The following is a 57,671-nucleotide window of genomic DNA, read 5'->3' as shown; positions in this document are numbered from 1 at the left end:
ACCGGGTTCTGGCGTTCCGGTTCGCCGACGACGCCACACCGGAGAGCAGGGACGGCCTGGACTACTGGCCGAAGGCGAAAGGGCTGTGCCTGCAGGACTTCCCCTCCCTCGCCCGCCTGCGGGTCACCTTCGACGGAACGGTGCTGACCGTCTGCGAGGACGGGGCCGTGCTGGTCTCCGCCGGCCTTGACCGGGAAGGACGCCGTGAGCTGTGCGACGCGGTCACCGACCGTGTCCTCTCCGGCCCTGACGCCCGCCGGCTGCGTCGGCCGGGGCGGCTTCCCCTGGAACTCGTCGGCGACGGAGTCCATGCCAGGTTCCAGGACCGTCCGCGGGGCTTCGTCTCACTGCACGGCGAGGCGTCGGTGCGGGACCTGGGCGGCACCGCGGACCGGGTCAGCCCCGGGGTTGACGTCGATGACCGTCGTTTCCGGTCGAATATCGTGGTCGACGGTCTGGACCCGTGGCAGGAACTGGAGTGGGCGGAGTCCGGGACCACGGTCAGGGTAGGGGAGGTCCTGCTGACGGCGCAGAAGCCGATCGTGCGGTGCGCGGCAGTCACGGCGAACCCTGACTCCGGGGTCCGGGACGTCAACCTGTTGAAGGTGCTGACCCGGGACCTGGGCCAGCGGGAGCCGACTCTGGGGGTCCTCATGCTGCCGTACGGGTCGCAGGGACCCGGTGAGGTCGGTTCCGTCTGCGGTACCGGGGGAACCGTGCGCCCCGGGGACCGGGTCAGCGAAGTCCACGACCCCCGAACAGGGAGTAGAGGAGGGGGAGAGCCGAAGATGCCATCATGACGATCCCCACCACGTTCGCCCCGGTGCTCCAGTCGTCGGCGCCGAACGGGCCTCCCGTGTCCGCGGAGCTGCGCAGAACAGCCCCCGAGATCACCAGTCCCACGAAGATGAGGGCGGCGACGACCCGCACGGCGGCCCGTTCCAGCCTTTTGAGCTGGTGTTCGACCTGGGGGGTCTTCACCGACAGGTCACCGCTCTCGACCACGCCGATGACATGGTCGAGGCGTCCGGGGAGAGCGACGACGGTCTTCGCCGTGCCGGCCGCTGTGTGGACCGCCCGTTCGGCGACGTCGCGGGCGGAGTCCCCGGCCTGCTCACGGATGAGACGGGCGGCGAAGGGGGTCACGGACTCCCAGATGTTGAAACTGTTGTCCAGGGTGGAGCACAGTCCCGACATCATCGAGACCGCGCGCATGATGAGCAGGAAGTTCTCCGGCAACTGGAAGGGCATCGACCGGATGATGTCCCGGAATCTGTGGGCGAACTCCTCGAGTTCCGCGCGGTCGACGTGCTGGAGATCGGTGACCGCCATACCGCCGAACCTGTCGAAGAGTTCGGTCATCGCCTCCGCGAGGGAATCCGAGTCCGCGGTGGGGAGCAGGATGCCCAGGGACTCCATGGCCGCGACCATGCCCTCACCGTCACGCAGCCCCACGGCGATGACGAGTCGGCGGAGGCCCTCACGGAGGGTGTCGTCGACTGTGCCGGTCATCCCGAAGTCGATGAAAGTCAGGGAGAACTCCCCGCGTGACAGCCCGGGGGTGACGAAGATGTTGCCGGGGTGGGGGTCCGCGTGGAAATGGCCCGTGGTGAACAGCTGGGTGAACATTGATTCGGCGAGAGCTGCGGCGACATCCGACGGCTCGGTTCCCAGGGCCCTGAGCATCGCGGTGTCACTGATCTTCACGGCCGTGACGTCCTGGAGGGTGAGGACGCGCCGGGTGCTGCGCTCCCACACGACCTCCGGGGCCCGGGAAGGGTGGGTCCTGCCGGGCGCGGCGTCGGCGAACTCCTTCCGGAACCGGTCGGCCTCCCCGGCCTCGTGCAGGTAGTCGATCTCTTCGTAGCTGGTGCGCGCAAACTCCTCGACCAGTGCAGGAACGTCTGCGCGCTGGGCGATGAACGGTACCCGGGACAGCCATCCGGCGATTCTCCTCAGGGCGGAGAGATCGACGTCGACGACATCGGCGATCCCCGGGCGCTGGACTTTGACGACGACGTCGGCGAAACCTGTTTCGGCCGCGAGGGCAGGGGCCAGTCGTGCGCGGTACGCCTGTCCCAGCGACGCCGCCGCGATCGGTTCCGTTCCGAAGGACGCGAACGCCCGAGACAGAGGCATGCCGAGTTCCTCTTCCGCACATACCCGGACCTCGGCGAAGTCGGCGGCGGGCACGGAATCCTGCAGTGTCGCCAGCTCATCGGTGACCTGCGGCGGGAGCATGTCGATACGGGTCGACAGGAACTGGCCGACCTTGATCATCAGGCCGCCCAGATCGGTGGCGAGGCGACGGAACCGTACAGCCGACCGGGTCAGGCGCCGCGTCTGGCCCCGTCTGCTCCATTCGCGGAGACCTGTCCGTGGCAGGACGATGTCGAACCACTACACCTGCAGGATGACCGACATGCCGAAATAGGTGATCCGTCGGTACCGGGACCGCAGGCGGCGGTGACCGGGTGCACTCACTCCGCGGTCGGGGCCGCCGGGTCACCGGAGGTGCCGTCGTCCGTCGACGGCGTCCCCGGGGTCTGTCCGGAATCCTCGCCCGAATCTTCAGCGGGACCGTCCGCCGGCTTGTCCGGCGACGCCGCGGGCTCCTCCGCGAGAATCCCGTAGATCTTCCGTCGGGTCTCGTCGAGCAGTGCGGTGACCCTGTCGATGTGGTCGCGGTCGCCGCTGACGAGGACCTGGCGGACCGCCTGGCCCAGTTTCAGTCCCGCTTTCGGGAGGTCGCTGAAGTTCCGGGTGAAGGTCCCCCCGAACGGGGAGGCGTCCGCGAGCCGGGTGAGCGGTGCGAAGAGCTCCGACCAGTCCGTGTCGGAACTGTCGTCGGCGTCGGAGTCCAGTCCGGCGGCCTCCTCACGGCCGTCCTCGGTCAGGGTGAAGGTACGGCGCCCGTTGTCCTCGCTGACCGTCGCCAAGCCTTCGTCGACGAGCAGCTGGAGGGTGGGGTAGACCTCGGCGGCCAGGGGCACCCATCCGTCGGTGGACCGTTCCGTCACCGTGCGGATCACAGCTGCACCGGTGGCCGGCTTCTCTGTCAGTACCCGCAGGACAGCTTCACGGACGTCGTGGTCGGCGGTGTCTTCGCCGGAGATCTCCAGCCGGGGCCGGTGGGCGGCGAAATCGTCCCGGAGTCCCCGGAGTGTCTCCCACAGTCTGCTGTAGTCCCGGGGATCGGTGGAGTCTCTGCCGTTGTCGGTGTATGCCATGGTCGGAGCCTTTCCTGTTGTGTGTGGTCTGGTGGTCAATTCCGGCTGATGTACCGGTGCGCGGCACCGGTGTGAGGGTCAGCAGGGTGGTGAGTCCACGGTGGTCGTCACACCTGCCACGGTACGCGTCGGACCGGACAGCTACCCTGTGAACCATGACTCACGGCAACGGGCGCTTCGCACCGAGCCCCAGCGGTGATCTCCACCTGGGAAATCTCCGTACCGCGGTGATCGCGGAACTGTGGGCACGGGTCACAGGCCGGGGATTTGTCCTGAGGGTGGACGACATCGACCGGGGAAGGTCTTCGGAGGAGGCGGCGCAACGTCAGATCGGGGACCTGGAGGCCGTCGGAGTGCACTTCGACGGGGAGATCGTCCACGAATCCGACTGTATCGACGACTACGCTGCAGCCCTGGCGGAGTTGTCGGGACGGGGCCTCGTCTACGAGTGCTACTGCTCGCGTCGTGACATCCGGGAGGCGTCCCGGGCCCCCCACACCGCCCCGGACCGTTATCCGGGCACCTGCCGTGACCTCACCGATGCCGAGAGAGAACGCCGGCGGCGTGACCTCGCCGCCGCGGGGCGGGTGCCCGCCCTGCGGCTACCGCTGCCCCTTATTCACATCTTGATGTGGATAAGGAGCAGCGTGCAGGGAGGCGTCACCGCACGTTGCGCCGGGTGAAGACAGCCGTGGTGTGCCGGGCCGCCGCCCTGCGCGCGACAGCGGTGTTGGACGCCACCAGCAGCCTGAACTGCCGCAACCGTTCACATGCGAACGTCGCCCGGGGCCCACGGTTCCAGGTCTCGTCGACGAGCCGCTTCCCGTAGGCCACGGCGTCCGGGGACCGTGTCGCGATCCTGCCTGCCAGCGTGACTGCGGCGTCGACCGGGGCGTCGACCGGGGCGTCGACCGGGGCGTCCGACCCGTCCACGACCTCGCTCGCCAGGCCGTACTCCACCGCCGTCGCACCGTCGAGAATTTCCCCGGTCATCGTCAGTCTCTTGAGTACGTCGGCCCGCAGCTGCTGCGACAGTGACTGCATCCCGGTCATGTCAGGGACCAGTCCCCACTTCGATTCCAGGATGCTCCACCGGGCCTCGGCGGTGGTGATCCGCCAGTCCGCGGCCATGGCCAACTGCAGGCCGCCACCGAGGCAGTGGCCGTGGACGGCGGCGATGACCGGTACGGGCAGCCGCCGGAAAGCCCAGCACGCCTCCTGGAAGACGTTGGTCCCCTTCCACGGGCGGGGCAGGAAATTCGCCGCCAGTGCCCGAGGATCGCCGAGAGCCGAGGCGAAGTCGAGCCCGGAGCAGAAGGAGCGGCCCTCACCTGAGAGCACCACGGCGCGGACCGTGCGGTCGGCCCGGATCCTGCCCGCCACGGAGACAAGCTCACCGAGGACGCCGAGGGTCAGCGAGTTCAGTTTCTCCGGCCGGTTCAGCCTCACGTGCGCCAGGCGGGCGCCGGTGTCCGGGTCGTCGGTGAAGGTCAGGGTGGGAAGCCCCTCAGGGCCGGTGGTGGTCATGGGCCAACGCTAACCGAGGCGGGGGAGTCAGGGGGGGAGAGTCGGTGGACACCGCGGTTCCCGGTGGGTACCCCTGGGGACATGGAGACCATCAAGTCGCTCATCCGCTCCGCCACGGTGCGGCGTCCCGTCATATCCCCGCAGCTGACCGTCAGAGCGGTGGAGGACCTGTCCCCCGGCTACGTCCGGGTCACCCTGGCAGAGGAGGGACCGTCCGACGGGGAACTGGCGGCCTACACCGAACAGCTGCCCGCCGACGCGATGAAGCTGCTGCTCCCGGACATGACGGTGCTCCGGGCCGTCACGGTACGGCGGTACCGTCCCGGCCCCGGGGAGATCGACGTGGACATCGCCCGGCACGACCACGGCGTCCTCGCGGAGTGGTTGTCCGGACTGCGGCCGGGGGAGCGGGTCGGTGCGACCGGGATGCGGTGCGAGTGGGCACTGCCCGCGGGTGCCGGGGAGGTGGACCGGGTGGTGCTCCTGGCCGATCCCGCCGGAATCCCCGCAGCCGCGGCAGTCGTCGAATCACTGCCCGCGGGCATGCCCGCCGACGTGGTCGTCTCCGTGAACCACCCGGAGGACGCCACCCTGCTGCCCCGGCGGGACGGTGTGGACCTGCTGGTCGTGGATGATCTCGCGGAGGTCACCGCAGGGACACTGCCGCACCTTTCGGGTCACCTTCCGGGTTCTGGCGCCGGCAGGGTGCAGGGGTGGATCGCCGCGGAGACGACGACGGTGCGTCATCTGCGCGGTGTCCTCCGTGACGGGTGGTCGGTGGCGCGTGACGACCTGCTCGCCCGGGCGTACTGGACCAGGGACGTCGACAGCACCCGCAAGGACGAGGAGGAGATGGTGAAGTTCCGGGAGGCGATGGCGGCCGGGGAGGACGTCTCCGACCCGGGACTGGCCGAACGGATCTCGCTGGGGGACCGGGACTGACAGGGGACTAACGCAGGTCTTCGAGCACGTCCGTCCAGTCGCCGGGGAGTTCGGGCAGGTCACCTGCCGCGATCCTGGTGTCGATGCCGGCCGTCAGCGCCTGCCTCAGCCACCTTCCGGCACCGTGGTAGCGGGGGTGGGACGCCAGTGTCAGCGCCGCGAGGAAACTCCGGGACGCCACGAAGTACGCCGTGTTCGCGTCGAGGACGGGACAGCGTCGCATGGTTTCGTCGACGATCGTCCGGTAGATCCGGACCGTCTCAGGCCCCAGGGGACCGTAGAACAGGTACTCGGTGAGCCCGGGGTGCGCTGCGGCGAGAGTGACGGCCTGCTCGCTGACATTGTCGATGTAGTCCGACCAGCTGCCGGAATCCACCGCAGGGTCGGTCTCCAACGTCACCCCCGCGAACAGTCGGTCGCAGGCGAGACGGTAGAGCTCGTCGCGGCCGGACACGTAGTTGTACACCGTCGCCTCGGCGATGCCGGTGCGCTTCGCCACGGCGCTGAGTGTGAAACGGTCGAGACCGAGCTCCACGGCGGCATCCAGCAGTGCGGACAGTGAGGTCCGTGCCGGACGCCCCACCGACTTACGTCTGACAGGCATGTCACCGATTCTATCCGGACCACCCGGTCCTGCCGGAGACTCCTGCCGCACTGTCACCTGCGGATCACCTGTCGGTCCCCATCCTCTTTCCCCGGACCCAGTAGGCCTGGGTGTGCGCGGCCGCTTTCGGCAGGCCGGCCTCCTTCCTCAGGAATGCCCTGACCCGCTTGGTGACCTGCTGTTCGGCGGCGGCCCAGATGTACCACCCGTTCCAGTCCCGGTCCCTGATCTCCCGGTACAGTGACTCGCCTTCGCCGACCGGGTCCACCCACCGTGCGGTGATGCCGGGGCCGGCGGGCAGCGGTGACTGTTCGTCGGCGGGGGAGTGGCGTTCCAGGATCACCTCGACCGGGGCGTCCGGGCGGGCCTCCCGGGCCGCGAGCGCCATCTGGTTGACCGCCGGATACGAGGCCAGGTCGCCGAGGAAGAGGAAGCCCTCAGGCAGTCCGACGCCGTCGATCTCCGCTTCCGGGTGGAAGGGGTCTTCGCCGAGGCGGTGCGCCCCCAGTGTCTCGCCCGGGCGTGCGTTCCTCGCCCAGGTGCTCGCCGGTCCGGCGGGTTCGTGGATGACGAAGTCCACCGCGAAGTTGCCTGCCGCGGCGTCCACGTCGACGTAGGTGTACCCGCGCTGGTGTTCTTTCCCGTTGCCCGAAGGGTCGGGGAACCAGGCGCGCATCCAGTTGCCGGGTTCCTCCCCGGACGGGTTGAGCAGTGTGTCCGAATGGAAGTGCACGCGGATGAGGTTGTCGGTGACCTGCTGTCTGTCTGTGACGGTGATCTGGTGTTCCTTCGCGCCGAATGCGCGGAGGACCACTCCACCCAGTCCCTTACCCATGTCAGGTGTCCTCTTTCTGTGTCCGGTCTGTCCGGTCTGTCCGGTCTGTGTGTTCAGTTCCCGGCACCGGCCGGGGTGGACGGGGTGGACGCCGCCTGTTCGACGGCGGCGAAGACGGGGTCGAGTTTGTCCAGTGACCAGCTGATCGACAGGATCGTCGGCGTGCCCAGGGACTGCGCCGAGGTGTTGTCCGCGAGGAATGCGGAACCGTTCTTCACGGACCTGAGGTCATCCCACCCCCGGACCTTGGTCGGGACGTCGGCCTCTGTGATTCCGACGGGCCACATCAGCAGCAGGTCGGTGTCGAGCAGGTCGGTGTTCTCTTCGGAGATGAAGGCGCGGGAGCCGTCGGACGAGGCGCTGCGGATGTTGTCGGGGATGACGATGCCCAGCCGGGAGAGGAACTCGTTGGCGGGGTCGGTGTCACCGGTGACCACGGCGAGGCCCTGCCCACTGATCTGGCCGAATGCCCCGGTGGCTCCGTCGAGTGCCGGATATTTGGAGGTCGTGGCGTCGAATGCCGCGTCCGCGTCCCCGATGAGCTTCTCCGCCTCGGCTGTCTTTCCCAGGACCTGTCCGGCGACGGTCGTGGCGTCCCTCCAGCTGTCCGTCTGGGTCGAGCCACCGACGGCGGCGATGGTCGGTGCGATCTTGTTCAGTCTGTCGTAGGTGGCCTGGTCGGGCAGGTAGCCGGCGAAGATGACGTCGGGGTCGGCTGCGGCGACGTCCTCGACGTCGGGAACCTGTCCCAGCGGGTAGGTGCGGGACTCCGGGACGTCCGTCGGTTCCCATGGCGCGGCGTCCGCGTAGAAGTCGGAGCGGTACTCCACGTCCACCGGTCGGCCCAGCGCGGAGAAGGCGTCGGTGAAGGCGGAGGAGAAGCTGACGATCCTGCCCGGGTCGGCGGGGATGGTGGTGGTCCCCATGGCGTGGGTGACGGTGACCGGGGACGTGGAGGCGGACGAGGACGCCGTGGTTGTGCCGGGGGAGGAGCTCTGCTCCGGGGAACAGGCCACGAGGGTCCCGCACAGGGCTCCGGATACCAGGAGGACGAGGACGGTGGCGGGCGGGCGGTGCGGTGCCGCCGTGGTGGGTGATGGCATGCGCCGCATATTAGTGAGGAATGGCCGTAAAAGGCAATGGTGAACCTCACCTAAGTGACCGGAGTAGGTGTCCGGATTGTCCGCTACTGTTGGACGATGTGACCGCACACGCTGCCGGGGCCCGTACCGTCCCAGGTCCGGACGGGTCCGTCGATGCCCGCTACCTGCCCATGTATCCGGCAGGCGCCCTCAGGTTCCCTGTCCGGGTCTTCGGCAACGAGGAAGACCACGAACGCGACACCTGGTGGGGTGAGCATTCCCACCCGACCCACGAACTGATCTGGAACGAGTTCGGGGCGGGGCACGCCGTGACGGGCCGGAGGGTGTGGACCGTGACACGCACAGTCGGTCTCTGGATCCCCGCGGGGACGCCGCACTCGGGCAGCACCCCCGCCGGATCGCGGCAGATGGCCGTCCACTTCGCCGCCGACACCCCGCCGCTGGCCGCTGGACCGGTCGCGGTCGACCTGACGGACCTGCTGCGCCTGCTCCTCGAGAGACTGGTGACCGAGGACCTGGACCTCACGGAGCACCGGACGACGGAGCAGATGATCTTCGACGTGCTGCGCCCGTCGGACAACGGCCTGGTTCTGCGGGTGCCCTCCGCGCCTCTGCTGGCCCCGGTCGTGGAGGCGGTGCGCGCCAACCCCGGTGACGGGAGGACCCTGCGGGAGTGGGCGCGGCAGCTGGGGGTGAGCACCCGCACCGTCACCCGGGCGTTCGAATCGGAGACGGGTCTGAGTTTCTCGCGGTGGATCACCGCAGCCAGGGTGCAGTACGCGGTGACCCTGCTCGGTGGTGACAAAGGCATCGCCGAGGTGGCCCGGATCGTGGGATACAGCTCGGCGAGCTCCTTCACCACGGCGTTCCGGAGGGTGACCGGCACAACTCCGGGCCAGTTCCACACCGGCGGTCGGTGACATTCGCTCGCTCTGATCAGCGATTTGTCCGAACTGCGAAAAAGTATGTCATTCTTACGTGATTGCCCCACAGGCAAGGCTGCACTACCTTGAGGAAAGTTTCGAGAGTCATCCACCTCTGAAAGGTTTCCTGTGTCCACCCTGATCAGCCCGAAGTCCGGGTTCCGGCGGGTCCTCCGCCCCCTCGTCCTGATGATCGCGGCCGTCCTCGGCCTGTCCCTCGCCGCCTGCTCCTCCGACGAGAGCTCCGACAGCGGTGACACGATCACCATCGAGCACGCGTTCGGTACCACCGAAGTTCCCGCCGACCCCGGACGCGTCGCCACCGTCAACTTCGAGAACCAGGAGGTGCCCCTCGCCCTCGGCGTCGTCCCCGTCGGCATGGCGAAGGCCAACTTCGGCGGCTCCGACGTCCTGCCCTGGGTGCAGGAGAAGCTCGACGAACTCGGTGCCGGCGCCGGCGGCGACGTCGAGGCCCCCGTCCTCTTCGACGAAACCGACGGCATCGACTACGAGGCTGTCTCCGACACCCACCCCGACGTGATCCTCGCCGGCTACTCCGGACTGGACCAGGAGCAGTACGACCGGCTCTCCGAGATCGCCCCCACCGTCGCCTTCCCGAAGGACCAGGTCGCCTGGGGAACCCCGTGGCGCGAGAACATCGAGATCGAGTCCAAGGCCATCGGCAAGGAGGAGGAGGGCCGCGCCCTCATCGCCGACCTTGAGAAGAAGATCACCGAGGCCGCGGACGCCCACCCCGCCATCAAGGGCAAGAAGACCATGTTCCTCACCCACGTCGACCCGAGTGACCTCAGCCAGGTCACCTTCTACACCAACCACGACACCCGCCCCCAGTTCTTCAACGACCTCGGCATGGTCACCCCGGACGCCATCCAGAAGTTCGGGGACGCCAACAACGAATTCTCCGGCACCATCAGCGCGGAACAGGCGGACACCCTCTCCGACGTCGACATCATCGTCACCTACGGTGACCAGGCCATGATCGACACCATCCGCAGGGACCCCGTGCTCGGCCAGATCCCCGCGATCAGGAACGACGCCGTCGTCCTCCTCGGAGACGATGAGCTGGGCACCGCCGCCAACCCCACCCCCCTCGGCCTTCCCTACATTCTCGATCAGTACGTCGACGTCCTCGACGCCGCCGCACAGAAGGCCTCCGCACAGGACGCATCGCAGGACGCCACCGAGCAGAACGCAGCCTAGGATTCCGACCGGGACACCGACACCACGATGACGCGCGCCACCCCAGCAGCAGACACCGCCCCGGCAGGAGGCACCGCCTCGGCGGGCACCGCCGCAGGCCTGCGTCACCGGGCGTTGAAGAGGACCGCCTGGCTCCTCGTCGGGGTCGGCGTCCTCCTCGTCATCGTGGTGCTCTCCACGGCCGTGGGGTCCCGGCACGTCGGACTCGGTGACATCATCGCCGCCTACGGGGGGTCCACCGAAGGCATCGACCGCGGCGCAGTCGCCAAACGTATCCCGCGCACCGTCCTCGCCGTGATCACCGGCGCCGCCCTCGGCGTGACCGGGGCCGTCATGCAGGGAGTGACACGGAACCCCCTGGCAGACCCGGGGATCCTCGGGATCAACACCGGGGCGTCCCTCGCCGTGGTCCTGGGAATCACCTACCTGAGCATGACCAGGGCCTCCGACTACATCTGGCTGGCGCTCGCCGGTGCCGCGGTCACCGCGGTGTTCGTCTACGTCATCGGATCCCTCGGACACGGCGGAGCCACCCCCCTGAAGCTGGCTCTCGCCGGATCTGCCACCGCAGCGGCGCTCACCTCGTTCATCAGCGCCGTCACCCTTACCCGTGCAGACATCGTCGATCTCGCAAGAGACTGGGAGATCGGCGGAGTCGGAGGAGGCACCTGGGACTCCATCCGGCTCGTCGCACCGTTCCTCGTCATCGGATTCGTCGTGTGCCTGTTGTCCGCCCGAGGACTGAACTCCCTCGCCCTCGGCGACGAACTCGCCACCGGACTCGGCGAGAAAGTGTGGCTCACCCGCCTGTCCGCCGCCGTCGGAGCGGTGGTACTCTGCGGGGCCTCCACGGCGGTGACCGGACCCGTGGGGTTCGTCGGCCTGGTGGTCCCCCACGCCTGCCGCCTCCTCGTCGGGGTGGACCACCGCTGGCTCATACCGTTTTCCGCGGTCGCCGGGGCAGCGCTTCTCACCGGCGCCGACATCCTCGGGAGAATCGTCGCCAGGCCCGCCGAACTCGAGGTCGGTATCCTCACCGCCCTGGTCGGTGCGCCTGTGTTCATTGCGATAGTCCGACGCAGGAAGGTGCGCGCCCTGTGACAACGCCAGAAACTGCTTCCGGACCGGGAACAGCCGGTGACGGCAGCCCGTCACCCGCACATCCCGCCACCGTCGCCGCAGTACGGCGTGACCGGCGTGCCCGCAGCCGCCGCTGGTGGACGGTGGTCACGGTCCTCGTCATTCTCGTCGTCGCGGTGTGGTGCTGTTCCCTGGTCTTCGGACGGACCTTCTACCCGCCGTCCGACGTGTGGCGCGTCATCACCGGCGAACAGGTGTCCGGGGCGTCCTTCACTGTCGGACGCCTCCGTCTTCCACGGGCGACGCTGGGCCTGATCTGCGGATTCTCCTTCGGTCTCGGCGGTGTCGTCTTCCAGACCATGCTCCGCAACCCCCTGGCGAGCCCCGACATCATCGGCATCAGCTCGGGCGCGTCGGCGGCGGCGGTGTTCTCCATCGTCAGTCTCTCGTTGGGCGGGGCCGCGGTCTCCGCGCTCGCCATCGTCGCAGCCCTCGCCGTCGTCATCTTCGTCCCCGTGCTGCTCAGCCAGTCCCGGGACCTGTCCACGACCCAGCTGGGTGACGACACGGCCGCCGCACTCGGAGTCCGGGTGTCGCGGACCCGGCTGGTCATCGTTGTCGCGGCAGTCGGACTCATCGCCTTCGCCACCGCCGCCGCCGGACCGGTCGCCTTCGTCGCCTTCCTGTCCGGCCCCGTCGCCGGACGACTCGCCGGCCCCGGTACCTCCCTTCTCATACCGGCGGCGCTCGTCGGGGCGCTGCTCGTCCTCGTCGCCGACTTCTGCGGCCAGTTCGCCTTCGACACCCGCTACCCGGTCGGAGTGGTCACCGGGGTGCTCGGTGCCCCGTACCTCATCTACCTCATCATCCGGACCAACCGTGCAGGAGGATCACTGTGACACCACGAACCGGGACCGGACACTCGTTGACCGCCGAGAACCTGTCACTGGGGTACGGGGGACGCCCCGTCATCCGTGGCATCGACCTGAGCGTCACCCCGGGGCGGGTCACCGGCATCATCGGCGCGAACGCCTGCGGCAAATCCACCCTCCTGAGATCGATGTCCAGACTGCTCAGACCGACCACGGGCCGGGTGCTCCTCGACGGCAGGGACGTCCACAGTGTCCCGCCCAAGGAACTGGCCCGCACCCTCGGACTGCTGCCCCAGTCCCCCGTCGCACCGGAGGGCATCACCGTCGCCGACCTGGTGGGACGGGGACGCCACCCGCACCAGGGCATCATGTCCCGCTGGAGCCGCGAGGACGATGAGGCGGTCGCCTTCGCCCTCGACCGGACGAGAACCTCGGAACTGGCGGACCGGGCCGTCGACGAGCTTTCCGGAGGCCAGCGTCAACGGGTGTGGATCGCCATGGCGCTGGCACAGCAGACCGACATCCTCCTGCTCGACGAGCCCACCACCTACCTGGACGTGTCACACCAGGTGGAGGTGCTCGACCTGCTCACCGACCTCAACGAGACCTCGGGGATCACCATCGTCATGGTGCTCCACGACCTCAACCTCGCGGCACGCTACTGCGACGAGATCGTGATGATCGCCGACGGTCTGGTGGAGGCTGTCGGCACACCGGCGGAGGTCTTCACCGAGGAACGTGTGGAGAAGGTCTTCGGCCTGCGGTCACGGATCATCACCGACCCGGTGTCCGGTGCACCGCTGGTACTGCCCATAGGACGCCACCGGGTGCTCTGAACCGGTCCACCGGACCGGGTGCCCGGACGTCCACCGGACCTGGTGCCCCGGGCCGGTGGATCCGAGCGTCATCCTGCCCGGACCGGGACATACTGACACACTGGTGGCATGACCGACACCACATATGACAGCCACGACCCCTCCGACCGTGCCGACCCCTCCGCCAGCAGCAGGGCACAGGGCCCGGCACCCGAGGTGACCACCACCGCAGGCAGGGTCCGGGGACTGTGGCGTGGAGAGTCCGCAGCCTACCTCGGTGTCCCCTACGCGGCGGCCCCGGTGGGGGATCTCCGCTTCGCCCCGCCGGCGCCGCACCGTCCCTGGTCGGGGACCCTCGACGCGACACGGACCCTCGACGCGACACGGCCCGGGCCGACGCCCCAACGCCGGCCTTTCTCGGACCACCCCACCATTCCGGAACCCGTGATCCCCGGCGACGAGATCCTCAACCTCAACGTGTTCACCCCGGCCCCGGGCGACCGGGAGGCCCGGCTGCCGGTGTTCGTGTGGATCCACGGGGGCGCCTACATCTCCGGCACCCCCTCGAGCCCCTGGTACGACGGCCGTTCCTTCAACCGGGACGGGATCGTCACCGTCAACGTCTCCTACCGGCTTGGTTTCGAGGGCTTCGGCTGGAGTGGCAGCGAGGAGGAAGGCGGACTCAACCGGGGACTGCTGGACCAGATCGCGGCACTGGAGTGGGTCCGGGACAATATCGCCGGATTCGGGGGAGACCCTTCCAGAATCACCCTCGGAGGCCAGAGCGCCGGTGGGACCTCGGTACTGGACCTGCTGGCCGTCCCGCGTGCACAGGGCCTCTTCCACCGTGCGACAGCCCAGTCCCCGGCGGTCAACGACATCCCCGCGGCGGAGGTCATCCGGGCGTCCCGCACCCTGGCCGGCACCCTCGGCATCCCCTGCACCCCCGCAGGGTGGGCGTCGCTCTCCCCGGAACAGATCCTGGACGTCGAACGCTCCGGTGCCGCGTACGGCGGGTACAGCATGTTCGATCCTCCCACCGTCCCCGACGTCACCGCGACGGTCTCCGCACTGCGTCGCGGTGGCCCGGTGACACCCACGATGATCTGGGCGCCGGCGGTGGACGGTGAGCTCTTCCCGGCGGCGGTGGCCACCGCCGCCGTCGACGGTCACGGGGTGCAGGTTCCGCTGCTGGTGGGAGGCACCCCCACCGAGTTCCCGGTCCCGACCCCGGTACCGGTGGAGAAGGTGTTCGCCGACCTCCGTGCGGCCGGGGTCCCGCAGCCGTCACTCGACCGGCTGGAGGACCGTGTCGCGGTCACGGGCGGACAGTTCGCGTTGAGTCTGGTGCTGTCGGCACTGCAGTTCGGGGTCGGTATCGTCCGGGTGGCAGACGCGAGACGCGGTGCCGACGTCGCCGGTGCAGGAACCTGGCTCTACGAGTTCGACGGCCGGACCGGCCCCGCCGGACTGTCCCCCCACTGCTCGGACATCCCCTTCTCCTTCGACGTCACCGACGCCCCCGGGGTCACGACCGCCTCCGGCACCGGGGTACCACGGCAGCTGGCCGACGCCATGCACGGTGACTGGGTGCGGTTCATCCGTGGGGAGAACCCCGACTGGCCCTCCGTCGAGGACGCCGGGGTCCTCCAGGCCCGTGTCTACGACGCCGGCGGAAGTCACCTCGACCCGCAGGCCTGGGACTTCGCCGCCGGACTGGCCGGGGTCCGGTGACCGGGGAACCCGCAGCTGCGGTGAGGATGCGCCGGTGCACCGCAGGCCTGGCAGACTGGGGGCATGCCTGATCAGCCCTCTGCCGGGGCGTACGCCCACGGTTTCGCCCGCGTCGCCGCAGTAACCGTCCCTGTCGCTGTCGCCGACCCGGCGACGAATGCCCGCACCATCGTCGCCGCGGCCCGCGAACTCCACGACGACCACGTCGCCGTCGCCGTCTTCCCCGAACTCTGTCTCACCGGTTACGCCATCGATGACCTTGTCCTCCAGGATGTCGTGTCTGACGCTGTCACCGCTGCCGTCGAAACCCTGGTCGCAGCATCCGTCGACCTGATGCCCGTCCTCGTCGTCGGAGCACCGCTGGCGTGGCGCAACCGCCTGTACAACTGCGCCGTCGTCATCCACCGCGGCGAGATTCTCGGTGTCGTTCCGAAATCGAATCTTCCCACCTACAGGGAGTTCTACGAACGCCGCTGGTACGCGCCGGGTGACGACATCCGGGGTGAGTCCGTCCGCGTCGGCGACAACAGGGCCCTGTTCGGCACCGACCTGCTGTTCACCGCCGCAGACGTCGACGGTCTGACCTTCCACGTCGAAATCTGCGAGGACATGTGGGTTCCTGTGCCGCCGAGCGCCCGCGCCGCCCTGGCCGGTGCCACGGTACTGTTCAACCTCTCCGGCTCGCCGATCACCCAGCGTCGGGCGGACGACCGGCACCTCCTCGCGTCCAGCGCCTCACTGCGCTGCCAGGCCGCCTACGTCTACGCCGCTGCCGGGCAGGGGGAGTCCACCAACGATGTCTCCTGGGACGGGCTGACGATGGTGTACGAACGTGGCGTCCTGTTGCGGGAGACGGAACGTTTCCCCGACGGCCCCCGGTGGTCCGTCGCTGACGTCGACCTTGACGGTATCCGTCAGGCACGCCTGCACCAGGGAACTTTCGACGACAACCGGCGCACCCTCACCGACACGGACGGAGAGGGCAGAGGGGGCAGGGACCGGTGGCGTACCGTCGAATTCACCCTCGACCCCCCGGTGAACGAGATCGGGCTGCGTCGTGACCTCGCCCGGTTCCCCTTCGTCCCCGGCGACCCGGCACGACTGGCACAGGACTGCTACGAGGCCTTCAACATCCAGGTCTCGGGACTGGTCCAGAGACTGTCGGCGATCGGGGATCCGAGGCCTGTCATCGGCGTCTCCGGGGGACTGGACTCCACCCACGCCCTGCTGGTCGTCGCCCGGGCCATGGACCGGGCAGGACGCCCCCGGTCCGACATCCTCGCCTACACGATGCCCGGGTTCGCCACCAGTGAGCACACCAGGTCCAACGCCCTGGCTCTCGCGGAAGCGGTCGGTGCGACTGTGGAGACCGTCGACATCCGCCCGGCCGCCACCGAAATGCTGCAGAAGATGCACCACCCGTTCGGTGACGGTGAGCCGGTGTATGACGTCACCTTCGAGAATGTCCAGGCAGGGCTGCGTACGGACTATCTCTTCAGGTTGGCCAACTTCCACGGCGGGATCGTGGTGGGCACCGGTGACCTCTCGGAGATCGCGTTGGGCTGGTGCACCTACGGTGTCGGGGACCAGATGAGCCACTACGGGGTGAACTCCGGTGTGCCGAAAACCCTGATGCAGCACCTGATCCGGTGGGTCATCTCCGAGGGGGAGGGGGTGGACGCCGCAACTGTGGAGGTTCTCCGGTCTGTCCTTGACACGGAGATCAGTCCCGAGCTCGTGCCGCCGGGGGCTGACGGAAAGGTGCAGTCCACCGAATCTGCGATCGGCCCTTACGCCCTGCACGATTTCACCCTGTGGCATGTTCTGGCGGGGCTGCGTCCGTCGAAGATCGCGTTCCTCGCCTGGCACGCCTGGAAGGACGCCGGGGTCGGGGAGTGGCCGGCCGGTTTCCCCGACGAGGACCGGTACTCCTACGATCTGGCGACGATCGTGAAGTGGGAGCGTAACTTCCTGTCCCGCTTCTTCGGGTTCGCCCAGTTCAAGCGCACGGCGATACCGAACGGGCCGAAGGTGTCTCCGGCCGGTTCCCTGTCACCCCGTGGCGACTGGCGTGCCCCGTCGGACGGTAACGCCCGGGCCTGGATCGCCGAGCTGGATGCCGCGTATCCGGGACTGTAGGTGTGTGGCGGCACGGGACGTCGCACCGTGGTCGTCATGACAGGGCAGGCGGAGTCGGTGACGTCGGCGTGGACTAGTCGGCGAAATGCGGAATGAGACTGTCCGCCATGAACACCGCTCCGGCCTGGGTCGGGTGCCAGGCCATGAGCACGTCCGCGGCACCGTCCTGTTCCCCCGAGACGAACCTGGAACCCACCGGGCTGCAGGTCGAGTTTCCCTCCGCGGCGGCCCGCAGGTCAACGAAATCCGCCCCGTGCTGCTGCGCCGCCAGTGCCATCGTCTCGCTGATGTACGCTTCCACCGCGTCGAGGTCGGGATCGTACACGGGCAGAGAGACCCCCTGGACAGGGCCGGCGGTGCGGCAGACATAGGGTCCGACGGTGCTGGGCAGGTAGCTGGACATCACCAGGCGTGCACCGGGGGCGGTGGCACGGATGATCCCGACGGCGGTCGACACATTGGCGAGCACGATGTCGCGGCGTCCCTCCAGGTCGTCGACGGTTCCGCCACGCACGGCGTCCTGGTGGGCGAAGTCATTTCCTCCGACAGACAGGAAGACCGTTCCTGTGTCCTGACCGAGATCGCCTGCGACGAGCGACTCCTTGACACGGTCGAGCAGACTGGCGGAGGTGGCTCCGCCACAGCTCCAGTCGTGGACTGTGACGCCGGTCCGTTCTTCGGCGAGGCGGGGCCAGTTGTGCTCGGACTGCGCACAGGGCCTCTGCAGGGCAGGTGCGTCCGGGGTGGAGTAGTAGGAGTCCCCGAAAACCACGACACTCCGGTGCCCGCCCGAGGCCGCCCCCGACAGTGAGACCATGGTCAGGCCGGACGCCACGACAACACCGATCCCGGTCAGGGCGAGCAGACTGCGCGTGACGATGCGGGTTCCTCTGCCGGTGGGACGGCGGTGCCGGTGGTTCCGGGCCGTCCCGCCGGAGCGGGGATGACGTGCATGCATGCTCAGCGGTGCTTTCTAGGGTGACTGCGGGTAGTTCCGGGAAGCCCGGCGGTGTCAGGCGGATCGGTGACTGTCCACGATCTCTGCCCCCGTGTTCCCTGTACGGGGGGGGAGCAGGGGCACCGGACTGATACGGGATCATACTGCACGTTCCGGCTGGAGACGGTAGCGTCTTGTCCGGCGGCCACACGGTGCGACAACCGGCAGTCGGCCGGCCGGATCTGCAGGCAGTGGACGGTCCGGTTTCGTCCGGGACCGGTGAGGGTGGTCCCGGTGCGGTTGTGGCGCAGGGGGCAGTCCCGGGATCTGTAAGGAGAGGACCGGGAAAGTGTGCGTCGGTGCATGTCGGGGGAAAAAGTTGCCACCGACTACTCAGCTACCCCCGTAAGGGGTCGGAGGGGCACAACGTTCGCGGCCTCCGAAATGTTTCACTGAGGTGACCCCCGGGTTTTCCTGGGGCCGCCGGGCATACCTGTCCCTGACGTGGTGTCGTTCGTGTCACTGCAGTTCACAGGCGATGTGGTGATCTATGCTGCGCCCTTCTGTGGCAGGATCTGTCGCGTCCTGACAGTGCCGGAAGAGGATGAAATCACCCCCGCTTTTCACACTGAAAGTATTGTGCAACCATGCCCGTCAGGTTAGTCTGACTCGCGCAACGATAAAGCACCTACCTTAAGGAATGAACAGATGTTCCCTGCTCTTACCCAGTTCTTCGGCGACCTGACCATCACGATTGCCCCCAGCTTCACCTCCTCGGTGAGCTTCCTCAACGACCTGCTCACCATCACCGTCGGTGCGTAGTCTTCTGTTCTGACTCTTTATCGCAGGAGCCACGGTCCTTTCGGGGACCGTGGCTCTTCTGTGTTCCGGATTGTTCCCGATTTTTCGGTCTTTCGGGCTTTTTGACGACTCTCCCGGAACTCTCTGCCGACCCTGATGCTGATGCATGCTGATGTGGATGCTGATGCGGACTGCGGCGGGTGCGGAGCCGGATGACGGCTCCGGTAGGTGCCCGGCCGGGCGCGGGGCGGTCGCAGCACCGCCTTCGAGGGAGCTGGCGCGCAGATACAACTGATGGGATGTGCAGAAGAGGATCCGCAGAAAAAAAGAAAACCCCGGTTCACTGAACCGGGGTTTTGTGCATGGCGGAGGATAGGGGATTTGAACCCCTGTGGGATGTGACTCCCTCACGCGTTCCAGGCGTGTGACATAGGCCGCTAGTCGAATCCTCCGCCGCCAAATATACACACGAGGTCGAGTCGGACACAAAGTGGCAGGTCGGGACGACTTTGCCGGGTTTCGTCCCGTGCCGTCCCCCACTGGTCCATGACCGGCGCGCCTCGGTTTCAGCACACCGGGTGTGTCCTCCGGGTGCCCGGCGGAAGCCGTTCCGGTGGGGAGGCAGGGTCCGGGGTGCGGCGTCCTCCCCCTGTGTACGTCAACGGGAGTACAGGTTCTTTGTCGGCCGGGTGATCCTGGGCTACCATGGTCCACGGATCTCACGTGGCGTGAATCCTGCGAACTCCCCCAGGGCAGGAATGCAGCAAGGGTAAGCGGGCTCTGGCGGGTGCGTGGGGTCCGTCTATTTTTCAGGACTGTCTGCCGGGCCCTGTCTTCTGGGGGCGCAACGGCCCGGAAGCTGCAGGAAGTTGCCGGGGCGCCGGGAGTGAGGGCGGGAATGCGGAATGTGGCGGGGACCCCACTGACACGCAAGGCACGGCACACTAGACTTGCCGACGGAAAACAACCGGCGGAAACAACCTGTTCCGTGAACGTCTAGGAGGTCCTGCGGGACTATGAAGCTGACCGAAGCAAACACCGACCGACTGCTCGCTCTCAAGGACGAGGTCACCGCGTCCTACGGGGAGCTGAAGGCCCGCAACCTCAGCCTGAACCTGACCCGTGGAAAGCCCTCCTCCGAACAGCTCGACCTGGGCGAGTCCCTGCTCGCACTACCCGGAGAAGGCGACCACACCCTTGCCGACGGCAGCGACGTCCGCAACTACGGCGGCGGCGACGGCATCCGGGAGATCCGGGAACTGTGGGCGGATGTCCTCGGTATTCCTGCGGACCTGGTCATCGCGGGAGACTCCTCCAGCCTGAACATCATGTTCGACCTCATCTCGTGGTCCCACACCTTCGGGAACAATGATTCGGACCGTCCCTGGTCGGCTGAGGAGAAGGTTCGCTGGATCTGCCCGGTTCCCGGCTACGACCGTCACTTCTCGATCACTGAGACGTTCGGCTACGAGATGGTCACCGTCCCGATGAACGAGGACGGACCTGACATGGACGCCGTCCGCGAACTGGTCAAGGACCCGCTGGTCAAGGGGATGTGGATTGTCCCGGTCTTCTCCAACCCGACCGGATTCACCGTGTCAGCGGAGGTCGCCCGCGAGCTGGCCGCGATGGAGACCGCAGCCCCCGACTTCCGTGTGGTCTGGGACAACGCCTACGCGGTCCACACCCTGACCGACGAGTTCCCGGAGATCCTGGACATCGTGGGCCTCGCCGCGGAGGAGGGGAACCCCAACCGGTTCTGGGCGATGTCCTCGACCTCGAAGATCACCCTGGCGGGAGCCGGAGTGGCTTTCCTCAACACCTCGGAGGAGAACCTGGCCTGGTACCGGCGGATCGCCGGGGTCCGTGGAATCGGGCCGAACAAGGTCAACCAGCTCGCCCACGTGCGGTACTTCGGGGACGCCGACGGTGTGCGTTCGGTCATGCGGAAGCACGCGGGGATCCTGGGCCCCAAGTTCCGTGCCGTCACCGAGATCCTGGAGCGCCGGCTCGGAGGCCTGGGAGTGGCCGAGTGGACCCGACCCGAAGGCGGCTACTTCATTTCTGTCGACGTCGTCGACGGAACAGCCCGCCGGGTGGTGGAACTGGCCAAGGACGCCGGGATCGCACTCACCGCGGCCGGCTCCGCATTCCCGCTGAAGAATGACCCGAACGACCGGAATCTGCGGCTCGCGCCGTCCCTGCCTCCGCAGGAGGAGGTCGAAGTCGCCATGGACGGTGTCGCCACCTGCATGCTTCTCGCTGCGGTGGAGGCTGCCGAAGCGGTCGGTGCTGCCGGGTCGGCTGCAGCACAGCCGGCGTCGAAGTAGGGTCCGGGCCGTGAACCTCCAGGAGACGACAGTCTGGGTGGGTGACCTCCTGCCCGCGCCGCCGCGGATAACGACACGGCGGGTGAACCAGGGGGTCCCGGAGTTCACGGTCGCTGATGTCGCGATATAGATGGGGATAAGAGACAGGCGCACAGGGGCTCTGCAGGGCAGGGGAGTGCGGGGGGGGGGAGGAGGAGGGCCCGGAAAACACGAGACAACGGGGGCCGGCCGGGGGCGGCCCCGGCAGGGAGAGCCGGGGCGGCCGGCGCCGGCGGACGCGCAGCCTGCGGAAACTGTCGCCGTCACCCTCGACGCGGCAAGGATCGACCCTGGTCTGGTCACGGACGACGGTTCCGACCTGCGGGTCGAGCTGATCACGGTGACGTCAGGGCATTCCCGCGCGGCCGCGGACCTGGTCACCGCCGCGGCGACGATGATCGCGCAGGATCCCCACCAGCGGCCGCCCCGGCCCGGGCTGATTCTCCCGGACCTGGGCTGGCACGTGGACGAGAAGATGACGGCGAAACACGGTCTGCTTGTCCCCCCGTTCCTGTGGGAGGACGGCGTCCCCCACGTCCACGAGGTGGATTTCGGGGGCCGTCACGGTGGGGGAGGCCACCATGACTGGACTCATCCGGGCCGGATGACGGTTGTCGCCCAGCTGGTGATGCTCACCGACGCGGAGTACGCCACGGCCACAGGGCAGGGGCTCGGTGCCGTTCAGCGGCAGTTGACCGAGGCGGAGGTCAACCTCAACGACGTCTGGCGGTGAGCCCGGCCCCGACGTGCCGGTGTCCAGGGGAGTGGTTCCGTGGGGGACCGGTTTCGTGGCTGCGGTCGGTGCGCGTCTGAGGTTCCGGTGCCCCTTGTACTCTGGTGCCCGTGGCTCTCTACAGGAAGTACCGGCCGGCGACTTTCGCCGAGGTGGTCGGGCAGGAACATGTGACCGTACCGCTGTGCACCTCGCTGGACAGCGGGAGGATCAACCACGCGTACCTGTTCTCCGGCCCGCGCGGCTGCGGCAAGACCTCCTCGGCGCGGATCCTGGCCCGCTCGCTGAACTGTGTCGAAGGGCCGACATCCACGCCCTGCGGGGTGTGTGACTCGTGCGTCGCCCTGGCTCCCGGCGGGCCGGGGACTCTTGACGTCACGGAGCTGGACGCTGCCACCCACAACGGTGTCGATGACATGCGTGAGCTCAGGGACAGGGCTTTCTATGCTCCGGCGGAGTCGAGGTACCGGGTCTTCATCATCGATGAGGCGCACATGATCTCCTCGGCGGGGTTCAATGCGCTCCTGAAGATCGTGGAGGAACCGCCGGAGCACCTCATCTTCATTTTCGCGACCACCGAGCCGGAGAAGCTTCTGCCGACGATCCGGTCGCGGACGCACAACTACCCGTTCCGTCTCCTCACACCCCCCACCATGCGGAGCCTTCTGGAGAAGATCTGCGGTGAAGAAGGTGTGGAGGTTGAGAACGCCGTGTACCCGCTGGTCATACGCGCCGGCGGGGGCTCTCCCCGTGACTCTCTCTCGGTCATGGACCAGCTTCTGGCGGGTGCGGGACCCGAAGGGGTGACCTATCGGAGAGCGGTTGCGCTGCTGGGCGTCACTGATTCTGCACTGATCGACCGGGCGGTCGATGCTCTCGCCGACTCTGACCAGGCGGGACTGTTCTCCGTGGTCAGCGATGTCATCGATGCTGGGCATGACCCGAGGAGGTTCGCGACCGATCTGCTCGACAGGTTCCGTGACCTGCTGGTCGTCCAGGCGGTTCCGGACGCATTCGATTCGGGCCTGGTGGACGCCCCGGCCGACCTGCGGGAGACTCTCACCCGCCAGGCCGAGGAACTGGGGACCGCGACATTGACCAGGTGCGCGACCCTCGTCAACGAGGGGCTGATGCAGATGCGCGGGGCAACCTCGCCCCGGCTGCTGCTGGAGATCCTCTGTGCACGGATGGCGTTGCCGGCTGCCGGGATGACTCTGGAGAACCTTGCCCAGCGGGTCGAGGCACTGGAGTCCGGGCAGCGTGCGCCCCAGCTGAACGACCGGGTCCCGGGTCCCGGTGACGGGGGCACCGCCGGCGGACCTGCACGCTACGTGCGCAAGTCTCGGCGCCGGCAGGACGAGGGTCAGGACGGCCGGGGCAGCGATGCCGTGGTGGTTCCTCCCACAGAGCCTGTGATGGCGTCCCCGACCCCTGAGGCCGCAGGGGAGGCGACTGCGGTCCGGTCTCCGGCTGCTGAACAGGATGCGAGCCCGGTTTCGGACTCCGTTCCGGACACGGCTCCGGGCCAGTCGCCGAACCAGTCTCTGGGCCAGGCTCCGGTGGAAGCTTCGGCCACCGGCGACCTTATGACGGAGGCAGAGCGCGCCAGGGAGATCATGCGCAGGAACCGGCGCCGGGCGGCAGAGGACGCTGCGCCGGTCCGGACTCCCGACGTGGCCCAGAATAAGGCCCAGAATGAGGCCCGCGATGAGGCACCGACTACGTCCCCTGCTGCCCCCTCGACTGAACCGGCCCCTGAACCGGCACCTGCCTCCGTGCCTGACCCGGCCCTGTCACCGTCTCAGGAGGCGGTGAACCGGTGGGCGGATGTTCTCGAAGCAGTGCGTGCCACTGACCTGAGTGCGTGGATCGCCGCCCGTGACGCCACCCCGTCACCGGGTGAACCCACCTCCGACGGGACAGCCGTCGTCGTGCTCCACCACCACACCGGGGCGCTCGCCAACTTCATCAACGACCCTGCCCACGCCGAAGCCTATGCTTCAGCGGCAGGCCAGGTCACGGGCTTCCCCGTCACAGTCCGGGCGGTCGTGGGTGGCCAGGTGAATCCGGGGCCGTCGGGTTCCGTGCCCAGGCAGGCTGCACCGCGGACCCCGGTTCCGGAGGCCCCCGGGGACGACGGCGAGCCCACTGATCCTGTGGAGCCGCCGGGAAAAGCTGAAGCGGCCGCCGCCGAAGGCGCGGAGCCGCATCAACCCGCACAGAGGGTGGCAGACCTGCCTCCGGCACAGGTCGGGGACCACGAAGCCGTGCGGACAGCTGCGGAAGATCCCGGCCTCGGCCGTTCCGGTAGTCACACACCGGAGTCCGCCCCCGTCGATCCGGTGTCCGTCGCGCTCGCCCGGGCACGGGGACATTCCCCGTTGGTCTCCGGGACCACCTCCCCGGCAGCTCAGGACACCGGCCGCTCTGAAAACTCCGGCCCTGAAACTGCGGGCCCTGAAACTGCGGGCCCGGTGTCGTCAGGCCCAGCGTCCGGGAGCCCGGCGTCCTCCGGGACTGTCCGGAAGGCGACGGCCACTGCGACGCCTGCCCTCACCGGCACGACGTCCGTGAGCGCTACCGCAGATCCCGGTGAAGGGCAGGAACTCACCGGGTGGAGAGCCCGCATGGCAAGAACCGGAAGGATGCGGACGGCGGCGCAGGAGGCCGCGGACAACGGCTTCAACGGTATCCCGCTTCCCGACGAACCGTCCGAACCTTGGGACGACGGTCCCGGTGCCCCGGCCCACGCCGATCCCGGTGCCGGTGGACCCGACCCTTACGACCAGCGTGCTGAGGCCGAGGAGGCCCTTGCACAGCTCGACGACAGGACGCCGGGACACCTGGACCACCGGTCCGCCCTGGAAATCGCGGGCGAACTGCTCGAGAAGCATCTCGGCGCAGAGCGGACCCGCTGACCCGGGTCGGTAGACTCGTCCCCTGAAAGAACCTCGAACGCGCCGGAAGACGACCGACACGACCACTGAAAGGACATACAGTGCCCCAGCCCGACATGAACCAGATCATGGCCCAGGCCCAGCAGATGCAGCAGAAGCTTCAGGAGGCCCAGGCTGAGATCGTGGCGTCCACGGTCGAAGGGTCCGCGGGCAACGGACTCGTGACCGTCACCATCACCGGAGCCGGTGAAGTCCAGAGCGTCACCATCGACCCGAAGGTCGTCGACCCTGAAGACGTCGACACTCTCCAGGACCTGCTGGTCGGCGCATTCCAGGCCGCCAACGACAACCTCCAGAAGCTCTCGCAGGAGAAGATGGGCCCGCTGTCCCAGGGCCTCGGCGGCTTCGGATTCTAGGGGAACCGCCTTGTACGAGGGTCCTCTCCAGGACGTCATCGACGAATTCTCCCGCCTGCCCGGGGTCGGGCCGAAAAGCGCGCAGAGAATCGCCTTCCACCTGCTCCAGGCCGATCCCCGGGACGTCGACCGGCTCGCCTCCGCCCTGAACCGGCTCCAGCAGGGGGTGCACTTCTGCCGGATCTGCAACAACATCTCCTCCGAGGACGTCTGCCGGATCTGTGCGGACTCCTCCCGTGACGCCACCACCGTGTGCGTCGTCGAGGAATCGAAGGACATCCAGGTCATCGAACGAACCGGGGAGTACAAGGGCCGCTACCACGTCCTCGGCGGTGCACTGGACCCGCTCAACGGCGTCGGTCCCAAGGAACTCAACGTCACCACCCTGGTCCAACGTATCGGAGGCAGGGTCGACGACGTGCCGTCCGCGGACGGGACCCTCCCTGAACCTCCGGTGATCGGGGAGGTCATCATCGCCACCGACCCGAACACGGAAGGGGAGGCCACGGCGTCCTACCTGGGACGCCTCCTGAAGGACTTTCCAGGCCTGACGGTGTCCCGGCTCGCATCAGGCATCCCCATGGGAGGAGACCTCGAGTTCGTCGACGAACTGACCCTCTCCAGGGCCTTCGAAGGACGCACGCCGGTGCGGTGACATCGGCCGTCCGACCTGCGCACCGATGCCTGTGAGGGCACACTGGACCATGTGAACACCTCCGGAACCACGAGCTGGCGCACGCTGCGCCGTACCGCCGATCTGCCGGAAGTGCCCTGGGCCAACGGCCGGGGCACGACGGTCGAACTCATATCACCCGACGAGAGTTCCCTTTTCTACAGCCGCAGCTTCCCGGTCGACGGCCGGTGGAGGCTGAGTGTGGCGTCCCTCGACGAGCCCGGGCCCTACTCCCGGCTGCCGGACAAGGACCGGGTCCACGTGCCGCTCGCCGGGATCGGACTGACAGTCGACGGTGAACTCCACACCATTCCCGCCTGCACACCGTTCACCTTCGACGGAGGTGCCCGCACCGAGCTGACCGTGCTTCCGGTGCCCACCAGGGCGGTGAACCTCGTCGTCGACCGGGACAGTCCCGCCGCCGGACGCCTTGACATCCGGGTTGTGGACGCCGGGACGCCGGTCCCGAACGCCCTGGCGGCGGTCGCCCTCGACGGCTCCGACGACCTGCTGGTCCCCTACGTCCCCGACGTGGGTGAGGTCCGGAAATCGGCTGCGGACACCCGGTTGGTGGCCGTAGTCTGGAAGCCATGGGCCTCATCAGGGACAGAGAAGTGACAGTTGACCGGTCGAAGACCCGGGCGGTGGTGTGGGCCACCGTCTTCGGAGGGGCGGGGGTCCTGCACTTCACGGCCCGCCGGTTCTACGACGCCATCGTGCCGGCACAGCTTCCGGGGCCCGCCAGGTACTGGACCTGGGGAAGCGCCGTGGCCGAGTTCGGGCTGGCCGCGGCGATCGCGTCGCCGGGGACGCGGGAGAAGGCGGCGGTCCCCGCCGCACTGTTCCTGGCAGGCGTGCTCCCGGCAAACGTGAAGATGGCACTGGACTGGCAGAGGGACCCGCGTAAGTCACCTCTGCTCCGCGCCGGCGGGTGGGTGCGCGTCGTCGGTCAGGTACCGATGATCATGTCGGTGCTGCGGTTGAGGGGGCAGGGCAGGTAGTCCGGACGGGGGTCCGGTGTGCAGGGGGGAGATCTGACGGGTGAACCCCGATTCATCGGTATGTTTTTAAACATGTCACGATACAGTGACGCAGATCACATTTGTGTGGTCTGACCACTCCGGGGAGGGGGTAGGACAGGTAACTCACAGACAAGTAGCCGGTTCGGCGGCAAAACCGCCATGGTCCTGCGACAGCGCCACTGACGAGGACCTCCCGTGAGGTGACCGGGACAGGTTGAACGGGGGGTGTTTTTGTTATGGCGACAGTAGGGACCGGTCGAGCACGGGCGGGGCACGCCTACCGTGTGTCCTCGTTCGCGTGGGAACCGTTCCCGCGCAGTTGATCCACGAACACGACAGGACAGACGATCCAAGATCCCTCTGTCTGCCCGAAAGGAGCCCGATGCCGTCCAGCATCCTCGTGGCGAACCGCGGCGAAATTGCCGCACGAGTCGTCCGGACCGCCCGTGACCTCGGCCTGCACTCAGTGGCCGTCTACTCCGACCAGGACATCGAGTCCCCGGCCGTGGTGCTGGCGGACGAGGCCTACGCACTGGAAGGCACCACCCTCCAGGAGACCTACCTCGACGTCAGCAAGATCATCGACATCGCGAAACGCGCCGGCGCCGATGCAGTGCACCCCGGCTACGGGTTCCTCTCCGAAGTGCCGGAGGCGGCCCGCGCCGTCGAGGACGCGGGCCTGACCTGGATCGGCCCCTCCGCCGACACCATCAGCCAGCTCGGCGACAAGATCAGCGCACGCCGGGTCGCTGTCGCGGCCGGCGTCTCCCCGGTCCCCGGAACCGTCGACCCCGTCTCCGACATGTCCGAGGTCGAGGCGTTCATCGCCGAACACGGTTTCCCCGTGGTACTCAAGCGGTCCGACGGTGGTGGAGGCCGTGGCATCGAGGTCATGCGGGACGAGAAGGACGTGAAAAACTTCGCCGCAGGTCATGCCATGGCGGGCGGCGACCTCGGCAAATTCTTCATCGAGAAGTTCATCACCTCCGGTCGGCACATCGAGACCCAGTGCATGAGGGACTCCCACGGGAACTTCGCGGTGGTCACCACCCGGGACTGTTCCGTGCAGCGACGCAACCAGAAAGTCATCGAGGAGGCACCTGCCCCCTTCCTCCCCGACGGGGCGGCAGACACCCTAACCCGCTGGTCGAAGGCACTGTTCGACCACACCGGCTACGTCGGACTGGGCACCTGCGAATTCATGCTCGCCGACGACGGTGAGCTGTACTTCCTGGAGGTCAACCCCCGACTGCAGGTCGAGCACACCGTCTCCGAGGAGGTCACCGGCCTCGATCTCGTCGAGGCGCAGATCACCGTCGCCGGCGGAGGCAGCATCCCCGAGGTCCCCGCGGTGCGGGGACATTCCATAGAACTCCGGTTGACCTCGGAGGACCCCGCCAACGACCTGGCCCCGGCCGCCGGCAAGATCAGTGAACTCACCTGGCCGGCAGGGCACGGGGTCCGCATCGAGACCGGTGTACGCCTCGGAGACACCGTCTCCCCTGAGTTCGACTCGATGATCGCGAAGCTCATCGTCACCGGGCCTACGCGCGAACGCGCGGTCGCCCGGGCCCGCCGCGCGCTCGGCGAACTGGAGATCAAGGGCATCGCCACCGTCACCCCGCTGCTCGACCTGGTCCTGGCGCACCCGGACTTCGACGCCACCAACGACCACGGTGACCTGCAGGTACGGACACGGTGGCTCGAGACGAAGTTCATCCCGGAACTCACCGAACAGGAGTGGGCGAAGCTCGGGAAGAAGGCCGACGGTACAGAATCGGGCACAACTTCCTCCGGAGACGGCGTCGGCGGCGCCATCGCCGAAGCACTGCGCACCTTCACCGCCCAGATCGACGGACGCCGCCACCGGATCACCCTGCCCGAAGGACTCGCCTCCCTGGCCGGATTCAGCGCGATGATGCACTCCGGTCTCGACACACTGGGAGACTCGCTCGGGGAACTGGGCAACACCGCACGCCGTCGCGTCCAGCCCCTGCGCGGATCCCGTCGCAGGAAGAACCGTGACTCCCAGAACAACCCGGCCGCAGGGGAGGGCCTCACCGCAGAGGGGGCACTGCTTGCACCGATGCAGGCCATCGTCGTACGCACCGGAGCCGAGCCCGGGTCCCACGTCAACGAAGGGGATGTCGTCATCGTCCTCGAAGCCATGAAAATGGAGAAGTACATCCACGCTCCCGCGTCAGGCGTCCTCACCTCCATCGACGTCGAGATCGGGCAGAACGTCCCGGCCGGCACCCCTCTGCTGCACATAGACACCGCGGCAGAGGCCACCAGCGACACCACCGAGGAGGCGTAGATGACCACCGCACAGCGAACCCCCGTCGACTACACCGCACTGGCCGCCGCCGCCGACGAGAAAGCGAAGAAGTTCCAGCACGCGAAAGGCAAGCTCACCGCCCGCGAGCGCATCGAACTGCTCTGCGACGAAGGCTCCTTCGTCGAGCACGGCCGTTTCTTCGGCGGCGACCCCGCCGCAGGCTTCCTCGGATCCGCCGTCGCCACCGGTTTCGGCACCGTGGGAGGACGCCCCGTCGCCGTCTACTCCCAGGACTTCTCCGTCCGCGGAGGCACCCTCGGCAAAGTCGAGGGGGAGAAGATCACCGACCTCATCGAACGCGCAGTCCAGCAGGGTGTGCCCTGCTTCGCACTCCTGGACTCCGGCGGGGCCCGCATCCAGGAAGGCGTCGGTGGACTGTCCATGTACGGACGCATCTTCCGCGCCTCCTGCCGCGCCTCCGGCTTCATCCCGCAGATCTCCCTCATCCTCGGACCCTGTGCCGGCGGAGCCGTGTACTCGCCGGCCATGACCGACTTCGTCATCATGACCCGGGAGAACGCCCACATGTTCGTCACCGGCCCCGACGTCGTCCGTGCGGTCACCGGTGAGGAGATCAGCCTCGACGACCTCGGTGGCGCGGAAATGCACAACAGCGTCTCCGGTGTGGCGCACTACCTCGCCGAGGACGAGGAGGACGCCATCGACTACGCCCGCAGCCTGCTGGACTACCTTCCCCAGAACTGCAACGACGAGCAGGCCTGCTACGCGTACACGGCCACACCCGAGGACGTCGAGTCCGCGATGGGGGTGGGGGACATCATCCCCGACGACCCACGTATGCCCTACGACGTCGTGGAGGTCATCGAGGCGCTCGTCGACCACGGCGAGTTCGTGGAGGTCCAGGAGCACTGGGCGAAATCGATCGTGATCGGTTTCGCCTGCATCGAGGGCCGACCCGTCGGCGTCGTCGCCAACCAGCCGATGCACAATGCGGGCACCCTCGACGTCGAAGCCTCCGAGAAGGCAGCACGTTTCGTACGCTGCTGTGACGCCTTCGGACTCCCCGTCATCACACTCGTCGACGTCCCCGGCTACCTTCCCGGAGCCGAACAGGAGCGCGCAGGGATCATCCGCCGGGGTGCGAAGGTCATCTACGCCTACGGCAACGCCACGGTCCCGATGATCACCGTCATCACCCGCAAATCCTACGGCGGTGCCTACATCGTCATGGGTTCGAAGGGCATCGGCGCGGACTACGCCTACGCCTGGCCCAGGGCGGAGATCGCGGTGATGGGTGCCGACGGCGCGGTCAACATCCTCAACCGCCGGGACATCGCCGCCGCCCCCGAAGAGGAGCGCGTCGATGTCGCCCGGAAGCTCGCCGACGACTACACGGCAGAGAACATCAACCCGAACTTCTCGGTGGAGACCGGCGAGCTCGACGGCATCGTCCAGCCGATCGACACCCGCGACACCATCGCCGCGGCACTGCGGGCACTGCGCACCAAGCACCGCGACCTCAACCGGTTCAAGTTCCACTCCAACGGGCCCCTGTGACGGGACCCGTCACCACAACAGACAATCCCCCGTCACTGACCCTCTGAAAAGGACATCATGACCCACACCAGCTTCCTCTCCCGGCTCAACTCCGAGTCCGAGGAGAAGGTCACCCTGCTCTTCGGCGGCCAGGCCACCCCGTGGCGCGCCGGACTGACCGCCGTCTCCGAGGACCCCGCCCTCGCCGACACCGTCAGGGCCGTCCTGGCGGAATCCGACACAATCCTCGCCCCCGTCGCAGCCCGGCTGACCGCCGCGACCGCCGGTGCCCTCACCCTCGAACGGCTCATCGGCGACGGTGCCGGGGGACCGGTCCCCGCCGCCCTCTCCGTACCGGGTATCGCACTCACCCAGCTCGGACAGGTCGTCGCCCTCAAGAACGCCGGCTACGACGCCGTGGCAGCCGTCGCAGAAGGCAGGGCCACCGCCCTCGGCCACTCCCAGGGCGTCCTCGGTGCCGCCCTGGTCGACAGTCGGGCAGGAGAATCCGCCGGAGACAACGGACACGCCGCACGAATCATCGCCGTCGCCAGGCTCATCGGGGCAGCAGCCTCACGTGCCACCCGTGCCCTCGGAGTGTCCGCAGGTGAAGCCACCCCCATGCTCTCGGTGCGTGGACTCGACCGCGCCACCCTCGACGCCGCACTCGCCGAAGTGGCGGAAGCCGCCGGAGGCGTCGGCACCGGAGCCCGGATCGCGATCCGCAACGGCCACCGCCGGTTCATCCTCTCCGGCACTCCCGAGGACCTCGGCGTCGTCGAGAAGACCATCGCCGTCCTCGCGGAGAAGGACGCCGCGGAGCTCGCGGCGAAGACCCGTGGCGGGGCACCTCTGTCCCCTGTCACCGAGTACCTCGACGTCACCGTGCCCTTCCACCACGAGATGATGGAACCGGCCGTCGCCCAGGCCGTCGAATGGGCGGAGAAATGCGGCCTCACCGGTGCCGGTGACCTGGCCCGTGCCGTGCTCACCGACCACGTCGACTGGGTCGACGGAATCACCGGTTCCCTGGCGTCCGGCACATCCTGGTTCCTCGACCTCGGCCCCGGTGACACGGTCACCAGAATCTCCGCAGGCCTGGTGGAAGGCTCCGGTGCCGGACTCGTTCGCGCCGGCACCCTGAACGACATCGACACCCTGGCAGCTCCCGGGGAGGACCCTGCGCGGACCGTCGACTGGTCCCGGTTCGCACCCCGGCTGCTCGACCTTCCCACCGGGCGCACCGTCGAGACGAAGTTCACCCGGCTGACCGGGCGGTCCCCGATCCTCCTGGCCGGGATGACACCGACCACCGTGGACCCCGAGATCGTCGCCGCCGCGGCCAACGCCGGATACTGGGCGGAGATGGCAGGCGGCGGGCAGGTGACCGCCGAAGTCTTCGACAAGAACCTGACCAAACTCAAGGGCCTGCTCGACCCGGGCCGGGCCGTCCAGTTCAACGCCATGTTCATGGACCGCTACCTCTGGAACCTGCACTTCGGTACCCAGAGGGTCGTGTCCAGGGCCCGGGAATCGGGCGCCCCGTTCGACGGCGTGGTCATCTCCGCAGGTATCCCCGAACCGGACGAAGCCCCTGAGGTCATCGGAGCGCTCCGAAGGTCAGGATTCTCCTACATCGCCTTCAAACCCGGCACCGTCGCGCAGATCCGCGCCGGACTGGCGATCGCCCGCCAGATCGAGGACACCGGCACCAGCATCATCCTCCAGGTCGAGGACGGTCACGCCGGCGGCCACCACTCCTGGGAGAACCTCGACGACCTGCTCACCGCCACCTACGCGGAGATCCGCCGGCAGCCCAACGTGGTGCTCTGTGTCGGCGGCGGCATCGGTACCCCCGAGAGGGCGGCAGACTACCTCACAGGCGGATGGTCCGAAGCACTCGGACTGCCCGCAATGCCGGTCGACGGCGTCCTCGTCGGCACCGCCGCCATGACCGCCAAGGAGGCCAAGACCACCCCGGAGATCAAGCAGCTCCTCGTCGACACGCCTGGTGTCGCCGACAGTACCGGGTCCGCGGCGACCGCCCCCAACGGCGGCTGGATCGCCCCGGGCCACACGGCCGGGGGTTCCACCTCAGGCCTGTCCCACCTGCGTGCCGACATCCACGAGATCGACAACTCCGCCGCGAAGTGCATGCGCCTGATCCAGGAGATCGGGTCCAACCTCGAGGCCGTCAACGCCCGCCGCGACGAGATCATCGCAGCCCTGAACAAGACCGCCAAGCCCTACTTCGGCGAACTCGAGGAGATGACCTACGCACAGGTCGTCCGCCGTTTCGCGGAACTGTCATTCCCCTGGGTCGACCCGTCCTGGCTGTCCCGCTTCCACCTGCTGCTGCAGCGTGTCGAGGCGCGGCTGTCCGACGTCGACCACGGCGAGGTCGTGACCCTGTTCCCGACTGAACAGGACGCCGCCGACCCGGACAAGGCCGTCAAGGCACTCGTGGCGGCGTACCCCGCCGCCGAGACCGACACCCTCACCCCGCTCGACACCGCCTGGTTCCTCGTCCTGTGCAGGAAGTTCCCGAAGCCGGTGGGCTTCGTCCCCGCCATCGACGAGGACCTCCTCGCCTGGTGGGGCAAGGACTGCCTGTGGCAGTCGCAGGATTCGCGCTACACCGCCGACCAGTGCCGGATCATTCCCGGCCCGGTGTCCGTCTCCGGGATCACCACGGTCGACGAACCCGTCGCCTCCATCCTGGGCCGCTTCGAGGCGGCCTGCCGGGACCGCATCACCGGTGACTCGACGACCACGGGACGCCACGCCCTCGACGATGCCCCCGCCGAGGTCACCAGAGCATGGTCGCGGATCTCCGACGCCGACGACGTGGCGTCCTTCCTGAAATCCGCCCCGTACATCTCCTGGACCGGGCACCTCATGGACAACCCGGCCCACATCATCGACGAGGACCGCTACGAGCTCATCGTCACCGACGACGGAACCGGTGAGGGCTCCGACGGCACCGTCAAGGTCACCGTCGACCTCCATCTCGACACCTTCTGGGACGGGACCGCCGCCGGAGAAGGGGACTCTGAGGTCCACGCCGTCCGCCGCCTGCCCGTCCCCCTGATCCTCACCGACGCCGTGACCACCGGTGCACTGCCCGTCGTCGACGAGGAGAAGCTCCCTGAGACCATGTACGGGCTCCTCGCCGGCACTGCCGGTGTCGGCAATGTGTCCGTCACCGGTGACAGCATCGAGCACATGCCGGTGAAGAACGAGGGCTCGGAAACCGACGGGACCCCCTTCGGTACCTTCGACTACGTCTTCCACCTCACCCCGACCCTCGGCGCCGAGCACGCCGGCGTCACCGGGGCAGCCCTGCCCGACCTGTCTACGACAGGGTCGGGTTCCCGCTCCGACGAGCGGGCCACCATCGTCCCCGACGCCCTGCTGGGCACCTGTTGGCCGGCGATCTACGCGGCCCTGGGTTCCGCCACCGTCGATGACTATCCCGTGATCGAGGGACTGCTCAATGCCGTCCACCTCGACCACTCCGTCGCCCTCGAAGTTCCCGCCGAGGAACTGCAGGCCCGCGCGGCAGACGCGGTCGCAGCAGGAGGCCGCGGACTGGCCGTCACCGTGACCAGCTGGGCCGCGGGAATCGAGGAGTCCTCTTCAGGGCGGGTCGTCACCGTCCACCATGACATGCGCGACTCCGACGGGACACTGCTCGGCCGGCAGACGGAACGGTTCGCCATCCGGGGCCGTGCCTTCGGCACGACACCTCCGGCCGACCCCGCTCCCGCCGGAGGAATCGACCGGGAGATCACCGACACCCCGCGCTCGACCCTGCTGCGTACCCGTGTCAACGCCCCGCAGGAGATGACCCCGTTCGCCTGGGTCTCCGGGGACTTCAACCCGATCCACACCAGCCATGTCGCCGCCCGCGTCGCAGGCCTGCAGGCCCCTCTCGTCCACGGCATGTGGCTGTCCGCCACCGCCCAGCACGCCGCCTCCGCCGCCGGAACCGGACACCGGATCCTCGGCTGGACCTACCGCATGTTCGGCCTCGTCCAGCTGGGCGACCCGGTGGACATCCAGGTCGAACGTGTCGGCAGGGTCGCCGGTGGCGGCCTCCTCCTCGACGTCACCTGCCGGATCGGCGACGAACTCGTGTCCCAGGGCACAGCTGTCACCGCCGCCCCCGTCACCGCCTACGTCTACCCGGGCCAGGGCATCCAGGCCAAGGGAATGGGCCTTGACGAACGCGCCGCCTCGAAGGCGGCCGCCGACGTCTGGGACCGTGCCGACCGGCACACCCGGGAAGCCCTCGGTTTCTCCATCCTCACCGTCGTACGGGACAACCCGACCGACCTCACCGCCAACGGGGTGACCTACCACCATCCTGACGGTGTCCTGTACCTCACCCAGTTCACCCAGGTCGCCCTGGCGACCCTGGCCCTGGCACAGACGGCACGGCTGAGGGAGGCCGGCGCCCTGGTGGCGGACGCCTACTACGCCGGACACTCCCTCGGCGAGTACACCGCCCTGTCCGCCTACGCCGGGACCATCGACCTGGAGACTGTCCTGGAGGTCGTCTTCCACCGCGGTTCCACCATGCACCACCTCATCCCGCGCGACAGCGCGGGGCGCTCCAACTACCGCATGGGTGCCCTGCGGCCGAACCAGTTCGGCATCGACGACGACCACGTCGTCGAATACGTCGAGTCTGTCGCCCGGGCCTCCGGCGAGTTCCTGGAGATCGTGAACTTCAACCTCGCGGGCGAGCAGTACTCCGTCGCCGGCACCGTCGCAGGACTGAAGGCACTCGAAGCCGACGCCGCCCGACGTACCGCAGAACACGGTGGTCGTGGCTCCTTCATGCTGGTCCCCGGCATCGACGTGCCCTTCCACTCCCGTGTCCTGCACCCGGGAGTCCCCGACTTCCGGGAGAAGCTCGACGACCTGCTGCCGGAACTCATCAACTACCCGATCCTCGAGGGACGTTACATCCCGAACCTCGTGGCCCGGCCTTTCGAACTCACCGAGGACTTCGTCCGCTCCATCCTCGACGTCGTCCCCTCCGAACCTGCCCGTGACCTGCTCGACAACTGGGACGCCGCGGTCGCCGACGACGCCGCCCGGGCGAAGACCGCCCGCACCCTGTTCATCGAGCTGCTGTGCTGGCAGTTCGCGTCCCCGGTCCGCTGGATCGAGACCCAGGACCTCCTCTTCGCCCCCGACCGCCTCGACATCGACGAAGTCGTCGAGATCGGTCTCGGAGCTTCACCGACCCTGGCCAACCTGGCCACCAAGACCCTGAAGCTGCCGCGCTTCTCCGCCGCAGACGTCGCCGTGCGCAACGTCCAGCGTGACGAGAAGCTCGTCTACCACACTGACCAGCAGACCATCGACGCGCCGGCATACCCGGAGGAGCCGACAGCCGGCCGGGAACCCGTCGGAGACCCCGTGCTCGCCGCGGCTGAACCGTCCCCGGCAGCTCCCTCGGAGTCGGCACCGGAACCGTTGCCCGCCCCGGTCACGCAGGCCGCCGACCTGCCGACGGCCCCGGCCGCCCCTGCAGGCGCGGTCGAACGTCCCGCAGACCTGCCCTACCGGGCCTCCGACGCGATCCGCACTCTTCTGGCGTACGCGAACAAGCTGCGCCCGGACCAGATCGGCGGGGCAGACACCACGGGAACCCTGACCAACGGTGTGTCCAGCAGGCTCAACCAGCTGCTCATGGACATCTCCGCTGAGCTGGGTCTGTCCAGTGTCGAAGGTGCCGCCGAAGCTGACGTGGACACCCTCTCCGCGACCGTGGACGCCGCGGCACACAACTACAGTGCCTTCGGCCCCGTCCTCAGCGAAGCGGTGAAGGACCGTCTGCGCAAGCTCTTCGGAGCCGCAGGTGCCAAGGTCTCCACCGTGGAGGAACGCCTCACCGGAACCTGGGAGCTCGGCCCCGGCTGGGTCGACCACACCATCGCACAGATCCTCCTCGGATCCAGGGAAGGGGCGTCCTCCCGTGGCGGGGACCTCGCGACCCTGCCCACCTCCGCCACCACGATGAACGACGTCAACGCCATCATCGACGAGGCCGTGACCCAGGTCGGCACGGCCCACGGTATCCCGGTGGCCAAGCCCTCCGCCGGCGGTTCCGCAGGAGGCGGGACCGTGGACTCCGCCGCACTCGACGCCTTCGCCGCCGAGGTCACCGGTGAGGAAGGCGTCCTGGCCACCACCGCCCGACACATCCTCGACGCCCTCGGCATCGACGTCCCCACCTCCGCACCACTGTCCGACCCTGACGCAGACGAGACGGCCGCCGTCCTGGAGGCGGTCTCCGCCGAACTCGGTGCCAACTGGCCGTCCACTGTCGCCCCGGTCTTCGACGCCCGCCGGGCCGTGCTCGTCGATGACCGTTGGGCCACCGCCCGCGAGGACATCGCCAGACTGGCCAACGGTGAGGAACTCGCCGACACGGTGACCTTCCGCGGCACCGGTGAGACCGTGGCCGTCCACGCAGGCTACCGGGCAGACGCCGCAGACAGGAACGGGGACACCGACCTCGCCGCCCGCTTCCGCGCGATCGCGGAGGAGGCACGCTCCACCGACACCGGCAGGTTCGCGGGCAAGGTCGCCGTCGTCACCGGCGTCACCCCCGCCTCCATCGCCGGGGGAGTGGTCGGCGACCTGCTCAGCGAGGGCGCGACCGTGGTCATGACCGCCTCCCGCATCAGTTCGGCACGGCTGGAGTTCGTCAAGAAGCTCTACCGTGAGCATGCCACCGCGTCCGCCGCCGTCTGGCTGGTCCCGGCGAACCTCTCCTCCTACCGTGACATTGACGCCCTGGTGGAGTGGATCGGCTCCGAGCAGACCGAGACCGTCGGCTCCGACCAGAAACTCGTCAAACCTGCCCTGGTGCCCGACCTCTTCCTCCCCTTCGCCGCCCCGACCGTCTCCGGGACCGTCGAGGACGCCGGGAGCGACGCCGAGATCCAGGCCCGACTGCTGCTGTGGAGTGTCGAACGGTCCTTCACCGCCCTGTCCCGCATCGGACACGACGCTGACCTGGCGCACCGCCTGCATGTCATCCTGCCGGGTTCGCCCAACCGCGGAACCTTCGGCGGCGACGGTGCCTACGGTGAGGTGAAGGCCGCCTTCGACGCCGTCTGCAACAAGTGGTTCAACGAGCCCTGGGGTCAGCGTGTCACCATCGCCCACCCCCGGATCGGCTGGGTCTCGGGTACCGGACTCATGGGCGGCAACGACCCGCTGGTCGACGCCGCGGTCGAGGCAGGTGTCCACGTGTGGACGCCGGCGGAGATTGCCGGGGAACTGCTCGCCCTGTGCTCCGACGAGGTCCGCACCCGCGCCCTCGACGGCCCGGTCGACGCCGACCTCACCGGAGGCCTCGGGAAGATCAACCTTGTGGAACTCCGGGAGAAGGCGCTCGCCGACGCCGCCCGCGACGCACAGGACACCGGCGACGAAACCCCCGCCAGCGCCACCGTCGACGCCCTGCCGTCCCCGGTCCGGGTCCGTCAGCCTGTCGGAGCCGACCATGCCGCCACCGACGACAACTGGGGCGAAGTCACCCGCAGTCTCGAGGACATGGTGGTCGTCGTCGGTCTCGGCGAAGTCAGCGCCTGGGGTTCCGGACGCACCCGCTTCGAAGCCGAACTGGGTATCAGGGCCGACGGTTCGGTGGACCTCTCCGCCGCCGGCGTCCTCGAACTTGCCTGGATGACCGGGCTTCTGACCTGGAACGACACTCCCGTCGCCGGATGGTACGACGTCGAGGGCAACATCGTCCCGGAGGAGGAGATCTACACCCGCTACCGGGACGAGGTCGTGGCGCGGGCAGGAGTCCGCACCTTCGTCGACGACGTCGCCGTCGACGACCTCCACACCCCCCAGGCCGTGGAGATCTTCCTCGACCACGAGGTGACCTTCACCGTGGACACCGCCGAAGACGCGGCGTCCTTCGTCGACAACGACCCGGCGTTCACCCGGGCCAACCATGACCCGGAGACCGGCGAATGGTCCGTCACCCGCCTTCCGGGTGCACGTGCCAGGGTGCCGCGCCGTGCCACGCTGGCCCGCAAGGTCGGAGGCCAGTTCCCCACCGACTTCGATCCCGCACGCTGGGGGATCCCGGCGTCCATGATCGAATCCGTGGACCGGATCGCGGTGTGGAACCTGGTCACCGCGGTGGACGCCTACCTCTCCGCAGGCTTCACACCAGCAGAGATCCTGCAGGCCGTGCACCCCTCGGACGTGGCCATGACCCAGGGCACCGGATTCGGCGGCATGACCTCGATGCGGAAACTCTTCGTCGACAGGTTCCTTGAGGAGGACATCCCCTCGGACATCCTCCAGGAGACCCTGCCCAACGTGGTCGCCGCGCACACCATGCAGTCCTACATCGGCGGCTATGGTGCGATGATCCACCCGGTCGGGGCCTGCGCCACCGCCGCGGTATCCGTGGAGGAGGGCGTGGACAAGATCATGCTCGGCAAGGCGGACTTCGTCGTCGCAGGAGCGACCGACGACATCTCCGTCGAATCCGTCACCGGGTTCGCCAACATGAACGCGACCGCGGACTCCGACAAGATGGCGGCCAAGGGCATCAACGAGCGCTTCTACTCCCGGGCCAACGACCGCCGCCGCGGCGGCTTCGTCGAGGCCCAGGGCGGTGGAACGATCCTGCTGGCACGCGGTTCCGTCGCCGTCGAGATGGGTCTGCCGGTCCAGTCGGTGGTCGGCTTCGCGGCGTCCTACGCCGACGGTGCGCACACCTCGATCCCCGCTCCGGGGCAGGGTGCCCTGGCCGCGGGCAGGGGAGGGAAGAACTCCCGGTTGGCACGTGACCTGGCGTCGCTGGGAGTCACGGCGGATGACATCGCCGTGGTCTCCAAGCACGACACCTCCACCAACGCCAACGACCCGAACGAGTCGAAGCTGCACACCCGGCTGGCCCGCGCGCTGGGCCGTACGCAGGGCAACCCCCTCTACGTGGTGTCGCAGAAGACCCTCACCGGACACGCCAAGGGTGGTGCAGCTGTCTTCCAGACGGCCGGACTGAACGACATGTTCCGGACCTCGACCATCCCGGCGAACCGTTCGCTGGACTGCGTCGACCCGGAGATGGCGTCCTCCCCGGACCTGGTGTGGCTGCGGGAACCCCTGAAGCTGTCCCGGACGGTCAAGGCCGGACTGCTCACCTCGCTGGGCTTCGGTCACGTCTCCGCCCTGCTTGCGCTGGTGCACCCGGAGGCCTTCCGGATCGCCGTCGAACAGCAGCTCGGTGCCGACGCCGCCGAACAGTGGGTGGCGCGGGCCTCTGAACGGCTGCGGGCCGGTGTCCGCCGCCGTGAGGCCGGGATGCTCGGACACAAGGCACTCTTCGAGGAGATCGACCACCGTCGCTTCGCCGAGGACGCCGACATCGACGAGGTCGAGCCGGCCATGCTGCTCGACCCGGCCGCCCGCGCCGGAGAGGACGGACTGTTCCGGTGAGTGACCCGGTGAACGGGGTGCGCCCCGCATCCTCCCCGGAGAGTGCGCAGGTGAGCGCGCGCGGCAGGAAGGAGCCGGTGGATCCGGCGCCGACCAGGCCGTTCGTGCTGGGCATCGGTGTCGATGTGGTCGACATCCCCTCGTTCGCCGAGCAGCTCGACCAGCCCGGCTCGACGTTCGCCCGGTCCTTCACCGGGGCGGAGCGTCGGGAGTGCGCTCGTCTGGCGAAGACCAGCGGGAATCTCGCGCAGCACCTCGCGGCCCGGTGGGCGGCGAAGGAGGCCTTCTACAAGGCCTGGACGCTGGCCGACGCCGGAGACGAGATTCCGGGCGCACAGATGGACTGGTCGCAGATCGAGGTGGTCAAGGACCGCTGGGGTCGGCCGTACATCCGGCTGGCGCCGGTGCTGGAGGCCCGGGTGAACGGCGCGCTGACCGCCCGGTTCGGTGGTGCCGACGGTTCCGGTCACGCGGTGTGGCAGCTGAGCCTGTCGCATGACGGGCCTGTCGCCCAGGCGTTCGTGGTCGGGGAGTGGTACCCGGCGTAACCGCCGTGGCGGTCCGTCACCGTGGTCCGCCGTCGACACTTGCACTGAGTTGACCCGGCCCGGTCGTCCCCGTTCCCCGGGGACGACCGGGCCGGGTCAACTCGTTTTGTCCCAGGCCGGGTCCTGTCCGCATCCCGTGACCGGAGGACGGTGGAGAGGGGGCTCCACCGTCCTCCGGTCACGGAACACGGGCATTCGTCGTCCGGGGACCGGCTGGCGCTCTCGGCCGCAGACTCAGAACAGGCGCGGTGGAGCCCTTCAGCCGGGACCGCGTCTCCGTGGACCCCGACGCCGTGAGGGAAGCTTCCCTGCCAAAATGTCAATTTTAGGGCATTTATACTACACTGCGGAATGGAAGACATGGATCCGACGCCCGTTCCCTTTCCTGGAACGGGTATTGACCGTGGGTGACACTGACTCGAGGAGTGGTAATGGTGTCGGGATACTACAGCGACTACCAGAAGGAGACGCTGCGCAACCGGGAGGAGAGCAACCGGCTGCTGCAGGATCAGAATGCCCGGCTCTAAGAGCATAATGTCTAGCAGACCAGGAGATTCCTCGCTGACCGGGCGCACCACGCTGTCGTGAAGAGCCTGCTCAGTAAGGGTAACGACCTGGCGAACGATGGGAACGCCATCAGGGTCCAGACCCTTGACCGGATCAGTGACCTCAACCGCGCCGTCGCTCGGGGGAATGACATCCGGAGCAACCAGGCGGCATCACAGAGGACGATCGCGGACGCGTCGAAGCGCAGCGCCGGCGCGCACTGTGCGCGCTGGAGGGACGGGGCGGGCCGGGACTACTACTACGGCTGGCGGCCCCGTGCGCGGAGGTACGTCAACGCCTATGGGGGTGTCAGTGGTCTATGGCAGGGACTTGTCAACCAGCAGATACGCAAGAATGTGGAGAATCTGTCGTCCTGGAAGTGGGACGCCTGGCCTGACGACTGCTTCGTGACCGTAGTGTTCCTCGCCAGACCTGCGGGTCCGGATGTCCCCTCGGTGACGGTGAAGATTCCGGAGTCACTGCCACGTCGGAAGAACTTCACGCAGTCCTGGATCTTCAAACTTGTGCCGCGGGCCGTCGGTGCCAGCCCCGAGGTGAAGGCACAGGCCAGGAACTCAGGTTAGGGGACATACCTCTCGATGGGGCTGTCCCTCCTCATCTTCTTCGTCCTGTTCCTGTTCCTGAACCTGACCGGAGGATACCTGGGGTGGATTCTGCTTGCGGTGGTTGTCGCGTCAGAGGCGAAGAAAGCCTATGACCGGTGGAAGTTCCGCACGCGGGAGCAGGCGGAGCGCGAATGGCGGGCCCAGGTGGCTGCACGTGATGCTGCGGTCGAGGAGGGCGCGGTCCGATCACCAGTGGGACATGCGGATTTCCGCCGAGGCAGCAGAGGCGCACCGGATTCTCGCCGAACAGATCGGCGCAGACATCAATGATCCGGGCTGGCAGACAGAGTGGGCGAGCCGGGCCACCACGCAGATCCGTCAGCGTATCGACCGGATCATCGCCGAGGAACAGCTCAATCCGCCGGCGATGGATGAGGTCCCGACACTGGAGCCGCTGGAAGCGAAGCCGCAGATTTTGGCCGTGTACCGGGCAGACCTGGGTGCTGCGGTCAGCGCGGCGAACGATGAACTGAAAAAGCAGGCACAGAACTGGGGGACCGGCCGCAGCCTCAGAACAGGCGACGGCCCTTCTGCCGGAGCCGGATCACCGGATTCTTGCCCGCCGCGCCCAGCTGGAGCACCTGGTCGGTGAGTAGCTCGGCAACCCGGAGATCGGTCGGAGTGGGGGCGTCCCCACTGACGGTCATGCGGGGTAGCCAGGCGTTGTCCGGGTCCGGTGCACCCATCTCGACCAGCCGTTTGTGCTGCACATCGATCCAGTAGCCACGCTCGGCCATGTAGCGGGTGCGGTGGCCCTCGAACTCGTCGCCCCGCCAGGCACCGTCAGGGATGCGGAACACGTAGGGGCACCACCCGTAGCGGGAAGGAACGATGTAGGTGGTCTCCGGCTTGATACTCCAGTGACCGCGGGCCGAACTCCACACCTGGTCCGGTCCGTCGGACAGGGACATCCCCAGGCGCAGCCGTTGGTTACGGTCATCGTCTGCCGGCACACCAGGGACGACCGTCTCCAGTTCGCCGAGGTCAGAGGCATCGGTGATGTGCCAGCCCAACCAGGCCTCCTTCGCATCCGTCCACGGGCCGGTGGGGTCGTCGACGACGCGTGAGGGCAGTGCTTTGTCGGCATTTCGGGGCAGGCGCTGCCGCACCGGGTAGCCCCACAGCCGGGGAGGCCCCATGCGGAACAGGACAACGGTCTCGGAGGGCAGTTGATCGTGGACGTGGTGACGGGTGAGGGCGCGTCCGGCGACGATCCGGTCGAGGATCCACCGTGCCCGGTCCGCCTCCATCTTCCTTTGCGGTGACGGGCAGAGTTCCATGTCCGCGAGGCCGCGGGTGACCAGAAGTTCGATGAGGTCGGTGACATCGATGACGTCGGTGAGCCGGTCGGTGAAGGCGTCGTACCTGTCGTATCCGCCGAGTGCGGCGATACGGCGCACCAGGTCGGGGGAGAGGGTGAGCCGGTTGCGGGCACCCTGAAGCTCCGCGGCCGTGAGGCCACGCTTTCTGGGGTCCTGGGGCATGGGTTCCTCGCGTGATGTCGGGTGAGCGGTGTCGTCGTCCGTCGTACACATGACACTCTAGTCGCGGGGTCCGGGGACAGTCCTCCCCTCGGCCGCGTCCGCCAGTCCGTCGACGTAACCGTTGTCGAGCGCCCAGGGGACCGAGGTGGCTGTCGCGGTGCTGACCGCCAGACCCAGGAGCGGGTCGGTGACCGGGAGATAGCCGCCGGATGTCACGGCGGGGATCTCCGCGAAGGTGGGCTGGGCCTCCAATGTCTGTCGTGCCCGGTCACTGAGGTGCCAGACGACCAGGATGTCGGCGTCGATGTCGGTGAGGGTCTCCAGGCCGCGGGGAACATGGAAGGACGGGGAACTGCAGGGTGTCGTCGGTGAGGTGGCGAATCCGAGTCGGCGGAGGACGGCGTACCGGGCATCTGTCGCCGGTATCTCGCGGAGCCTGGTGCCGTCGGTGTTCACGGCAAACGTGACAGTTCGTCCCGCGAATTCCGGATGATCTCGAGCGGTCTCCGACAACGCCCGGTCGGTGGCGTTGATCAGTGACTCAGCGGCCTCCGACCGGCCGAGGGCGGTGCCGACTCTCCGGGTGAGGTCCTCCCACCCGGTCTGCCAGGGTCTGCCGGGGTAGCCGACGGTCGGGGCGATCTCTGTCAGGCGGGCGTGTTCCTCGGTGGTGATCCCGGAGCTCACCGCGAGGATCACATCGGGGTGCAGTGCGGCGATCGCCTCGTAGGGGATCTCGTCGGGGTTCAGTAACTCCGGGGTCTCCGCGAAGGCGTTCTTGTTCCACGGGAAGACCGCGCGGTAGTCGCCGGTGTCGTCGGAGATCTCCTGGATTCCGACGGGGGGGACGCCGAGGGCCGCTGCGACGTCCGAACTTCCCCAACCGAGGGTGACGACGCGCCGGGGCTGTCCGGTGATGGTCGCGCTGCCGACGGAGGAGGTGACGGTGACGGGGAAGGCGGCTGCTTCGGCGGCAACTGCCGCATCTGTCGTGGATGAGGCGGAGGGGTGGTCCGGATCTTCCTCCGGTGGAGAGGAGGTGCAGGACGCCATGCCGAGCACGAGTACGGCGGCGAGGATTGAGGCGGAAACATTCGTTATGTGGTTGGGGTGGTAGGGCGGGGACATTAACTTGGTGGTGAGTCCGAGGTGACGTGTTATCGGCATGAAAGGGATGGTATCACTGCAGGTCAGAGTGGTGTCTAGTAGATGCGGTGATCGGTGGAATCTGTGATGCTCCGGGGTGCTCCCTGGGGAATATTACTCAGAGCCATGGTAATGTTTCGGCCATCCGTATTACTATCCAGCCGAGACTAAGGACATGACAGGGAGGAAGAGTGACATGTTGGACCCGATACAGAACGGGAGTGACCCCGGGGACGGAGTTCCGGGCGAGGGGCAGCAGAGCGGGACCGCGGGTGGCGGCGTCCTCGGTCGTATTGAGACCACGGTGTGGTCGCAGGACCCGAGAATCCTCGTGACGGGCGTTGTGGCAGTCGGCCTGATGCTCATGCTGCTGTTCGGTGGGATCGCCGGGGCGATCGGGGCGAACTCAGCGCGCAATGACACGGTTCCGACAGACTTCGTGGGGTACGGCATGGAATACACGGGTGAGGGTGAGATGACATACGGGGACTTCATCGACGGTCGGGAAGAGGTGGAGAATGGCCGGCGGGAGTCTGCCGGTGGTCTCGGGGAACTGTTGTTCGGTGGGTCGCTGGACAGTGTGTACGAGCAGGGCAGGGCTGCCATGCTGTCGGCGATCGACAAGGCCGAGGACCACGTGAACTCCGCCCGGACCACGTGGCGCATTGTCGGTGGTCTGCTGGGACTCGTGGTCGCAGGTGGCGTGGCCGCCGGCGGGTACTTCTGGCTGCGCCGTCGGCCGGGAGTCTCAGTGACCCCGGTCATGCCGTCCAGGTCGACTGGACCGCGCAACGACATTCCCGGTCAGCGCTGGTCAGGAGGGCTGGACCGATGATCGATACGACGACGGCAGGTCTGAAGAAGCTCCTCGTCGCAGGAGTCGCTGCACCGGCTCTGATTCTCGCGGCCTGCGATGGCGACGACGGGGGCGGTGCCGCCACCACCGCAGACACCACACAGGGTGCCGCAGCAGAGGAGGTCACCACTCGGACGGTGACGGTGACCGAGACAATGTCGGAGGCTGAGGCAGTGCCGGATGACGGGGCAGCGTCGGCGGCCGGGGACGACGCATTCTCGAACTCCGGCGAACCTGCTGCCGACGATGTGCAGGAACCGGACACGGGGTCGACACTCGACCCGGACCTTCCTCCGTTGTATCCGCAGGCGGTCGGGACGTGGATCCGGCACGGTCTGAGCCTGGAACTCAACGAGGCCGGTTTCGGGTATGTCCAAGGCGCTAACGGAGCGATGAATACCGTCACCTACCAGGTCCGCTGGTCCGGTCAGACCAGCGAGATCGACATCGAGATCCTGGACATGACCCGGTCTCTAGGGGACGTCACCTCTGCGTCCGCAGGACTGTCGACAGGCAAGGTGATCCACGCCTCGGTGGAGGGTGACCAGATGTACCTGGACGCCTTCAACGGTATGCCGGTGTGCAGGGACACCGGCGACTATTCGGACTGGGCATGCTGAGCATGGCGCCGGACCGGATCCGGAGAAACTCCGTCACACTGTGTGCTGCAGCAGCTCTCCTCCTCGCCGGTTGTTCCGAGGACGGTGACTTCACGGCCGGCGGAGATGCTGCGCAGAGTGGCCCAGACCACCCGACCACCACCTGGACAATGACCGTGACCGAGACCACTGTGCCGGCCGAGGAACCGGTATCTCTCTACGGTCCTGCGGTCGGACGCTGGTCCGATCATGGAATCGTCATGACGTTGGCGGAGGACGGTACCGGTGACCTGGAAATCTGTTCCGGAATGATCAATCCGGCGAACTGGGACCTCACCTGGAGCGGCTCCGGACCTGACATCGACATCGTCGTCGGTCAGATGACGCGCGAGGCGGAGAAGATGAACCTCATCAGGGAGGTCACCCCCGGTCAGGAACTTGCGGCGAGCATCCTCGAGGAGGAGGAGCTGGAACTGTTCAGCTATCTTCCTGAGGGCTCCTGGATCCTCAGCTCCACCGACCCTGTTCCCGATGACTGGGAATGCGGTGGCCCCCCGATAGCAGGAGCGGAGCAGGCGTCATGAGCAACACCTGGGGCAGGCCACCGCAACAGGACGAGTCTGTGTACGAGGCTCCCGTCGGGCCGGAGCCCGGTGGCGGGCAATGGAAGTGGGGCGTCCTCGTCGCCGGAGCAGTTGTACTTGTCGGCGCGGTTGCTGTCGGTGGCGGAAGGGCCATCGTCGGCGGCGGTGGCGACGGTGATGTGACCGCGGGTCCGGGTTTCACGGCGGCGCCGACAACGACCACGGCCGATGACGCTGACGGCGGTGATAACACTGACGCCGCCGACGGTATCGACGGCGCAGAGGCAGAGCTGACAGCCGCCGAGGTCGTTGTCACCGAGACCGTCACGGTGCAGCCGGAGAAACCCCGGGCGGCTCCTCTGCCGGCACCGGAACCGGACGCCCCGGCACAGCACTCCGCTCCGGCACGGAACTCCTCCGGCGGAGTTCCCACCTGTGACGGGCGGGGCGTCCTCATCGTCAACTCGGTCATGGGGAACAGCCCAAGCTTCGACCGGGAGGTGAGCACCGCGCTGTCGCAGAACCCCGGTGCGCTCGTCCTGCCGCCGGACACGTGTCCCTCGTTACGGTCCTACACGGACGGGACGTCGGTGACGGCTGTCGTCATCGACTACGGGGACGACCTGTCGTCGCTGTGCACCGCGGAGGCTCAGGGACGCGGCAATGCCCGCCTGCTCAACTCGGACACGTCCTACAGCTCGCCGTGCTGACCGGCCGCTGCCGGGACGCGGACATTCGTTGCCCCCGCGGTGGTGAGCCGGGGCCGTGTCCCTGGTCAGGGCATGATCGGCGACGGTCAGGAAATCGGCAGGGGACCGTCCGTCGCGTCACGGGTTCCCGTCGGGGAGGTGCCAGCCGGAACACTGACACTGGGGTCCGTCAGCACATGAAACCCCACATGGACCACGAGAGGAACGGCACCGTGCCCCGACATCTCCGCGACCGTTTCCGCAGGCCCGCTCGCCCCGTCAGTTCCCCCGCCGACGTCCGGCCCGTCGTCTCCCCCGTCCACCGGAGCACGTTCGTCACGCACCCCGTGGCGACGGGCCGGTGGCGCAGCGTCCGGCGCCAGGAATCGACAGACCTCAGTACAGCATCCCCATCACCTCACGCACCCGGGTCAGCGTGGCGTCCGCGACCTCGTTGGCCCGCTCATTGCCCTCCCGCAGCACCGACATGAGGTAGCCGGGGTCGGCCAGCAGTTCAGCGCGTCGCGCGCGATGCCCCGCGAGGTGATCGTTGACTGCCTCGGTGACCACCCGTTTGAGTTCGCCGGCCCCGGCGTCACCGATCTCCTCGGCGATGTCGCGGGGGTCCCTGCCGGTGAAGCCGGCGGCGACGGTGAGCAGGTTCGCGACCTCGGGGCGGCGTTCCGGCTCGAAGGTGATTCTGCGTTCAGCGTCGGTCACCGCGCGGCGCAGGATCTTCGCCGTCTCGTCCGCGGTCGCTCCCAGGGGCACCGTGTTGCCCCGGGACTTGCTCATTTTCCGGCCGTCCGTGCCGGTGATCATCGGGGCGTCGGTCAGCAGTGCCTCCGGCTCGGTGAACACCTGCTCACCGCCGGCGTAGCGCTCGTTGAACCGGCGGGCGATGACGCGTGCCTGCTCGATGTGCGGCAGCTGGTCCTGGCCCACGGGCACGACGTTGCCGTGGCAGAACAGAATGTCACAGGCCTGGTGCACCGGATAGGTGAGCAGCAGTCCCGACATCGCCCGGCCGTCTGTGGCCGCGAGCTCGTCTTTCACTGTCGGGTTGCGGTGCAGTTCCGCCTCGGTGACCAGCGACAGGAACGGCAGCATCAGCTGGTTCGCCGCCGGTACCGCCGAGTGTGCGAAGATCGTCGTCCTCGCCGGGTCTATGCCGGCTGCGAGATAGTCGGCGAGGACGCCCCGGACGTTTCCCTGCAGGTCGCCGAGCGAGTCGCGGTCGGTGATGACCTGGTAGTCGGCGATGAGCAGGAAGGTGTCGATGCCTTTGTCCTGCAGTTCCACCCGGCTGCGGACGGTGCCGAGGTAGTGCCCGATGTGCAGTGCACCGGTCGGTCGGTCGCCGGTGAGGACGCGGAGCCTGCCCCGGGCCGGGGCGTCGGCCGGGTCCGTGCTGTCGATGAGCTGCCGCAGGCGGTCGCTGCGTCGGCGGGCTGCGGTGAGGGAGGCGTTGTTCGTCATGTGGTCTTCTCCTGGGAGGTCATGTCTCCACGGGGCGGGCGGCACCTGACAGAAAGAAGGACGCCGCCCTCGTGTGGAGGCGGCGTCGAAAAATACGGGTCATCCGGCAGCTGCCTGTCTAGGACAGCCACCACCATGCGCGGGGCCGGCAGGATGCGCCGGTGCAGGATGAACTCACGGAACTCACCTTACGCTCTCAGCCTCTCGGAGCGCAGTCGGGCCACTTCCCCTGACAGCTGGTCGGCGAAAGCTCCGGTCATGGGCGGCAGTTCGGAAGGGGCACATCCCACGGCGCGGGCCAGCAGCAGGTCCGCCAGCTGCGGGTTGCGGGCCAGCACGGGGCCGTGCATGTATGTCGCGATCACTGGTCCCTGTACCGCTCCCTCGTGGTACACCTCGACCTTCGCCTGCTCCGGGGTGAGTCCGGCGTGCAACGCTCCGTGGGCGTCGGTGTTGCCTGTGCCGTGGATGACCCGACCCAGCGGTGCGGCGTCTGGTCCGAGGATCGTGGCCCCCTGGTGGTTCGCGAATCCGGTGAGGGTGTCCGTCAGTTCATGCAGGTCCGCGTTCTTCGGTTCCGTGTTCTCCGGGTCCGTGCCCTGTCCCGTGCCACCGGTTTCCGGGGCCACGGGCGTGGACCTGAGTTCGCCGATCATCCTCTTCTGCAGGGAGGAGGTCGTCGCGTCGATCAGTCCGAGACCCTCGACGGTCCGGCCGGAGGCACGGAAGGACCGGCCGAAGACCTGCAGGCCGGCGCAGATCGCCAGGACGGGGCGTCCCGCCGAGACTGCCCGGGTGATGCCCCCGTCGGCGATGAGGTGTTCGGCGGCGAGGATCTGGGCGACGTCCTCACCACCGCCGACCGTGTACACGTCGAGTCCCTCCGGGACGGGTTCCCCGAGCAGGATGCGGTGGATTTCGGCGTCGATGCCACGCATCCGGGCGCGTTGTCTCAGAACCAGGGCGTTCCCGTCGTCTCCGTAGGTTCCGAGAACATCAGGGAGCACAAGTCCGATCGTCAGGTCACTCATGGCGTCCTCCCTGGTTGCTCCTGTCCGGCGATTTGCCGGGATCTCTGCTCAGTGACTTGTTGAGGTCCCGGAACGCGGTGTAGTTGGCGAGGACCTCGACCCGCCCCGGTGGGCAGGCGCGGACCGCCTCGAGCATGTCGGGGACGGTGACGTGCTCCACTCCCGCATAGCCGAGGCGTACCGCCAGGTCAGCGGAGCGTTCCCCGGAGGCGACGACCTTCAGGGAACCGAAGTTCTCGAAGACCACGTCCCAGAGCCAGGACAGGTCGGTTCCGTCGGCGACCTGACCGTTCACGGCGATGACGAGGCCGTCGGCACTGCGGTCAACCATCGACAGTGCCTCCTGCCAGCCGGCCGGATTCTTCGCCAGCAGCAGGTGGACCTCCCGGCCCGCGTACATGACGGTGGAGTACCGACCTGCGACATTGTCCACATGTTCCGCCGCGGCGACCGCGTCGGGTTCACCGACTCCCAGAGCGACCGCGGCGGCGACCGCCTGAGCCGCATTTCCCCGGTTCGCGTTACCGGGCAGGGTCAGGGACAGGTCCCGGGTCCCGCCGGGGGTGTGGAGACCCTCCGCATCGACCGACCAGGTCGGGGTGGGGCGCCGGAACTCACTGCCGTCCGGCAGGGGCTTCACCGCGTACCAGTCCGGGGTCCCGTCCGGTTTCTGCGTCCTGACCACAGCACCGCCGGTCCGCGGGCAGCTCGTGGAATCGCCGGTGAAGCCGACCCCGGCAGACACCCACACGACGTTGGGGCAGTCCCAGGCCACGGAAGTGACCTGTACGTCATCGCAGTTGGCCACGACAGTCAGGTCGGGGCGGGAGTTGACGTACTCACGGAGGACCTGTTCGATCCTGTTGATCTCACCGACACGGTCGAGCTGGTCGCGGGAGAGGTTGAGGAGGACGAGAACACTGCACTCCAGTTTCGCGGCGATGTGCGGGACATGGAGTTCATCGACCTCGAGGATGATTCGGTCGGCGTCCCGCCCCGCCAGGAGTGCGGAGATGACTCCGGCGTCCATGTTGTCGCCACCGTCGTTGGTGCACACGGTGCCGATGCTGCGGACCGCTTCGGCGAGCATCCGTGTTGTCGTGGATTTGCCGTTGGTGCCGGTGACGATCGCACAGGGACGCCCCCGTCCGAGACGTTCCATCAGTTTCGGGTCGATGAAGTCGGCGACCAGGCCGCCGATCATTCCTCCGTTGCCCCGGCCGGCCTTCCTGGACGCCCAGGTGGCCACGTCAGCGGCACGGACAGCGAGTGAGGTACGCAGTCCCATCGGAATCCTTCCTATCTCTGCTGGTCAGGCTTGGTCTGTCGGTCTGCTCCGGAGCGCCGGCGACGCCGGGGCGCCGACCGGTCCGGTTCGGGCCCGGTCGCACCACCCTGTGCCGGACGGTCCTGCCGGTCCTGCCGGTTCTGCTGTCCGTTGTCACTCCGGGTGGAGCCGGCCCCGCGGGAACCCGCCGCACCACGGCGACGGCCGCGGTTGCGTGACCGCTTACGGTTCTTCTTCACGGCTCCGTCCCGGGAGGGGCCGCCCTCCGGGGATTCTGCGGTGGACTTCGGGGACGCCTGCCCTGCAGACTTGCCGCCCTGCCCGCCGGACACCCTGCCGCCCTGCTTCTTCGCGCCCTGTTTCTTCATGTCACGGGGCTTCCCGCCGCCCTTCCTGTTCCTGCCGCGGCCGTGACCACCGCGCTGCGGGGCGGGTATGCGCGGTGTCGCAGGTCGTGGATCAGGGTCCTCCAGAGTCGTGGAACCGGGCGCGACATCCTCCAGTGCGGCGAGGAACTCTTCGTCGCTGAACAGGGGAATGTTCTTCCTGTGTGCGTGCATAGCCTTGCCCCGCAGTGCATGGTTCGCGTTGCACACCACGAGGCTGGAGGTCCGGTTCAGTTTCTCGCTGTAGACGAGGCCCTCACGCAGTCCCGCGGAGATGAGCACGTCCGGGTCGGTGGCCACGTCGGGGCTGACGACGAATTCCATGCCCTCGACCAGGGAACCGGGATGCGTGGACTCCGGCACCCCGGGGTTACCGAACGGTCGGGGAGCGGTCGTGGCGTCCACCCGGACGGCGGAACGCTGCAGGCCGAAACGGTCGGCGGTGAGGTCGGCGGGCACGGAGGACTGGATGGTACCGCGCCCGGCGTCCGCGAGATCTTCCTGGACAAGATGCAGAGGCATGAGGATGCGGGCGTCGGCGAGCAGAAGCTCGTCGGCACCGGTGTCCGACCTTGCCTCGGACGCCGCGGCGCCGAGTGCCGGCAGTGCGGACTCCGGGAGTTCGAGCCCTTCGTGGTCCCGGTAGTACCCGGCAATGCTGCGCAGTCGTGGATCCTCCACGGGAACTGACTGACGTCTGGCGGTGGCGAGGGTGTCGACGATGCGTTCAGGGACCGGGACGTTGATCCTGCGGGGACGCCGGGTACTGCGCCGGCGCCCCCTGCCCCCGGACTGGGCCCCGGACCGGTTGGCGGCCCGCTGCGCTCGACGAAACTCCTGCACGATGAAACCCCAGGTCACGGCAGTGCCATGGCAGATGAGTGTCCGCCCGTCGAGCAGGGTGTACAGCAGGGGGGCCACAGTCGCGAAACCGGGCGCCTGTCCCAGGTCAGCTTCGGTGTAACCGTGGAGGTGCCACGGCCCCGGGTCCTCCCCGGGGTTGATCTGCTGCACCACACCCGTGAGTTCGACAGTGCCGTCGGCGGGCACGGCCGCCGCGTCCGCCGTGCCGGCTCCGCCGGTATTACCGGAGGATGTGGGGGGTGGCGGGTGAAGTGGGCTGTGCGGAGGCGGGAATCTTGCTGTGGACGACGATGAGGGGGTGTGGGGGGACTATCTCTTTTAAGCATCAGGATGTGTGTACTGCGGCGACTCCGACGAGCCGTGAGGTGGTGGGGTGGATTCCCGAGGTCGCGATGGTGAGGGAGATGAACGGGGCGGCCCCGGCATCGGGAATGTCCCCGTGGAAGGTCTTGGGGAGCCGGGTCGGGCGGTCGCGGGACGGACGGTCTGCGGGGGATCTGTCACCTCTGCGCGCAGGGTCACCGGTTCCGCGGGTGCCGTCGGCCTGTTCGAGGACACGGGTGGACGGTGGTGCCGCCCGCCGGTGGACCTGGCGGCGTCTACGTCGACGGGACCGGCCGGAAGAGGAGGAAGCGGACGCCCCGGTCGTCCCGGAGTTCCCGGTTGTCTCGTTGTCCGGGCCGGTGGAAGTCATGGAGCCATCATACGGTCCGGTGTGTCGGCCGTCCTAAGCACCGGCGGTGAGCCGCCCCGGCGACAGTTCAGGCAGTGCCGCCGACAGCTCCTCCGCGGTCATGAGACCGGAGTCGCGGACCACCTCGGGAACACTGCGTCCGGTTCTGGCGACCTCCCCGGCCACCTCCGTCGCCCGGCCGTAGCCGATCCAGGGCGACAGGGCCGTGGCCAGGGACGCCGAGGACCACACCCTGTCGCGCAGACGTTCCGCACGGGAAGCGTCGCAGGTGATGCCGTCGATGCAGCGTACGCGCAGTGTCTCCAGAGCGCGGGTGAGATGCTCCAGCCCCTGGAACAGGACATGGGCGATCACCGGTTCGAAGGCGTTGAGCTGCAGCTGACCGTTGTCCGCGGCCATCGACACAGTCATGTCGAAACCGGTGATCTCGAAGGCGACCTGGTTGACGACCTCCGGGATCACGGGGTTGACCTTCCCCGGCATGATCGATGAGCCGGCCTGCACCGCAGGTAGGGCGATGTCCCCCATCCCTGATCCTGGTCCACTGGAGAGCAGTCGCAGGTCGTGGCAGACTTTCGAGGTGTTCAGTGCCGCCCTCTTCAGTCTCGCGGACAGGTCGACGAATGCTCCGACATCGGGGGTTGCGGCGACGAGATCCGGGGCGCGGCGTACCTCCAGTCCGGTGAGTCCGGTGATCTCCGCGATCATTTCGGCGGTGTAGCCCTCGGGGGCGTTGAGACCGGTTCCGATGGCGGTGCCGCCGATGTTGAGTGTGCGCAGTCCCGCAGTGGTGGAGAGGAGGGCGTCGGCGTCCTCCCGGGCGAGATGGGCGAAGGCGGCGAACTCGCGGCCGAGGGTCATGGGCACGGCGTCCTGCAGCTGGGTCCGTCCCAGCTTGAGCACGCCACTGAACTCGGCGGCGCGGCGATCCCAGGCGTCGGCGGTGAGTCGCAGCTCTTTCACGGCTTCGTCGACGAGGGAGGTCAGGGCGATCTTCACGGCCGAGGGGTAGACGTCGTTGGTGGACTGGGAGCAGTTGACGTCATTGTGGGGGTCGACCACGTCATACCTTCCCCTGGGAAGGCCGAGGTGTTCCAGTGCGATATTGGCGATGACCTCGTTGGCGTTCATGTTGGTCGAGGTGCCTGCCCCGCCCTGGATCATGCTCAACGGGAAGAGCTCACGCAGACGGTCGTCGAAGGCACCGCCGCGCAGCTTCCTGCACGCGGCGACGACGGCGTCCCTGACCTGGGGTTCGACCAGTCCGTGACGGGCGTTGACGACGGCGGCGGCTTCCTTGAGCACTGCCAGTGCCCTGACGAGAGGGGGGCAGTCACCGACGGCGGTGGCGGAGACCGGGAAGTTCACGAGAGCCCGGCCGGTGTGGACACCCCAGTACCGGTCGTCGGGGACCTCGACGGTTCCGAGGAGGTCACGTTCGGTGCGGTGACCGCGCCGGGCGGAGGTCTCCGGTGCTGCGGTGGCAGGGTCGGTGGCAGGGTGGGTGGCGGTGCGGACGGCCGGGTCGGTGGCAGGGTGGGCGGCGGTACGGGTGACGGTCATGGTGTGGTCCTCTCAGGAGTGGTGCGCCGGGGTGTCGGCGGTGGTGACGTCGGCGGTGTGCCGCGGTGTATGACCCGGGGTGTGGCCCGGTGTATGGCCCGGGACGCGGAAGAGGTCGGGGACGGTACCCGTGCCGGTGACGAGTCCGGCCGCGAGCTCTCCGATGAGGGGGGCGAACTTCGCTCCGTGGCCGGAGCAGGGCGAGACGACGGTGATGCCGTCCGCTCGGTCGATGAGGAAGTTCTCGCCCGGAAGATTGGTGAACAGGCAGGTGGTTTCGGCGTAGGGCTCCGGGACAAGGCCGGGCAGGTGGCGTGTCACGTAGCCGGTCATCCGTCGGCGGTTCTCCGGGTCGATGCGGCCGTCCTGCAGGGACGCCGACCTCATTTTCCGACCGGCGTTGTACTCCGCGATCTTCTGGCCCCGCCATCCGGCGTCCCGCCCTCCGGGGAGGCTGTAGACCCTGGTGTCCCGGGATTTCTGGATGAAGGTGGGCCAGGTCGTCCCGGCGTCCTCTGGTGTGCGGCCGCAGTCTCTGCTGTCCCGGTAGGGGAAGTGGTAGGCGTTTTCCTGGCTGACCCGGGGTACCGGCAGGCGGTGGAGGAATGCGGAAGGGAGGTCGGCGGCTGCGGTGATGTCCGCGACCCATCCTCCGGCGGCGATGACGACCTGTCCGGCCTCCAGAACGTCTCCGGTGGTGGAGGTGACGGTGTACCCGGCAGCACCGGTGCGGCGGCGGACCGAGGCGGCCTCCCAGTGGTCGAGGACGAGGGTGTCCCCGGTTCTGCGGGCCAGGTCCAGCTGGGCGTGGACGGTCGATTCAGCGTCGATGACCCCGGCCCCCGGGTGCCAGAGGACGGGGGAGGACGCCGTGGGGTCGTCCCCGTCGCCTGTCGTGTCGAAGACGATCCCGGGCCACCGGTCCGACGCCTCGGAGACGGTGAGCAGTTCGTGCTCCACTCCGGCGTCGGAGAGCACCCGGGCGAGGGCGGCGGGGTCGCGGACGGTGCCGAAGTCGAGGGAACCGGATGGGGTGATGAGGCGCCTGCCCGTCTGCTGCTCGAGGTCATCCCAGCCTTTCCGGGATTCGACGACGAGAGAGGTGTAGAGAGGGTCGGGGTAGGAGTACCGGAAGATGCGGGCGGAGCCGTGTGAACTGGCTTCTGCGGAGGCGGGAATGTCACGGTCGACGACGATGACGGAGTGTGCGGGGCCCTGTCCTGCGGACAGGGCCCTGGCCACGGCGGAGCCGGAGAGTCCGGCACCGATGACGATCACGTCTGCCTGCAGGCCGGTGCGGGTGGCGGGGGTTTCCGGGTTACGGTCGGTGGGGCTGTCGCTCACGGATGATCCTTGTTCCTGGGCGGGGATGTGTCCGGCACACCATGTGTTTACTAGTATGATGTGCTGATGCATGACAGTAAACACCCGGTGGTGGCGGACCGCCAGAGGGGACGGGACTTTTAACCTGCCGGAAGCATCCGGAAGTGTCCGTAAGTGTCCGGAAGGATGACGAAGGCCCGGTTCCGTGGAAGGAACCGGGCCGGCGTCAGACAGGATCAGGCGACGGGCTGCGAATACGCCCGGTTGACCGCCGAGGTCATCGCTTTCAGCGACGCATAGGTGATCGAACCCGCGATACCCACGCCCCACACCTTCTGACCGTCGACCTCGGCCAGCACATACGCGGCGGCCTCGGCATCGTCGCCGGCCGTGCGGGCATGCTGGCTGTACTCCTGCACCTCGAAGTCGACCCCCAACGATTCCAGGGCGTTCGCGTAGGCGGCCAGGGGACCGTTGCCGTGACCCTGGATGGTGCGGTGGGCACCGTTCCACTCCACCTCCGCGGTGACCTTGGTCTCGGAACCTTCAGTCTGCGGGCCGTCCACGGTCACCGAGATCTGCTCCAACGGAGCGGTCCGGTCCAGATACTCCCCGGAGAAGATGTCCCACATCGCCTTGGAATTGACCTCACCGCCCTCGGCGTCGGTGACGGACTGCACGACAGAGGAGAACTCGACCTGCATCGGCCGCGGCAGTTCCAGGCCGTGGTCGGTCTTCATGATGTAGGCCACCCCGCCCTTGCCGGACTGGGAGTTCACCCGGATGACCGCCTCGTAGCTGCGGCCGACATCCTTGGGGTCGATGGGCAGGTAGGGGACGGCCCACTGCACGGCACGGAACTGTCCGTCGGAGATCTCGTTGGCGTGGTGGCCGGGCCACGCAGACTCCGCCATCACGTCGAGGCCCTTGTTGATGGCGTCCTGGTGGGAACCCGAGAAAGCGGTGAACACCAGGTCACCACCGTACGGGTGCCTCTCCGGCACCTCCAGCTGGTTGCAGTACTCGACCGTACGGCGAATCTCCTCGATATCGGAGAAGTCGATCTGGGGGTCGACCCCCTGGGTGAACATGTTCAGCCCCAGGGTCACCAGGTCGACGTTCCCGGTTCGCTCACCGTTGCCGAACAGGCAACCCTCGATACGGTCGGCACCCGCCATGTACCCCAGCTCCGCGGTGGCCACCGCGGTCCCGCGGTCATTGTGCGGGTGCAGGGACAGGATCACCGAGTCACGACGGTCGATGTTGCGGTCCATCCACTCGATGGTGTCCGCGTAGACGTTGGGGGTGGTCATCTCCACCGTGGAGGGCAGGTTGATGATCATCGGATGGTCCGGGGTGGGTTCCATGATCGCGGTCACCGCGTCACAGACCTCCTTGGCGAAAGCCACCTCGGTGCCGGTGAAGGACTCCGGAGAGTACTCCCAGCGCCAGTTGGTGTCCGGGTAGTCCGCAGCGATCTCCCTGATCAGCGTCGCGGCGTCAGTCGCTAACTTCTTGATCGCCGGCTTCTCCTTCCTGAACACCACCCGGCGCTGCAGGATCGACGTGGAGTTGTAGAAGTGGACGATGACGTTCTTCGCACCTTCGCAGGCCTCGAAGGTCCGACGGATCAGATGCTCACGGGCCTGGACCAGGACCTGGATGGTGACGTCGTCGGGGATCATGTTCTTCTCGATGATCTCGCGGACGAAATCGAAGTCCGTCTGTGAGGCGGACGGGAAACCTACCTCGATCTCCTTGAATCCCA

43 protein-coding genes, 1 tRNA gene, 1 other RNA gene and 1 pseudogene (2 of these 46 running past the window's edge) are annotated in these 57,671 nt (G+C 67.9%); 28 read left to right on the top strand and 18 right to left on the bottom strand.

The window, feature by feature from the left end; genetic code table 11:
- Positions 1-800, top strand: the 3' portion of a protein-coding gene (locus tag BN3906_RS10870) for an MOSC domain-containing protein (protein WP_315969047.1). 67 nt of this gene lie to the left of the window's left edge; only the last 800 of its 867 coding nucleotides appear in the window; the start codon falls outside the window, past its left edge; the stop codon is at positions 798-800.
- Here the strand turns inward: BN3906_RS10870 and BN3906_RS10865 are convergent.
- Positions 736-2,280 (bottom strand): ABC1 kinase family protein, encoded by a 1,545-nt coding sequence (locus tag BN3906_RS10865; protein WP_261796977.1) that lies wholly within the window; start codon positions 2,278-2,280, stop codon positions 736-738. The genes BN3906_RS10870 and BN3906_RS10865 overlap by 65 nt on opposite strands.
- Before the next feature lie 200 nt (positions 2,281-2,480).
- On the bottom strand, positions 2,481-3,230 hold the full coding sequence (locus tag BN3906_RS10860; RefSeq protein WP_066588214.1) for a PadR family transcriptional regulator: 750 nt from the start codon (positions 3,228-3,230) through the stop codon (positions 2,481-2,483).
- A gap of 155 nt (positions 3,231-3,385) precedes the next feature.
- Here BN3906_RS10860 and BN3906_RS10855 point away from each other — a divergent pair.
- Positions 3,386-3,835, top strand: a pseudogene (locus BN3906_RS10855) (glutamate--tRNA ligase family protein); the annotation flags it as partial.
- A gap of 55 nt (positions 3,836-3,890) precedes the next feature.
- On the opposite strand, the gene BN3906_RS10850 reads toward BN3906_RS10855, so the two are convergent.
- Positions 3,891-4,757, bottom strand: a complete 867-nt coding sequence (locus BN3906_RS10850; protein ID WP_066588211.1) for a crotonase/enoyl-CoA hydratase family protein — start codon at positions 4,755-4,757, stop codon at positions 3,891-3,893.
- Positions 4,758-4,838: 81 nt separating this feature from the next.
- Between BN3906_RS10850 and BN3906_RS10845 the strand changes: the two genes are divergently transcribed.
- Positions 4,839-5,699 (top strand): siderophore-interacting protein, encoded by an 861-nt coding sequence (locus BN3906_RS10845; RefSeq protein ID WP_066588208.1) that lies wholly within the window; start codon positions 4,839-4,841, stop codon positions 5,697-5,699.
- A 7-nt stretch (positions 5,700-5,706) separates the two neighbouring features.
- Here the strand turns inward: BN3906_RS10845 and BN3906_RS10840 are convergent, their stop codons facing one another.
- The 3 genes from BN3906_RS10840 to BN3906_RS10830 all read right to left on the bottom strand — a co-directional run bounded on the left by BN3906_RS10840 (position 5,707) and on the right by BN3906_RS10830 (position 8,241).
- On the bottom strand, positions 5,707-6,303 hold the full coding sequence (locus tag BN3906_RS10840; protein WP_066588202.1) for a TetR/AcrR family transcriptional regulator: 597 nt from the start codon (positions 6,301-6,303) through the stop codon (positions 5,707-5,709).
- Between the two features lie 64 nt (positions 6,304-6,367).
- Positions 6,368-7,138, bottom strand: coding sequence for a siderophore-interacting protein (locus BN3906_RS10835; RefSeq protein WP_066588200.1), 771 nt, complete (start codon positions 7,136-7,138; stop codon positions 6,368-6,370).
- Between the two features lie 53 nt (positions 7,139-7,191).
- Positions 7,192-8,241 carry an ABC transporter substrate-binding protein gene (locus tag BN3906_RS10830; RefSeq protein WP_261796976.1) on the bottom strand — a complete coding sequence of 350 codons (1,050 nt, stop codon included), beginning with the start codon at positions 8,239-8,241 and terminating at the stop codon, positions 7,192-7,194.
- Positions 8,242-8,339: 98 nt separating this feature from the next.
- Between BN3906_RS10830 and BN3906_RS10825 the strand changes: the two genes are divergently transcribed.
- The 7 genes from BN3906_RS10825 (at position 8,340) to BN3906_RS10795 (ending at position 17,025) form a co-directional block, all read left to right on the top strand.
- Complete coding sequence (locus tag BN3906_RS10825; RefSeq protein ID WP_066588198.1) at positions 8,340-9,161, top strand: helix-turn-helix domain-containing protein; 822 nt, start codon at positions 8,340-8,342, stop codon at positions 9,159-9,161.
- Positions 9,162-9,353: 192 nt separating this feature from the next.
- Positions 9,354-10,385, top strand: coding sequence for an iron-siderophore ABC transporter substrate-binding protein (locus tag BN3906_RS10820; protein WP_066589847.1), 1,032 nt, complete (start codon positions 9,354-9,356; stop codon positions 10,383-10,385).
- Positions 10,386-10,412: 27 nt separating this feature from the next.
- Positions 10,413-11,486, top strand: coding sequence for a FecCD family ABC transporter permease (locus BN3906_RS10815; protein ID WP_261796975.1), 1,074 nt, complete (start codon positions 10,413-10,415; stop codon positions 11,484-11,486).
- A gap of 122 nt (positions 11,487-11,608) precedes the next feature.
- On the top strand, positions 11,609-12,364 hold the full coding sequence (locus BN3906_RS10810) for a FecCD family ABC transporter permease (RefSeq protein WP_261797036.1): 756 nt from the start codon (positions 11,609-11,611) through the stop codon (positions 12,362-12,364).
- Positions 12,361-13,173 carry an ABC transporter ATP-binding protein gene (locus tag BN3906_RS10805; protein ID WP_066588190.1) on the top strand — a complete coding sequence of 271 codons (813 nt, stop codon included), beginning with the start codon at positions 12,361-12,363 and terminating at the stop codon, positions 13,171-13,173. The genes BN3906_RS10810 and BN3906_RS10805 overlap by 4 nt, the downstream gene beginning before the upstream one ends.
- Before the next feature lie 108 nt (positions 13,174-13,281).
- Positions 13,282-14,886 carry a carboxylesterase/lipase family protein gene (locus BN3906_RS10800; protein ID WP_066588187.1) on the top strand — a complete coding sequence of 535 codons (1,605 nt, stop codon included), beginning with the start codon at positions 13,282-13,284 and terminating at the stop codon, positions 14,884-14,886.
- Positions 14,887-14,949: 63 nt separating this feature from the next.
- Positions 14,950-17,025 (top strand): NAD(+) synthase, encoded by a 2,076-nt coding sequence (locus BN3906_RS10795; RefSeq protein WP_066588184.1) that lies wholly within the window; start codon positions 14,950-14,952, stop codon positions 17,023-17,025.
- A gap of 73 nt (positions 17,026-17,098) precedes the next feature.
- Here the strand turns inward: BN3906_RS10795 and BN3906_RS10790 are convergent, their stop codons facing one another.
- A complete protein-coding gene (locus BN3906_RS10790; RefSeq protein WP_078057372.1) occupies positions 17,099-17,983 on the bottom strand; it encodes a GDSL-type esterase/lipase family protein in 885 nt (294 codons plus the stop codon).
- Positions 17,984-19,126: 1,143 nt separating this feature from the next.
- Positions 19,127-19,215 (bottom strand) — tRNA-Ser (locus BN3906_RS10785).
- A gap of 258 nt (positions 19,216-19,473) precedes the next feature.
- On the opposite strand from BN3906_RS10785, the gene ffs reads away from it, so the two are divergent.
- The 14 genes from ffs (at position 19,474) to BN3906_RS14565 (ending at position 42,509) form a co-directional block, all read left to right on the top strand.
- Positions 19,474-19,570: signal recognition particle sRNA small type (gene ffs / locus BN3906_RS10780), an RNA gene on the top strand.
- A 209-nt stretch (positions 19,571-19,779) separates the two neighbouring features.
- Complete coding sequence (locus BN3906_RS10775) at positions 19,780-21,093, top strand: aspartate aminotransferase type Ic (protein ID WP_066588175.1); 1,314 nt, start codon at positions 19,780-19,782, stop codon at positions 21,091-21,093.
- 130 nt (positions 21,094-21,223) lie between these two features.
- Positions 21,224-21,865 carry a hypothetical protein gene (locus BN3906_RS10770; protein WP_261796974.1) on the top strand — a complete coding sequence of 214 codons (642 nt, stop codon included), beginning with the start codon at positions 21,224-21,226 and terminating at the stop codon, positions 21,863-21,865.
- A gap of 110 nt (positions 21,866-21,975) precedes the next feature.
- A complete protein-coding gene (locus BN3906_RS10765; RefSeq protein ID WP_066589841.1) occupies positions 21,976-24,783 on the top strand; it encodes a DNA polymerase III subunit gamma and tau in 2,808 nt (935 codons plus the stop codon).
- An 80-nt stretch (positions 24,784-24,863) separates the two neighbouring features.
- The gene (locus tag BN3906_RS10760; protein WP_066588170.1) at positions 24,864-25,178 is read left to right on the top strand and encodes a YbaB/EbfC family nucleoid-associated protein; all 315 of its coding nucleotides are present in this window, start codon (positions 24,864-24,866) and stop codon (positions 25,176-25,178) included.
- A 10-nt stretch (positions 25,179-25,188) separates the two neighbouring features.
- Positions 25,189-25,833 carry a recombination mediator RecR gene (gene recR, locus BN3906_RS10755; protein ID WP_066588167.1) on the top strand — a complete coding sequence of 215 codons (645 nt, stop codon included), beginning with the start codon at positions 25,189-25,191 and terminating at the stop codon, positions 25,831-25,833.
- 51 nt (positions 25,834-25,884) lie between these two features.
- Positions 25,885-26,469 (top strand): HutD family protein, encoded by a 585-nt coding sequence (locus tag BN3906_RS10750; RefSeq protein WP_261796973.1) that lies wholly within the window; start codon positions 25,885-25,887, stop codon positions 26,467-26,469.
- A complete protein-coding gene (locus BN3906_RS10745) occupies positions 26,442-26,852 on the top strand; it encodes a DoxX family protein (protein WP_078057371.1) in 411 nt (136 codons plus the stop codon). Before BN3906_RS10750 ends, BN3906_RS10745 begins: the two co-directional genes overlap by 28 nt.
- A 403-nt stretch (positions 26,853-27,255) precedes the next feature.
- Positions 27,256-29,190 carry an acetyl/propionyl/methylcrotonyl-CoA carboxylase subunit alpha gene (locus BN3906_RS10740; RefSeq protein ID WP_066588157.1) on the top strand — a complete coding sequence of 645 codons (1,935 nt, stop codon included), beginning with the start codon at positions 27,256-27,258 and terminating at the stop codon, positions 29,188-29,190.
- The gene (locus BN3906_RS10735) at positions 29,191-30,729 is read left to right on the top strand and encodes an acyl-CoA carboxylase subunit beta (protein ID WP_066588153.1); all 1,539 of its coding nucleotides are present in this window, start codon (positions 29,191-29,193) and stop codon (positions 30,727-30,729) included. It begins immediately after the preceding gene.
- Between the two features lie 57 nt (positions 30,730-30,786).
- A complete protein-coding gene (locus tag BN3906_RS10730) occupies positions 30,787-40,197 on the top strand; it encodes a type I polyketide synthase (protein WP_066588151.1) in 9,411 nt (3,136 codons plus the stop codon).
- On the top strand, positions 40,194-40,745 hold the full coding sequence (gene acpS / locus BN3906_RS10725) for a holo-ACP synthase AcpS (protein WP_261796972.1): 552 nt from the start codon (positions 40,194-40,196) through the stop codon (positions 40,743-40,745). Before BN3906_RS10730 ends, acpS begins: the two co-directional genes overlap by 4 nt.
- Positions 40,746-41,329: 584 nt before the next feature.
- Positions 41,330-41,875 (top strand): hypothetical protein, encoded by a 546-nt coding sequence (locus tag BN3906_RS10720; protein ID WP_066588148.1) that lies wholly within the window; start codon positions 41,330-41,332, stop codon positions 41,873-41,875.
- A gap of 241 nt (positions 41,876-42,116) precedes the next feature.
- On the top strand, positions 42,117-42,509 hold the full coding sequence (locus BN3906_RS14565) for a hypothetical protein (RefSeq protein ID WP_147592923.1): 393 nt from the start codon (positions 42,117-42,119) through the stop codon (positions 42,507-42,509).
- On the opposite strand, the gene BN3906_RS10710 is transcribed toward BN3906_RS14565, so the two are convergent.
- Positions 42,427-43,401: a hypothetical protein gene (locus tag BN3906_RS10710; RefSeq protein WP_066589838.1), complete on the bottom strand. Its 975-nt coding sequence runs from the start codon at positions 43,399-43,401 to the stop codon at positions 42,427-42,429. The genes BN3906_RS14565 and BN3906_RS10710 overlap by 83 nt on opposite strands.
- Before the next feature lie 57 nt (positions 43,402-43,458).
- A complete protein-coding gene (locus BN3906_RS10705) occupies positions 43,459-44,568 on the bottom strand; it encodes an iron-siderophore ABC transporter substrate-binding protein (protein WP_078057370.1) in 1,110 nt (369 codons plus the stop codon).
- Between the two features lie 175 nt (positions 44,569-44,743).
- Here BN3906_RS10705 and BN3906_RS10700 point away from each other — a divergent pair, with 175 nt between their 5' ends.
- From BN3906_RS10700 to BN3906_RS10685, 4 genes are read left to right on the top strand one after another with little or no spacing between them, the layout of a single operon-like run.
- Positions 44,744-45,382: a hypothetical protein gene (locus BN3906_RS10700; RefSeq protein ID WP_147592921.1), complete on the top strand. Its 639-nt coding sequence runs from the start codon at positions 44,744-44,746 to the stop codon at positions 45,380-45,382.
- Positions 45,379-46,023 (top strand): hypothetical protein, encoded by a 645-nt coding sequence (locus tag BN3906_RS10695; RefSeq protein WP_066588140.1) that lies wholly within the window; start codon positions 45,379-45,381, stop codon positions 46,021-46,023. Before BN3906_RS10700 ends, BN3906_RS10695 begins: the two co-directional genes overlap by 4 nt.
- Positions 46,017-46,586, top strand: coding sequence for a hypothetical protein (locus BN3906_RS10690; protein ID WP_147592919.1), 570 nt, complete (start codon positions 46,017-46,019; stop codon positions 46,584-46,586). Before BN3906_RS10695 ends, BN3906_RS10690 begins: the two co-directional genes overlap by 7 nt.
- Positions 46,583-47,296: a hypothetical protein gene (locus BN3906_RS10685; protein ID WP_147592917.1), complete on the top strand. Its 714-nt coding sequence runs from the start codon at positions 46,583-46,585 to the stop codon at positions 47,294-47,296. Before BN3906_RS10690 ends, BN3906_RS10685 begins: the two co-directional genes overlap by 4 nt.
- A gap of 375 nt (positions 47,297-47,671) precedes the next feature.
- On the opposite strand, the gene trpS is transcribed toward BN3906_RS10685, so the two are convergent.
- The 8 genes from trpS to leuA all read right to left on the bottom strand — a co-directional run.
- Positions 47,672-48,754 (bottom strand): tryptophan--tRNA ligase, encoded by a 1,083-nt coding sequence (trpS, locus tag BN3906_RS10675; protein WP_066588130.1) that lies wholly within the window; start codon positions 48,752-48,754, stop codon positions 47,672-47,674.
- 188 nt (positions 48,755-48,942) lie between these two features.
- Positions 48,943-49,785 carry a type 1 glutamine amidotransferase gene (locus BN3906_RS10670; protein WP_066588128.1) on the bottom strand — a complete coding sequence of 281 codons (843 nt, stop codon included), beginning with the start codon at positions 49,783-49,785 and terminating at the stop codon, positions 48,943-48,945.
- A complete protein-coding gene (locus BN3906_RS10665) occupies positions 49,778-51,073 on the bottom strand; it encodes a MurT ligase domain-containing protein (RefSeq protein ID WP_066588126.1) in 1,296 nt (431 codons plus the stop codon). The genes BN3906_RS10670 and BN3906_RS10665 overlap by 8 nt, the downstream gene beginning before the upstream one ends.
- Before the next feature lie 11 nt (positions 51,074-51,084).
- Positions 51,085-52,509, bottom strand: a complete 1,425-nt coding sequence (locus tag BN3906_RS10660) for a hypothetical protein (RefSeq protein ID WP_066588123.1) — start codon at positions 52,507-52,509, stop codon at positions 51,085-51,087.
- Between the two features lie 139 nt (positions 52,510-52,648).
- On the bottom strand, positions 52,649-53,017 hold the full coding sequence (locus tag BN3906_RS10655) for a hypothetical protein (RefSeq protein WP_066588120.1): 369 nt from the start codon (positions 53,015-53,017) through the stop codon (positions 52,649-52,651).
- A 33-nt stretch (positions 53,018-53,050) separates the two neighbouring features.
- Positions 53,051-54,580 carry an aspartate ammonia-lyase gene (locus tag BN3906_RS10650; protein ID WP_078057369.1) on the bottom strand — a complete coding sequence of 510 codons (1,530 nt, stop codon included), beginning with the start codon at positions 54,578-54,580 and terminating at the stop codon, positions 53,051-53,053.
- Between the two features lie 12 nt (positions 54,581-54,592).
- On the bottom strand, positions 54,593-55,924 hold the full coding sequence (locus BN3906_RS10645; RefSeq protein ID WP_066588117.1) for an FAD-dependent oxidoreductase: 1,332 nt from the start codon (positions 55,922-55,924) through the stop codon (positions 54,593-54,595).
- Between the two features lie 215 nt (positions 55,925-56,139).
- Positions 56,140-57,671, bottom strand: the 3' portion of a protein-coding gene (gene leuA / locus BN3906_RS10640) for a 2-isopropylmalate synthase (RefSeq protein WP_066588115.1). 298 nt of this gene lie beyond the right edge of the window; the window shows 1,532 of its 1,830 coding nt (coding positions 299-1,830); its start codon lies off the right edge, out of view; its stop codon occupies positions 56,140-56,142.

It is taken from the genome of Corynebacterium provencense, from assembly GCA_900049755.1.
GTDB classification, from domain to species: Bacteria; Actinomycetota; Actinomycetes; order Mycobacteriales; family Mycobacteriaceae; genus Corynebacterium; species Corynebacterium neomassiliense.
This window is presented reverse-complemented; position numbering and strand designations above follow the sequence as displayed.

Excerpts from the sequence above, each read along its gene's own strand:
- trpS (WP_066588130.1), bottom strand. The coding sequence starts at position 48,754 with ATGACGAACAACGCCTCCCTCACCGCAGCCCGCCGACGCAGCGACCGC.
- BN3906_RS10840 (WP_066588202.1), bottom strand. The coding sequence starts at position 6,303 with ATGCCTGTCAGACGTAAGTCGGTGGGGCGTCCGGCACGGACCTCACTG.
- BN3906_RS10735 (WP_066588153.1), top strand. The coding sequence starts at position 29,191 with ATGACCACCGCACAGCGAACCCCCGTCGACTACACCGCACTGGCCGCC.
- BN3906_RS10710 (WP_066589838.1), bottom strand. The coding sequence starts at position 43,401 with ATGCCCCAGGACCCCAGAAAGCGTGGCCTCACGGCCGCGGAGCTTCAG.
- BN3906_RS10745 (WP_078057371.1), top strand. The coding sequence starts at position 26,442 with ATGGGCCTCATCAGGGACAGAGAAGTGACAGTTGACCGGTCGAAGACC.
- BN3906_RS10700 (WP_147592921.1), top strand. The coding sequence starts at position 44,744 with ATGTTGGACCCGATACAGAACGGGAGTGACCCCGGGGACGGAGTTCCG.
- BN3906_RS10730 (WP_066588151.1), top strand. The coding sequence starts at position 30,787 with ATGACCCACACCAGCTTCCTCTCCCGGCTCAACTCCGAGTCCGAGGAG.
- BN3906_RS10850 (WP_066588211.1), bottom strand. The coding sequence starts at position 4,757 with ATGACCACCACCGGCCCTGAGGGGCTTCCCACCCTGACCTTCACCGAC.
- BN3906_RS10695 (WP_066588140.1), top strand. The coding sequence starts at position 45,379 with ATGATCGATACGACGACGGCAGGTCTGAAGAAGCTCCTCGTCGCAGGA.
- BN3906_RS14565 (WP_147592923.1), top strand. The coding sequence starts at position 42,117 with ATGCGGATTTCCGCCGAGGCAGCAGAGGCGCACCGGATTCTCGCCGAA.
- BN3906_RS10865 (WP_261796977.1), bottom strand. The coding sequence starts at position 2,280 with ATGATCAAGGTCGGCCAGTTCCTGTCGACCCGTATCGACATGCTCCCG.
- BN3906_RS10770 (WP_261796974.1), top strand. The coding sequence starts at position 21,224 with ATGGGGATAAGAGACAGGCGCACAGGGGCTCTGCAGGGCAGGGGAGTG.
- BN3906_RS10690 (WP_147592919.1), top strand. The coding sequence starts at position 46,017 with ATGCTGAGCATGGCGCCGGACCGGATCCGGAGAAACTCCGTCACACTG.
- BN3906_RS10830 (WP_261796976.1), bottom strand. The coding sequence starts at position 8,241 with ATGCCATCACCCACCACGGCGGCACCGCACCGCCCGCCCGCCACCGTC.
- BN3906_RS10775 (WP_066588175.1), top strand. The coding sequence starts at position 19,780 with ATGAAGCTGACCGAAGCAAACACCGACCGACTGCTCGCTCTCAAGGAC.
- BN3906_RS10845 (WP_066588208.1), top strand. The coding sequence starts at position 4,839 with ATGGAGACCATCAAGTCGCTCATCCGCTCCGCCACGGTGCGGCGTCCC.
- BN3906_RS10665 (WP_066588126.1), bottom strand. The coding sequence starts at position 51,073 with ATGGGACTGCGTACCTCACTCGCTGTCCGTGCCGCTGACGTGGCCACC.
- BN3906_RS10740 (WP_066588157.1), top strand. The coding sequence starts at position 27,256 with ATGCCGTCCAGCATCCTCGTGGCGAACCGCGGCGAAATTGCCGCACGA.
- BN3906_RS10800 (WP_066588187.1), top strand. The coding sequence starts at position 13,282 with ATGACCGACACCACATATGACAGCCACGACCCCTCCGACCGTGCCGAC.
- BN3906_RS10650 (WP_078057369.1), bottom strand. The coding sequence starts at position 54,580 with ATGACCGTCACCCGTACCGCCGCCCACCCTGCCACCGACCCGGCCGTC.
- BN3906_RS10860 (WP_066588214.1), bottom strand. The coding sequence starts at position 3,230 with ATGGCATACACCGACAACGGCAGAGACTCCACCGATCCCCGGGACTAC.
- BN3906_RS10670 (WP_066588128.1), bottom strand. The coding sequence starts at position 49,785 with ATGAGTGACCTGACGATCGGACTTGTGCTCCCTGATGTTCTCGGAACC.
- BN3906_RS10815 (WP_261796975.1), top strand. The coding sequence starts at position 10,413 with ATGACGCGCGCCACCCCAGCAGCAGACACCGCCCCGGCAGGAGGCACC.
- BN3906_RS10820 (WP_066589847.1), top strand. The coding sequence starts at position 9,354 with ATGATCGCGGCCGTCCTCGGCCTGTCCCTCGCCGCCTGCTCCTCCGAC.
- BN3906_RS10795 (WP_066588184.1), top strand. The coding sequence starts at position 14,950 with ATGCCTGATCAGCCCTCTGCCGGGGCGTACGCCCACGGTTTCGCCCGC.
- BN3906_RS10790 (WP_078057372.1), bottom strand. The coding sequence starts at position 17,983 with ATGCATGCACGTCATCCCCGCTCCGGCGGGACGGCCCGGAACCACCGG.
- BN3906_RS10705 (WP_078057370.1), bottom strand. The coding sequence starts at position 44,568 with ATGCCGATAACACGTCACCTCGGACTCACCACCAAGTTAATGTCCCCG.
- BN3906_RS10835 (WP_066588200.1), bottom strand. The coding sequence starts at position 7,138 with ATGGGTAAGGGACTGGGTGGAGTGGTCCTCCGCGCATTCGGCGCGAAG.
- BN3906_RS10685 (WP_147592917.1), top strand. The coding sequence starts at position 46,583 with ATGAGCAACACCTGGGGCAGGCCACCGCAACAGGACGAGTCTGTGTAC.
- BN3906_RS10655 (WP_066588120.1), bottom strand. The coding sequence starts at position 53,017 with ATGACTTCCACCGGCCCGGACAACGAGACAACCGGGAACTCCGGGACG.